Origin of the sequence: Spirillospora sp. NPDC047279, assembly GCF_040643285.1 — a bacterium.
Lineage (GTDB): Bacteria > Actinomycetota > Actinomycetes > Streptosporangiales > Streptosporangiaceae > Spirillospora.
Genome location: NZ_JBEYUA010000006.1, coordinates 443,555 through 501,225, shown reverse-complemented (window position 1 = coordinate 501,225; position 57,671 = coordinate 443,555). Strand labels below are relative to the sequence as shown.

50 protein-coding genes (1 of these 50 cut by a window edge) are annotated in these 57,671 nt (G+C 71.6%); 21 read left to right on the top strand and 29 right to left on the bottom strand.

The annotated features are described in order from the left end of the window. Positions 1-695: the 5' portion of an ROK family transcriptional regulator gene (locus ABZ810_RS18505; RefSeq protein WP_358404299.1), read on the bottom strand. Its footprint begins 394 nt before the window's first position; 695 of the gene's 1,089 nt are visible here — the first part of the coding sequence; the start codon lies at positions 693-695; the stop codon falls past the left edge of the window. Positions 696-806: 111 nt separating this feature from the next. Here ABZ810_RS18505 and edd point away from each other — a divergent pair, with 111 nt between their 5' ends. From edd to ABZ810_RS18485, 4 genes are all read left to right on the top strand, one after another. Beyond that, entirely contained in the window at positions 807-2,627 is a 1,821-nt protein-coding gene (gene edd, locus ABZ810_RS18500; protein WP_358404296.1) for a phosphogluconate dehydratase, read from the top strand. Then, positions 2,624-3,616, top strand: coding sequence for a glucokinase (glk, locus tag ABZ810_RS18495; RefSeq protein ID WP_358404293.1), 993 nt, complete (start codon positions 2,624-2,626; stop codon positions 3,614-3,616). Before edd ends, glk begins: the two co-directional genes overlap by 4 nt. Then, complete coding sequence (gene eda, locus ABZ810_RS18490) at positions 3,613-4,239, top strand: bifunctional 4-hydroxy-2-oxoglutarate aldolase/2-dehydro-3-deoxy-phosphogluconate aldolase (protein ID WP_358404291.1); 627 nt, start codon at positions 3,613-3,615, stop codon at positions 4,237-4,239. Before glk ends, eda begins: the two co-directional genes overlap by 4 nt. Positions 4,240-4,420: 181 nt before the next feature. Continuing rightward, a complete protein-coding gene (locus ABZ810_RS18485) occupies positions 4,421-5,623 on the top strand; it encodes an amidohydrolase family protein (protein ID WP_358404290.1) in 1,203 nt (400 codons plus the stop codon). A gap of 27 nt (positions 5,624-5,650) precedes the next feature. On the opposite strand, the gene ABZ810_RS18480 is transcribed toward ABZ810_RS18485, so the two are convergent. Next, on the bottom strand, positions 5,651-8,179 hold the full coding sequence (locus ABZ810_RS18480; protein WP_358404289.1) for an FtsX-like permease family protein: 2,529 nt from the start codon (positions 8,177-8,179) through the stop codon (positions 5,651-5,653). Between the two features lie 129 nt (positions 8,180-8,308). Between ABZ810_RS18480 and ABZ810_RS18475 the strand changes: the two genes are divergently transcribed. The 3 genes from ABZ810_RS18475 to ABZ810_RS18465 all read left to right on the top strand — a co-directional run bounded on the left by ABZ810_RS18475 (position 8,309) and on the right by ABZ810_RS18465 (position 11,281). Beyond that, entirely contained in the window at positions 8,309-9,631 is a 1,323-nt protein-coding gene (locus ABZ810_RS18475) for a histidine kinase (RefSeq protein WP_358404287.1), read from the top strand. Next, positions 9,628-10,269: a response regulator transcription factor gene (locus ABZ810_RS18470; RefSeq protein WP_358404284.1), complete on the top strand. Its 642-nt coding sequence runs from the start codon at positions 9,628-9,630 to the stop codon at positions 10,267-10,269. Before ABZ810_RS18475 ends, ABZ810_RS18470 begins: the two co-directional genes overlap by 4 nt. Positions 10,270-10,399: 130 nt before the next feature. After that, positions 10,400-11,281 (top strand): ion transporter, encoded by an 882-nt coding sequence (locus tag ABZ810_RS18465; protein ID WP_358404282.1) that lies wholly within the window; start codon positions 10,400-10,402, stop codon positions 11,279-11,281. Between the two features lie 109 nt (positions 11,282-11,390). On the opposite strand, the gene ABZ810_RS18460 is transcribed toward ABZ810_RS18465, so the two are convergent. The 3 genes from ABZ810_RS18460 to ABZ810_RS18450 form a co-directional block, all read right to left on the bottom strand. After that, on the bottom strand, positions 11,391-12,632 hold the full coding sequence (locus tag ABZ810_RS18460) for a M28 family peptidase (RefSeq protein WP_358404280.1): 1,242 nt from the start codon (positions 12,630-12,632) through the stop codon (positions 11,391-11,393). Between the two features lie 91 nt (positions 12,633-12,723). Beyond that, on the bottom strand, positions 12,724-13,203 hold the full coding sequence (locus ABZ810_RS18455; RefSeq protein WP_358404279.1) for a DUF1707 domain-containing protein: 480 nt from the start codon (positions 13,201-13,203) through the stop codon (positions 12,724-12,726). A 5-nt stretch (positions 13,204-13,208) separates the two neighbouring features. Continuing rightward, entirely contained in the window at positions 13,209-13,787 is a 579-nt protein-coding gene (locus tag ABZ810_RS18450) for a PadR family transcriptional regulator (protein ID WP_358404277.1), read from the bottom strand. A gap of 545 nt (positions 13,788-14,332) precedes the next feature. Between ABZ810_RS18450 and acnA the strand changes: the two genes are divergently transcribed. Continuing rightward, positions 14,333-17,053, top strand: a complete 2,721-nt coding sequence (acnA, locus tag ABZ810_RS18445) for an aconitate hydratase AcnA (RefSeq protein WP_358404275.1) — start codon at positions 14,333-14,335, stop codon at positions 17,051-17,053. Between the two features lie 64 nt (positions 17,054-17,117). Here the strand turns inward: acnA and ABZ810_RS18440 are convergent, their stop codons facing one another. Next, positions 17,118-17,825, bottom strand: a complete 708-nt coding sequence (locus ABZ810_RS18440) for an SDR family oxidoreductase (protein ID WP_358404272.1) — start codon at positions 17,823-17,825, stop codon at positions 17,118-17,120. An 81-nt stretch (positions 17,826-17,906) separates the two neighbouring features. On the opposite strand from ABZ810_RS18440, the gene ABZ810_RS18435 reads away from it, so the two are divergent. The 3 genes from ABZ810_RS18435 to mug all read left to right on the top strand — a co-directional run bounded on the left by ABZ810_RS18435 (position 17,907) and on the right by mug (position 19,919). Beyond that, positions 17,907-18,497: a TetR/AcrR family transcriptional regulator gene (locus tag ABZ810_RS18435; RefSeq protein WP_358404269.1), complete on the top strand. Its 591-nt coding sequence runs from the start codon at positions 17,907-17,909 to the stop codon at positions 18,495-18,497. Between the two features lie 61 nt (positions 18,498-18,558). Next, complete coding sequence (locus tag ABZ810_RS18430; RefSeq protein ID WP_358404267.1) at positions 18,559-19,278, top strand: sulfite exporter TauE/SafE family protein; 720 nt, start codon at positions 18,559-18,561, stop codon at positions 19,276-19,278. Positions 19,279-19,340: 62 nt separating this feature from the next. Then, positions 19,341-19,919 (top strand): G/U mismatch-specific DNA glycosylase, encoded by a 579-nt coding sequence (gene mug, locus ABZ810_RS18425; protein WP_358404265.1) that lies wholly within the window; start codon positions 19,341-19,343, stop codon positions 19,917-19,919. Positions 19,920-19,938: 19 nt separating this feature from the next. On the opposite strand, the gene ABZ810_RS18420 is transcribed toward mug, so the two are convergent. From ABZ810_RS18420 to idi, 7 genes are all read right to left on the bottom strand, one after another. Further along, the gene (locus tag ABZ810_RS18420) at positions 19,939-20,382 is read right to left on the bottom strand and encodes a hypothetical protein (RefSeq protein ID WP_358404264.1); all 444 of its coding nucleotides are present in this window, start codon (positions 20,380-20,382) and stop codon (positions 19,939-19,941) included. A 242-nt stretch (positions 20,383-20,624) separates the two neighbouring features. Further along, complete coding sequence (locus ABZ810_RS18415) at positions 20,625-21,239, bottom strand: class F sortase (protein WP_358404262.1); 615 nt, start codon at positions 21,237-21,239, stop codon at positions 20,625-20,627. Next, a complete protein-coding gene (locus ABZ810_RS18410; protein WP_358404260.1) occupies positions 21,232-21,927 on the bottom strand; it encodes a hypothetical protein in 696 nt (231 codons plus the stop codon). Before ABZ810_RS18410 ends, ABZ810_RS18415 begins: the two co-directional genes overlap by 8 nt. Positions 21,928-22,036: 109 nt before the next feature. Continuing rightward, on the bottom strand, positions 22,037-22,915 hold the full coding sequence (locus ABZ810_RS18405) for a carbohydrate ABC transporter permease (RefSeq protein WP_358404258.1): 879 nt from the start codon (positions 22,913-22,915) through the stop codon (positions 22,037-22,039). Next, entirely contained in the window at positions 22,912-23,883 is a 972-nt protein-coding gene (locus ABZ810_RS18400) for a sugar ABC transporter permease (protein WP_358404257.1), read from the bottom strand. The genes ABZ810_RS18405 and ABZ810_RS18400 overlap by 4 nt, the downstream gene beginning before the upstream one ends. Then, a complete protein-coding gene (locus tag ABZ810_RS18395) occupies positions 23,880-25,184 on the bottom strand; it encodes an ABC transporter substrate-binding protein (RefSeq protein WP_358404256.1) in 1,305 nt (434 codons plus the stop codon). The genes ABZ810_RS18400 and ABZ810_RS18395 overlap by 4 nt, the downstream gene beginning before the upstream one ends. A 190-nt stretch (positions 25,185-25,374) precedes the next feature. Further along, positions 25,375-25,950: an isopentenyl-diphosphate Delta-isomerase gene (gene idi / locus ABZ810_RS18390; protein ID WP_358404255.1), complete on the bottom strand. Its 576-nt coding sequence runs from the start codon at positions 25,948-25,950 to the stop codon at positions 25,375-25,377. Positions 25,951-26,143: 193 nt separating this feature from the next. Between idi and dxs the strand changes: the two genes are divergently transcribed. After that, complete coding sequence (gene dxs / locus ABZ810_RS18385; RefSeq protein WP_358404254.1) at positions 26,144-28,060, top strand: 1-deoxy-D-xylulose-5-phosphate synthase; 1,917 nt, start codon at positions 26,144-26,146, stop codon at positions 28,058-28,060. Positions 28,061-28,234: 174 nt separating this feature from the next. Here dxs and ABZ810_RS18380 read toward each other — a convergent pair whose 3' ends face one another. The 6 genes from ABZ810_RS18380 to ABZ810_RS18355 form a co-directional block, all read right to left on the bottom strand. Further along, positions 28,235-28,600: a hypothetical protein gene (locus tag ABZ810_RS18380; protein WP_358404253.1), complete on the bottom strand. Its 366-nt coding sequence runs from the start codon at positions 28,598-28,600 to the stop codon at positions 28,235-28,237. A 284-nt stretch (positions 28,601-28,884) separates the two neighbouring features. Further along, positions 28,885-30,234 (bottom strand): FAD-dependent oxidoreductase, encoded by a 1,350-nt coding sequence (locus ABZ810_RS18375; RefSeq protein ID WP_358404251.1) that lies wholly within the window; start codon positions 30,232-30,234, stop codon positions 28,885-28,887. Positions 30,235-30,282: 48 nt separating this feature from the next. Continuing rightward, positions 30,283-31,767, bottom strand: a complete 1,485-nt coding sequence (locus ABZ810_RS18370) for an amino acid permease (protein WP_358404250.1) — start codon at positions 31,765-31,767, stop codon at positions 30,283-30,285. A 163-nt stretch (positions 31,768-31,930) separates the two neighbouring features. Beyond that, complete coding sequence (locus tag ABZ810_RS18365; RefSeq protein ID WP_358404248.1) at positions 31,931-34,030, bottom strand: 3-hydroxyacyl-CoA dehydrogenase NAD-binding domain-containing protein; 2,100 nt, start codon at positions 34,028-34,030, stop codon at positions 31,931-31,933. Then, a complete protein-coding gene (locus ABZ810_RS18360; protein ID WP_358404246.1) occupies positions 34,027-35,229 on the bottom strand; it encodes an acetyl-CoA C-acyltransferase in 1,203 nt (400 codons plus the stop codon). Before ABZ810_RS18360 ends, ABZ810_RS18365 begins: the two co-directional genes overlap by 4 nt. Positions 35,230-35,387: 158 nt before the next feature. Further along, positions 35,388-37,373, bottom strand: a complete 1,986-nt coding sequence (locus tag ABZ810_RS18355; RefSeq protein ID WP_358404245.1) for a hypothetical protein — start codon at positions 37,371-37,373, stop codon at positions 35,388-35,390. A 179-nt stretch (positions 37,374-37,552) separates the two neighbouring features. Here ABZ810_RS18355 and ABZ810_RS18350 point away from each other — a divergent pair, with 179 nt between their 5' ends. After that, complete coding sequence (locus ABZ810_RS18350; protein ID WP_358404244.1) at positions 37,553-39,640, top strand: AMP-binding protein; 2,088 nt, start codon at positions 37,553-37,555, stop codon at positions 39,638-39,640. On the opposite strand, the gene ABZ810_RS18345 is transcribed toward ABZ810_RS18350, so the two are convergent. The 3 genes from ABZ810_RS18345 to ABZ810_RS18335 form a co-directional block, all read right to left on the bottom strand. After that, positions 39,594-40,781: an ATP-binding protein gene (locus ABZ810_RS18345; protein WP_358404243.1), complete on the bottom strand. Its 1,188-nt coding sequence runs from the start codon at positions 40,779-40,781 to the stop codon at positions 39,594-39,596. The two genes, ABZ810_RS18350 and ABZ810_RS18345, sit on opposite strands and share 47 nt — an antisense overlap. Before the next feature lie 44 nt (positions 40,782-40,825). Further along, complete coding sequence (locus ABZ810_RS18340; protein WP_358404242.1) at positions 40,826-41,479, bottom strand: response regulator transcription factor; 654 nt, start codon at positions 41,477-41,479, stop codon at positions 40,826-40,828. Positions 41,480-41,545: 66 nt separating this feature from the next. Next, positions 41,546-42,169 carry a TetR family transcriptional regulator gene (locus ABZ810_RS18335; RefSeq protein WP_358404241.1) on the bottom strand — a complete coding sequence of 208 codons (624 nt, stop codon included), beginning with the start codon at positions 42,167-42,169 and terminating at the stop codon, positions 41,546-41,548. A 57-nt stretch (positions 42,170-42,226) separates the two neighbouring features. Here ABZ810_RS18335 and ABZ810_RS18330 point away from each other — a divergent pair, with 57 nt between their 5' ends. After that, complete coding sequence (locus tag ABZ810_RS18330; protein WP_358404240.1) at positions 42,227-42,715, top strand: hypothetical protein; 489 nt, start codon at positions 42,227-42,229, stop codon at positions 42,713-42,715. Further along, entirely contained in the window at positions 42,712-43,917 is a 1,206-nt protein-coding gene (locus tag ABZ810_RS18325) for a cytochrome P450 (protein WP_358404239.1), read from the top strand. Before ABZ810_RS18330 ends, ABZ810_RS18325 begins: the two co-directional genes overlap by 4 nt. Positions 43,918-43,933: 16 nt before the next feature. Here the strand turns inward: ABZ810_RS18325 and ABZ810_RS18320 are convergent, their stop codons facing one another. Next, positions 43,934-44,728, bottom strand: coding sequence for an SDR family oxidoreductase (locus ABZ810_RS18320; RefSeq protein ID WP_358404238.1), 795 nt, complete (start codon positions 44,726-44,728; stop codon positions 43,934-43,936). Positions 44,729-44,844: 116 nt separating this feature from the next. On the opposite strand from ABZ810_RS18320, the gene ABZ810_RS18315 reads away from it, so the two are divergent. Further along, positions 44,845-45,573, top strand: a complete 729-nt coding sequence (locus ABZ810_RS18315; protein ID WP_358404237.1) for a hypothetical protein — start codon at positions 44,845-44,847, stop codon at positions 45,571-45,573. Here ABZ810_RS18315 and ABZ810_RS18310 read toward each other — a convergent pair. Beyond that, positions 45,570-45,692, bottom strand: a complete 123-nt coding sequence (locus ABZ810_RS18310; RefSeq protein WP_358404236.1) for a hypothetical protein — start codon at positions 45,690-45,692, stop codon at positions 45,570-45,572. The two genes, ABZ810_RS18315 and ABZ810_RS18310, sit on opposite strands and share 4 nt — an antisense overlap. A 188-nt stretch (positions 45,693-45,880) precedes the next feature. Here ABZ810_RS18310 and ABZ810_RS18305 point away from each other — a divergent pair, with 188 nt between their 5' ends. From ABZ810_RS18305 to ABZ810_RS18285, 5 genes are all read left to right on the top strand, one after another. Then, complete coding sequence (locus ABZ810_RS18305) at positions 45,881-46,450, top strand: hypothetical protein (protein WP_358404235.1); 570 nt, start codon at positions 45,881-45,883, stop codon at positions 46,448-46,450. A 104-nt stretch (positions 46,451-46,554) separates the two neighbouring features. Continuing rightward, positions 46,555-47,067, top strand: a complete 513-nt coding sequence (locus ABZ810_RS18300) for a hypothetical protein (protein WP_358404234.1) — start codon at positions 46,555-46,557, stop codon at positions 47,065-47,067. A gap of 105 nt (positions 47,068-47,172) precedes the next feature. Next, entirely contained in the window at positions 47,173-49,302 is a 2,130-nt protein-coding gene (locus tag ABZ810_RS18295) for a PQQ-binding-like beta-propeller repeat protein (RefSeq protein ID WP_358404233.1), read from the top strand. Continuing rightward, positions 49,299-51,401 (top strand): serine/threonine-protein kinase, encoded by a 2,103-nt coding sequence (locus tag ABZ810_RS18290; protein WP_358404231.1) that lies wholly within the window; start codon positions 49,299-49,301, stop codon positions 51,399-51,401. The genes ABZ810_RS18295 and ABZ810_RS18290 overlap by 4 nt, the downstream gene beginning before the upstream one ends. A gap of 80 nt (positions 51,402-51,481) precedes the next feature. Next, positions 51,482-52,306 carry an acyl carrier protein gene (locus ABZ810_RS18285; protein ID WP_358404230.1) on the top strand — a complete coding sequence of 275 codons (825 nt, stop codon included), beginning with the start codon at positions 51,482-51,484 and terminating at the stop codon, positions 52,304-52,306. Positions 52,307-52,323: 17 nt separating this feature from the next. Here the strand turns inward: ABZ810_RS18285 and ABZ810_RS18280 are convergent, their stop codons facing one another. From ABZ810_RS18280 to ABZ810_RS18260, 5 genes are all read right to left on the bottom strand, one after another. Beyond that, positions 52,324-53,016: a hypothetical protein gene (locus ABZ810_RS18280; protein WP_358404228.1), complete on the bottom strand. Its 693-nt coding sequence runs from the start codon at positions 53,014-53,016 to the stop codon at positions 52,324-52,326. Positions 53,017-53,848: 832 nt separating this feature from the next. Next, on the bottom strand, positions 53,849-54,997 hold the full coding sequence (locus ABZ810_RS18275) for a site-specific integrase (protein WP_358404226.1): 1,149 nt from the start codon (positions 54,995-54,997) through the stop codon (positions 53,849-53,851). A gap of 169 nt (positions 54,998-55,166) precedes the next feature. Further along, positions 55,167-55,346 (bottom strand): helix-turn-helix domain-containing protein, encoded by a 180-nt coding sequence (locus ABZ810_RS18270; protein WP_358404224.1) that lies wholly within the window; start codon positions 55,344-55,346, stop codon positions 55,167-55,169. Between the two features lie 159 nt (positions 55,347-55,505). Next, a complete protein-coding gene (locus ABZ810_RS18265; protein ID WP_358404222.1) occupies positions 55,506-57,284 on the bottom strand; it encodes an FtsK/SpoIIIE domain-containing protein in 1,779 nt (592 codons plus the stop codon). A gap of 35 nt (positions 57,285-57,319) precedes the next feature. Continuing rightward, entirely contained in the window at positions 57,320-57,664 is a 345-nt protein-coding gene (locus ABZ810_RS18260; RefSeq protein ID WP_358404221.1) for a hypothetical protein, read from the bottom strand. Between the last annotated feature and the right edge of the window lie 7 nt (positions 57,665-57,671).

Below are 57,671 nucleotides of genomic sequence, written 5' to 3'. Positions count from 1 at the left end.
TTGCCGCAGCGGCAGGCGGCGTCGGCGCCGCGGACCGGAATGTGGCCGATCTCCCCGGCGGCGCCGAGCGCGCCGCGCTGGATGCGGCCGCCGGTGACCAGGCCCGCGCCGATGCCGGTGGAGACCTTGACGAACAGCAGGTCGTCGAGGTCGGGATAGGCGGCCCGGTGCTCGCCGAGCGCGGCGATGTTGACGTCGTTGTCCAGGAACGCGGGGACGCCGAAGCGGTCGAGGACGGCCGGCCGGATCGGCACGCCGTCCCACTCGGCCGTCGCGAACTCCACCGGCCCGGGGACGCCGATGCCCGCGCCGCGCACGGCGGCGGGATCGGTCCCGGCCTTCACCAGGAGGTCGGCCCACTGGTCGAGGAGCCGGGGGAGGTCGGGCTCGGCCTCGGCCTGCACCAGAACCTGACCGGCCAGGTCGCAGACCGCGGCCTGGCCGCGCGACTTGCCCAGGTTGGCGACCAGGACGGCGCCGCCGGCGGCGTTGAAGACCAGGCGGGCCGGCGGGCGCCCGCCGGTGGACGGGCCGTCGGCACGTTCGACGACGAGCCCGCGCGCGATCAGGTCGTTCACCCGGAGGGCCACGGCGGGACGGGACAGGCCGGTGAGCCGGACGAGGTCGGCGCGCGTGTCGACGCCCTCCTCGCGGATCAGCCGGAGCACGTCGCCGCTGGTGGACTGTCGGCGCATCCGGACAGTCTCTCTTAGGAACGTCGAGTGGGTCAAGATTGGCGACTTAGGTAAGTTTCCGTTCGTAAGTGGGTTGTGTTGTTGGCCGAAGTGGCGATAGTTTCCCGGTTCATGAGCCTTCATCCCGTCGTCGAGCAGGTCACGCGCCGCATCACCGAGCGGAGTGCGGGCCGGCGGGCCGCCTACCTGGACAAGATCCGGGACGCGCGCACCGCCGGGCCGGCGCGGGGTGGGCTCAGCTGCGCCAACCTCGCGCACGGCTTCGCGGCGTGCGGCCCCGCCGACAAGCTCCAGCTCCGCGGCACCGTGACGCCCAACATCGCGATCGTCTCCTCGTACAACGACATGCTCTCGGCGCACCAGCCGCTCAAGGACTACCCCGACCGCCTCAAGGCCGCGATCGCCGATGCCGGGGGCACCGCGCAGTTCGCCGGGGGAGTGCCCGCCATGTGCGACGGCATCACCCAGGGCCGTGCCGGGATGGAGCTCTCGCTGTTCAGCCGCGACGTGGTCGCGATGGCGACCGCGGTGGCGCTCTCCCACGACATGTTCGACGGCGCGCTGCTGCTCGGCGTCTGCGACAAGATCGTTCCAGGCCTGGTGATCGGCGCGCTGTCGTTCGGGCACCTGCCGGTGATCCTGGTGCCCGCCGGGCCGATGCACTCCGGCCTGCCCAACGCGGCCAAGGCCAAGGTCCGCAAGCGGTACGCGGCGGGCGAGCTCGGCCGCGACGAGCTGCTGGAGGCCGAGGCCGCCTCCTACCACTCGCCGGGCACCTGCACGTTCTACGGCACGGCCAACTCCAACCAGCTGCTCATGGAGGTCATGGGCCTCCACCTGCCCGGCGCCAGCTTCGTCCCGCCGGGCACCGAGCTGCGCGACGCGCTCACGGCCGAGGCCGGGCGCCGGGTGCTGGAGCTGACCGACCTGCGCGGCGAGGGCTACACACCGGTCGGCGAGCTGCTCGACGAGCGGGCGTTCGTCAACGGCGTGGTCGCGCTGCTGGCCACCGGCGGCTCCACCAACCACACGCTGCACCTGGTCGCCATGGCCGCCGCCGCGGGCATCGAGCTGACCTGGGACGACTTCGACGAGCTGTCGTCGGTCACGCCGCTGCTGACCAGGCTCTACCCCAACGGCACCGCCGACGTGAACCATTTCCACGCCGCGGGCGGCACCGCGTTCCTCATCGGTGAGCTGATCGACGCCGGGCTGCTGCACGAGGACGCGCGGACGGTGGGCGGCGCCACCCTCGCCGCCTACCGGGAGTCGCCGGCGCTGACCTCGCAGGGCCTGGTCTGGCGGCGCGGCCCGCGCCTGTCGGGCGACACCGAGGTGCTGCGCCCCGCCGGCGAGCCGTTCGACGAGCACGGCGGCCTGCACACGGTGGACGGCAACCTCGGCCGCGCCGTGGTCAAGGTGTCGGCCGTTCCGCAGGAGTGCCGGCTGATCGAGGCGCCCGCGCTGGTCTTCGAGTCGCAGGAGGCGCTGCAGGAGGCGTTCGCGGCGGGCGGGCTCGACCGCGACGTGGTGGCGGTCGTCCGCTACCAGGGGCCGCGTGCCAACGGGATGCCCGAGCTGCACCGGCTCACCCCGCCGCTGGCCGTCCTCCAGGACCGCGGGCACAAGGTCGCGCTGGTCACCGACGGGCGGATGTCGGGCGCGTCGGGCGCGGTGCCCGCCGCGATCCACGTCTCGCCCGAGGCCGCGGCGGGCGGGCCGCTCGCCCGGGTCCGCGACGGCGACGTGATCAGGCTGGACGCCGACAAGGGGCTGCTGGAGGTCCTGGTGCCGGACGACGAGTTCGCCGCGCGGGCGCCCGCCGGGGGCGCGCCCGACGAGGACGAGTGGATCGGCACCGGCCGCGAGCTGTTCAACGCCTTCCGCCGAGCGGTCGGCCCGGCCGAGCGCGGCGCGGGGGTCTTCCTGTGAGCGCCGGGCCGTTCCCCTATCTCGTCGCCGACATCGGCGGCACCAACGCGCGCTTCGCCCTGGTGGAGGAGCCGGGCGCGGCGCCGAGCCGGGTCGCCACGCTCGCCAGCCGCGACCACGCCGGGCTGCCCGAGGCGGCCGGGGCCTACCTCGCCGACAACGCCGGCGACCTGCGGCCCGGCGCGGCGTGCCTCGCGGTGGCCGGTCCCGTGGTCGAGGGCCGCTTCCGGCTGACCAACGCGCACTGGGCGACCGACACCTCCGAACGGGTCCGGACCCACCTCGGCCTGGAGCACGTCGAGGTGCTCAACGACTTCGAGGCGCTCGCCCTCGCGCTGCCGCACCTCGCCGACTCCGACCTGCGTCCCGTCGGCGGCGACGCGCTGCCCGTGCGGGACGGGTCGGCGCCGCTGTCGGTGCTCGGGCCGGGCACCGGGCTGGGCGTCGCGGGCCTGATCCCCACGCCCGCCGGCTGGGTGCCGCTGCCCGGCGAGGGCGGCCAGGTCGACATCCCCGCCGGCACCGACCGCGAGGTCGAGGTCATGCGGATGTTGCGCGCCGAGCAGGGCGCGGCCAACGCCGAGTTCCTGCTGTCCGGCGACGGGCTGGCGCGGCTCTACCGGTTCCTGGGGATGATCCACGGCATCCGGGTCGAGCCGCTGACCGCCGCCGAGATCTGCGTGCGCCGCGACGAGCTGTGCGTCGAGACGATCGAGACGTTCTGCGGGCTGCTGGGCGCGTTCGCCGGGAACGCGGCGCTCACGCTCGGCGCGCGCGGCGGCGTCTACCTGGGCGGGGGCATCCTGCCGCGCATCGCCGACGTGCTCGCGTCCAGCGAGTTCCGGCGTCGCTTCGACGCCAAGCCGCGGGTGGAGGAGTACGTTCGAGCCATCCCGACCGCGCTGATCGTCCATCCCAACCCCGCGCTGGTCGGGGCCACCGCCCGCCTGACCCAGACGCTCTCGCCGACGCCCTTGGAGCTCGTGTGAACGCAGACCAGCTGCTGGACCTCGCCCCGGTCATCCCCGTCGTCGTGCTCGACGACGCAGGCACCGCCGTGCCGCTGGCGCGCGCTCTCGTGGCGGGCGGCCTGCCGGTCATCGAGGTCACGCTCCGGACGTCCGCCGCGCTGCCCGCGATCGAGCGGATCGTCGCCGAGGTGCCGGACGCGATCGTCGGCGCCGGCACGGTGGTCCGGCCGCGGGACGCCGAACGCGCCGCGGCGGCCGGGTCGAAGTTCCTGGTCAGCCCCGGGTGCACGGCCACCCTGCGGGAGGCGATGACCGGCACCGGCCTGCCGTTCCTGCCCGGCGTCTCGTCGGCGTCGGAGGCGATCGCGCTGCTGGAGCACGACGTCACGGCGATGAAGTTCTTCCCGGCCGAGGCGGCCGGCGGCCTGCCCTACCTGAAGTCGCTCGGCGGGCCGCTGCCGCAGATCCGCTTCTGCCCGACGGGCGGCATCACGGCCGACACCGCGGCCCGCTACCTGCGCCTGCCGAACGTGGGCTGCGTCGGCGGCACCTGGCTGACGCCCGCCGACGCCGTCCGGGCGCAGGCCTGGGACCGCGTCGAGGCCCTGGCCAAGGACGCCGCCGCGCTGAAGGCTCCCTGACCGGCGCGACCGCCCCGGGGCGGCACTGAGCTGCGGCGGGTCGGGCCATCGAGTTGGCGCCCGGCGGACCGGCCCGCCGCATGTCCCTTTCCGAGGGGGTCCCGCCTCGATCACGCCTCGACCGCTGATCGGCTCGTGCCCGATAGTTGGGGGCGGAACAGCCGAGGGCGGAGGCGGTCGCATGGGCGAGACGGTGGTGCGCGGCGGGCGGATCTGGCGCGGTCCGGGGCAGGGCCTGGAGACGGCCGACGTCCTGGTGCGGGACGGCGTGATCGCCGAGGTCGGGCCCGGCCTGGACGCGGCGGACGGCGCGGCGCGCATCGACGTCGCGGGCCGGATCGTGCTGCCCGGCCTGGTGGAGTCGCACTGCCATCTCGACAAGACGCTCTACGGCGGCCCGTGGGTGCCGCACTCGGCCGGCGAGCCGCTGGCCGAGCGCATCGCCAACGACCGGGACCGGCGCGGCGAGCTGGGCATCCCCGACGTCGACCGGATCACCGCGCTGCTGGAGCGCATGGTCGCGTCCGGGACGTCGTACGTGCGGACGCACACCGACGTCGACCCCGAGGCCGGGCTGCGCGGCGTCGAGGCCGTACGGGCCGCGGCGGAACGGCTGGAGGGCCGGATCACCGTCGAGCAGGTCGCGTTCCCGCAGCACGGCGTGCTGGTCAACCCGGGCACGGCCGAGCTGCTGGAGGAGGCGCTCAAGGGCGGGGTGCGGACCCTCGGCGGCATCGACCCGGCCGGCTTCGACCGCGACCCGGTCGGCCAGCTCGACCTGCTCTTCGAGCTCGCCGCGCGGTACGGCGCGGGGATCGATGTCCACCTGCACGACGGCGGCACGCTCGGCGCGTTCGAGTTCGAGCTCATCATCGAGCGCACCGAGGCGGCCGGGCTGGGCGGCCGGGTCGCCATCAGCCACGGGTACGCGCTGCCGCAGATCGACGCGGCCCACCGCGAGCGGCTGGTCGAACGGCTCGCCGCGGCGGGCGTCTCGCTGGTCACCGGCGCCGTCTACGACTTCCCGGTGCCGCCGGTCAAGCGGCTGCGCGCCGCCGGGGCGAACGTGGCCTGCGGGCACGACGGCATCCGCGACCTGTGGGGTCCGTTCGGCAGCGGCGACATGCTGGAGCGGGCGATGCACCTGGCCTACCGCAGCACCTTCAGGCGGGACGAGGACATCGAGCTGGCGCTGGAGGCGGCCACCTTCGGCGGTGCCCGGCTGCTCGGGCTGCCCGCGTACGGGATCGTGCCCGGCGCCCCGGCCGACCTGGTGGCCGTCGACGCCGAGACGCCGGCGGCCGCGGTCGTCACCCACCCGCCGCGCGAGCTGGTGATGACCGGCGGCCGGGTGGTGGTCCGCGACGGCGAGCCCGTCGCCTAGCCACCACGGCGCCCGGCACCCCTTCCGTCAGGTCGTCCTGATCGCGTCCAGGACGTCGAGGCGCGCGGCCCGGCGGGCGGGCCAGGCGGCGGCGAGCACGCCGATGCCCGCCGCGGCCAGCACGTAGAGGCCGAGCCTGCCGAACGGGACCGCGAGCGTGGTCACGCCCTCCGCGGCCATGGCGTCCTGCACGGCGACGCCGAAGACCAGCCCGATGCCGAGGCCCAGCACGGCGCCGAACACCGAGATGATCACCGCCTCGTAGCGGATCATCCGGCGCAGCTGCCGGCGGTCCAGCCCGACCGCGCGCAGCAGGCCGATCTCGCGGGTGCGCTCGACGACCGACAGCGCGAGCGTGTTGACGATGCCCAGCGCCGCGATGAGGACCGACAACACCAGCAGCGCCAGGATCAGCTGGAGGAACAGGTCGATGTCCCCGGCCGCCGCCTTCTTGATCTCGGCCCTGTCCTGGAGCTCGACGTTGGGCCAGGGGGCGAGCGCGGCCTCGATGCCGGCCCGGTCGCCGCCGACGAGCTCGATGGCGTCGAGCGCGCGGTCGGGGGCGTGCGGCAGGTAGGCGGCCTCGTCGATGACGATTCCCGGGACGACGGCGGCGATCGACACGACGTCCTGGAAGATCCCCGCGACGCGGAAGGTGGCCTTCCTCCCGTCCTGGAACTCGCCCGGGAGCGCCGTTCCCACCCGCCACCCGTTGGCGTCGGCGAGCGTCCTGCCGACCAGGAGGTCGGTGCCGTGCACGTCGGCGCGGCCCGCCTCGAGCCGGAGGCGCAGGTGCGCGGCGAGCCGCGCGGGGGAGGCCGCGGTCGCGGTCCGGACCTCGCCGCCCAACCGGAAGCGCGCCGTGCGCGTCGCGACCACGCCCCGCACGCCCGGCACCCGTTCGACGGCGGCGAGCGTCTCCGGGCCGACCGGGGTCACCGCGCTGCGGCCGGTGATCCGGTAGTCCGCCGTGAGGCCCGCCTCCAGTTGCCGGTTCACGGTGGTGGACATCGACTGGGTGAGCACCGTGACGGTGCCGATCAGCGCCAGCCCGATCATCAGCGCGGACGCGGTGGCCGCGGTCTGCCGCGGGTCGCGCAGCGCGTTGCGGCGGCCGAGCGCGCCGACCGCGCCGCCGAACCGGGCGAACGGCCAGCCCAGCAGCCATGTCAGCGGCCTGCTGAGGAGCGGGCTCAGCACGGTGACGCCCACGAAGAGCACCATCGCGCCGCCGCCCGCGAGGGAGAGCGCGGTCCTGCCGTCGGCGACCGTTCCGGCGATCATCGCGGCCGCGCCGCCCGCCAGCGCGGCACCGCCGGCGACGGCCCGCAGGCGCAGCGAGCGGGGAGCCGGCGCCGCGTCGGCGCGCAGGGCGGCCACGGGCGGGACACGTCCCGCGCGCCGGGCCGGAACGTAGGCGGCGGCCAGCGTGACCGGCACGCCCACCGCGTACGACGCGATCAGAGCCGCGGGCGGAAGGACCAGCCTCCCGAGCGGGAACTCCTCGCCCGCCGCCAGCGACATCAGCCGGCCGAGCCCGACGGCCAGCCCGGCGCCCGCCACCAGGCCCAGCGTCGAGCCCACCAGCCCGACCCCGGCGGCCTCGCCCAGCACCGCCCGCGTGACCTGCGCGCGCGAGACGCCGACCGCGCGCAGCAGCGCCATCTCCCGGGTGCGCTGCGCGACGAGCATCGAGAAGGTGTTGAAGATGATGAACGAACCCACGAACACCGCGATCACGGCGAACACCATCAGCACCGTGCGCAACATCGCCAGGATCTCCTTCAGCGGCGCGGCGACCTCGTCCACGGCGTCCGCCCCGGTGATCGCCTCGTACCCGGGCGGCAGCACGGCGGCGACCGCGTCGCGCAGCCGTTCCTGGCCGACGCCGTCCGCGCCGTGCACGGTGATCTGCGTGTAGCCGGGCTTCTCCATCAGCAGCCTCTGCGCGGTGGCGGGCTGGAACGCCGTCACCGTGAACGCGCTGGACAGGGGGCCGTCGCCGTACCGGAAGATCCCGGCGAGCCGGAACGTGCGGCGTCCCGACGACAGCGCCACCGGCACGTGGTCGCCGACCTCGTACCCGGAGGCCCGCGCCGTCGTCTCGTCGATCGCGATCTCGCCGGGCGCGCCGGGCGCGGCACCGGCGGTGAGGCGCATCAGCGACAGGTCGGGGTCGGCGTACCAGCCCGTCCCGACCTGCGGCTCCGGGCCGACGACGCGTCCCTCGCGGTCCAGCACGGCGGCGAAGCCGTCGACCACGCCGTGCGCCTTGGCGACCCCGCCGGCCCGGCGCACCGACTCCAGCAGCGACGGCGGCAGCGGCCGGCCGGGGGCGCGCGATCCGAGGGGGTCGTCGAACGCCTTCTGCGAGCGCACCAGGGTGTCGGTGCCGTGGCCGAGCTCGGTGAACGCCCGGTCGAACCTGCGGTCCAGGGTGGCCGAGAAGATCAGCGTCCCGGACACGAACGCGACCCCGGCGACCACCGCGATCGCCGTCAGGAACAGCCGAGCCCGGTGCGCGACCAGGCTCCGCAGCGTCAGCTTCACCATCATGGGTCGATTCGAGCCCGCGGCCGTGCCCCGGCGGGAGCGCGCATCGGATGGACCCGCACCGACGCACGTCGCGTCCGGTCCCTACTTTCGTAGGGTGGCGGCGCCCGCGCGGATGCGTACGGTGTTGGTGTGCACGTCCCCAGCCTCCCGGCCCGGCCGGTCCGCGCCGTCGTCTCCGACGCCATCGTCGTGGCGCTCGGCGTCGGGGGCTGCCTGCTGACGACCCTGGACGAGCGGACGTTGCTGCGGTCCTTCCACGGCGCCACCACGGTCGTGCTCGCGCTCACCGGGCTCGCGCTGGTGTTCCGGCGCAGGGCCCCGCTCACCGTCGCGTGGATCACCACCGGCGTCGCCCTGGTACTGCTGGCCGTCGAGACCGCCGCGCCGGGCACGCTCCTGCACCAGACCGGCGTGATCGACGTCGAGAGCATGGCGTTGTGGCCGCCGACGGCGATGTTCGCCGCGTACGCCGTCACCGCGTTCCCCCAGGCGCACCGGCCGTCCTGGCTGCGCGCGCTGCCGATCGTCACGCTCAGCGCCGCGTTGTGGCTCACCCCGAACGTGATCCCCGACGCCGCGGTGCGCATGGTCTCCGGCCAGGAGCAGCAGACCATGACCGACAGCGCGATGATCTTCCGGAGCACGGTGGTGGTCGTGGGCGCCGCGCTGCTCGGCATGTACGTCTCGGCCCGCCGCCGCGTGCTCGACGCGCTGCGGGAACGGGCCGAGCGCGCCGAGCGGGAGCAGCACCTGCTCGCCGAGCAGGCGCGCGCCGACGAACGGGCCCGGCTCGCCGCCGAGATGCACGACGTCGTCGCGCACCGCGTCACGCTGATGGTGTTGCAGGCCGGTGCCCTGCGCGTCCGCACCCGCGACCCCGAGACCAGGGAGGCCGCGGAGGAGATGCGCGGCACCGGGGCCAAGGCTCTGGAGGAGCTGCGCGACGTGATCGGCCTGCTCCGCCGCACCGACGAGGGGCGCGACGACGGCGAGACGCACGGCCCGCTGCCGGACCTGTCCACGCTCATCGCCGAGTCGGGGTCGATCGGCGTCCCGGTCGACCTGGCCGAGGAGGGCGACCCGCCGCTGGCCTCCCCGGTCGTCGGCCGCACCGCGTACCGGATCGTCCAGGAGGCGCTCACCAACGTCCGCAAGCACGCGCCCGGCGCGCGCGTCCGCGTGGAGGTCCGCTACCGCACCGACGGGGTGCGCCTCACCGTCCTCAACTCCGCGCCCGACGGCGTCCCGGACCCGGGCCTGGTGGCCTCGGGCTCGGGCGCGGGGCTGAGCGGCCTGGGCCGGCGGGTGGCGCTGATCGGCGGCAGCTTCCGGTCCGGGCCCACGGCCGACGGCGGCTTCGAGATCGATGCGTCCCTGCCCGCCTTCGTCCCCACCCCGGCGCCCGCACCGGAGCCCGCATCGACGCCCGCGCCGGAGCCCACGCCGACATGATCCGCGTGCTGCTGGTCGACGACGAGCGCATGGTCTGCGCGCACCTGCGCACCATCCTCGGCGGCGCCGACGACATCGAGGTGGTGGACGAGGCCTACGACGGGGCCGCCGCCGTCGAGTCGGTGCTGCGCCACCGTCCCGGCGTGGTGCTCATGGACCTGCGCATGCCCGGCGTGGACGGCCTGACCGCCATCGAGCGCATCGCCGAGCTGGAACGGCCGCCCGCCGTCGTCGCCCTCACCACGTTCGACGCCGACCACTACGTGATCAAGGCGTTGCGCGCCGGGGCCGCGGGCTTCCTGCTGAAGTCCACGCCGCCCGAGGACCTGGTCGAGCTGGTCCGGGTCGCCGCCGACGGCCACACCGTGATGTCGGCCGCCGCCACCCGCCGCCTGGTCGCCTCCGCCGCCGGGCGTTCCCTCGAACGGGACCGGCACCGCGCCCGCATCGATGACCTGACCGAACGGGAGACCGAGGTCCTCGCCTGCCTCGGCGAGGGCCTGTCCAACGCCCAGATCGCCGCCCGCCTCCATCTCAGCGAGGCCACCGTCAAGGGGTACGTGTCGCGGCTGCTCGACAAGCTCGGCTGCGCCAACCGCACCCAGGCCGGTCTCCTGGCGCACGAAGCGGGTCTGTGACACCGCGTTTCCGGCACATCGGTCGTCGGCGTAGTCATATCTGCACTGTCTGTTATCCCTGCCGGTGGCAGGGGTAGAACCGGCCTGACATTCCTGCCCCCCACGTCGACACAGGAAGGTTGGGCCCTCCATGACCCTCGCCGACGAGCGGTCCCAGGCCAGGCAGACCGTGACCGGTGCGGTCCGCTCCGCGCGCGGCGCCGTGCGGAGACTCGTCGAGGCGCCGGGTTTCCAATACTCGGTCACCGTGCTGATCCTGCTGAACGCGGTATCGCTGGGGCTGGACACGATGCCGGCGGTCACCCGCGAGTTCGGGGTCTGGCTGGAGACCTTCGACCACGCCGCGATCCTGGTCTTCACGGTGGAGCTGGCGCTGCGCGCCTTCGGCTGCGGGCGCGACTTCCTGCGCGACCCCTGGGGCGTCTTCGACATCGTGGTGGTGGGCGTCGCGCTGATGCCGAGCGCGGGCGGCCTGTCGGTGCTGCGGGCGCTGCGCATCCTGCGGATCCTGCGCCTGATCTCGGTGGTGCCGAGCCTGCGCCGGGTGGTCGGCGCGCTGCTCGGCGCGCTGCCCGGGATGGCCTCGATCTCCGGGCTGCTGGTGCTGGTCCTCTACGTGGCCGGCGTGATGGCGACGCAGATGTTCGGCACGGCGATGCCGGACGCCTTCGGCAGTCTCGGCCGCTCGTTGTTCACGCTGTTCCAGATCATGACCGGCGACGGCTGGTCGGACGTGGCGCGTGAGGTGATGCGCGAGCAGCCGTTCGCCTGGCTGTTCTTCGTCATCTACATCCTGGTGTCGACGTTCGCGGTGCTGAACCTCTTCATGGCGGTCGTGGTGAACGCCATGGAGTCGCAGATCTCCGGCGAGGTCGCCGAGGACCTCGAGCGGGCGCGGGAGGAGGGGCGGCGCCGCGACACCGAGACGCTCGCCGCGATCCGGGCGCTCGGCGCCGAGGTCGCCGCGATGCGCGCCGACCTCGGCCGGGCGGGCCCCCGCGACACCCCCTAGCAGCGCGCCCGGCCGGCGGCGCGAGCGGGCGGCGGGCGCGCGACCGTCCGTTCAGCGGGCGGCTCAGGGGCGGCGCGGCGGCGGCGCAGCGGGCGGTGCAGCACGCGGCTCAGTGGGCGGCGAGTGCGCGGGCCACCGACTCGGCGAGCCGGGCGGCGTCGGCGACGCAGCGGTAGTCGACGTTGTCGGGGGTGTCGGTGGGCAGATGGTAGTTGGGGATGAGCCGCTGGTCGTCGAGGGAGACCAGGCAGGCGGTCGGGTAGCCGTGCCGGTGCGGCACCACGGCGTCGGTGCTGGCGCGCGAGCGCATGCCGCGCTGCACCGCGATGCCCTGCTCGACGGCGCAGCGGGCGATCAGGTCGCCGAACGCGGTGTCGTAGGGCTCCATGCGCAGCGGGCCCTCGGCGTCCAGCAGGACGAGGTTGCCCGAGCCGACGGTGTCGAGGTTGAGGAACCAGGTCGTCTCGCGGGGCAGGTCGGGGAAGCGGGCGTGGGCGAAGCCGCGCACGCCCTCCTGGAGGGCCTCCTCGGCCCCGGCGGAGAAGAGGATCACGCGCAGGCCGGGGATGGGGCGGCGGGCCAGCGACTCGGCGAGCGCGACCAGCACGGCGACGCCGCTGAGGTTGTCGTTGGCGCCGGGCACGGCGGTGCGGGAGCCGATGTCGGCCATGGCCAGCGTGGTCAGGGCGCTGACGGCCGTTCCGGTACGGCGCAGGGCGCGGGAGCGCACGGCGCCGCCCAGGGCGATGAGCGCGGGGCCCGCGACGACCGGCCACCACAGCGGAGGGTTCTCCGTCATGCGTTCGACCAGGTGGGGGTAGCGGGCGGCGAACCAGCGGGAGACCGTCTGGTCGAAGACCGCGCCGGTCGGAGCGGCGTCGTGGTGCGCCATGACGACGAGAGTGCGGTGCGCCTCGCGGTGCGCCTCGCGGTGTGCCGCGCGGGGCGGGGTGAGCTCGGCGACGACGTTGCACGCGGTGCGCCGCGGGCTGAGGACCGTGCGGGCCAGCTGGCGGCCGTAGGAGACCTCGTCGGCCAGCGCGGCGGTGAGGGCGGCCGCGGCCGCGGCGCCGGTCCTGGGGAAACGGCCGGCGGCCAGGCCGGTGACCGTGGCGAGGCCGGTGAGGGCGCCCACGGGCCAGGCGTACGAGCCGTACGCGGGGACCTCCTGGACCTCGGCGGAGTGACCGAGCCCGTTGAGCCGGTCGGAGATCAGGTGCGCCGCCTCGCGCTCGCCGGGCGAGCAGGGCGGCCGGTGCACGGCGGCGAGGCGCTCGACGGTGGCGCGCAGCGACGCCTCGGAGGGGCGCGTCACCGGTGAGACCGGGTGGAGGAACCGCTCGGACGTCATGGACGAGACGGTGTCACGCCGCCGCGGCCCGGTCCAGCGACGTTCGGGTGGCCGCGGGACCACGTTCGGGGGCCGTGGTCCCGCGGCCGGCTCACCGGCGGTGCGCGCGGTGCCCGGCGGCCAGCATGACCGCGCGGACGATCCAGACGAGCAGCGCGAGCTGGAACACCGCGAAGAACGCGGTGGCCGGGCCCGCGGTGAACGCGAGGGCGAAGAACACCACCAGCATGAGCGGGAACATCGGGAACCCGGGGCGATGGTGGCGCCGGGCGGCGTGCCGGTGCGCGTGCGCCCAGGACGGGTGCCCCGCGTGCGGCCCTCCGTACGGCGCCGCCCAGGGCGGGTGCCCCCGATGGGCACGCCCGCTCGGCCGCACCGGCTCGAGGCCGCTGTCGCCGGGCAGGTCGCGCACGACGGTGCGCAGGTCGCCCTGGGTCTTGGCGGTGAGCGCGGAGTCCAGGCGTTCGCCGAGCTCGGCCTGGTCGAGCCGTCCCGCCGCGAAGTGGTCGTGCAGGGCGGAGGTCACCGCGTCACGCTCGGCGTCGCCGATGCGGATCTCGTCGGGCCGCATGGGGCCTACTCCTCGGTGTCGGGGGTCGGGTCGTCGTCCTCGGCGAGGATGCGGTAGAGCCTGCGCCGCGTCTCGTTGAGGACGTCCTTGGCCTGGGCGACCTGCTCCGGCGAGCCGGAGTGGACGATCTGCATGACCGCGGCCCCCGTCTGCGCGGCCTGCTTGAACAGGTCGGGCACGCCCTCGCCGAAGTCGGGGGTCATCTCCGCCCAGGGCTCGCCGAGCTCGTCGGCGTGCTCCTCCACGTGGGCGCGCCCCTCGTCGGTGAGGTGGAACGTCTTGCGCCCCTCGCCCTCCTCGCCGCGGATGAGGCCCTCGTCGGCGAGCTGCTGGAGCGCCGGGTAGACGGCGCCGGGGCTGGGCTTCCAGGCGCCGTGACTGCGTTCGTTGATCTCCTGGATGATCTGGTAGCCGTTGCGGGGCGCCTCCGCGAGGAGGACCAGGATCGCGGCGCGCACGTTGCCCTTGCGCGCCTTGGGGCCACGGGCCCAGGGCGGGCCGCCGCGTCCCCACGGGCCGCGACCGCCGCCGGGCGGGCCCCAGGGGCCCGGGCCGCCGCCGAAGAGGAAACCGAATTCGGACATGCCGTGCCTGCTCCAAGGTCCGCAGCCGGGGCCGCGTCCGTGTCCGTGTCCGTGGTGATGGTGCCGGGCCGCGTGCGTCGCGGCCTTGGCGCCGAGAGCCGCCGCCACGAAGGCCCATCGCAGATCGGGCCCGTGCTGCGTCGAGCTCATGTTCTTCACCGCCTTCCGAGATCTTTCTTAGATCTCTCGCGATACGACAACGATATATCGAAGACGGTTCGTTGGGCCAGATGGTTCCCGGCGGTGGTCCGCGGGTGCGCGCGGCCCGGGGATGAAGATCGACCTACTTGCAGGTAGCTTGATATCGAGATAAATCGGCGATAGCTTGACGTCGAGAGAAATCCTGACGAAGTTAGGCGGACCTGAGTCCTGAGCAGGGTTTGGACTAGGGCAGGATTCATAGGGGATAACCCAGCCCTGGACCTCGTGGCGCGACGCACGCGATCGCGCCGAGCGGCGCCGGGAGCGACAGGCCGACAGCCAGAAACGAACGCCGTGCGCTCACGTCTCGGACCGGACGCGCGGTGTTGACGGAGGAGGAGTCCGTGTCCGCGAACAGCTTCGGCAGCCGTAACACGCTGCAGGTGGGCGACAAGTCGTACGAGATCTACCGGCTGGACGCCGTCGAGGGCTCGGCCCGACTCCCGTACAGCCTCAAGGTGCTGCTGGAGAACCTCCTGCGCACCGAGGACGGCGCCAACGTCACCGCCGACCACATCCGCACCCTCGCCGGCTGGGACGCCAACGCCCAGCCGAGCCACGAGATCCAGTTCACCCCGGCCCGCGTGATCATGCAGGACTTCACCGGCGTGCCGTGCGTGGTCGACCTGGCCACCATGCGCGAGGCCGTGCGCGACCTGGGCGGCGACCCGACCAGGATCAACCCGCTGGCGCCGGCCGAGATGGTCATCGACCACTCCGTCATCGTCGACTACTTCGGCTCGCCGGACGCGTTCGAGCGCAACGTCCAGGTGGAGTACGAGCGCAACAAGGAGCGCTACCAGTTCCTGCGCTGGGGCCAGACCGCGTTCGACCAGTTCAAGGTCGTTCCTCCGGGTACCGGCATCGTCCACCAGGTCAACATCGAGCACCTGGCCCGCGTCGTCTTCGACCGCGACGGCGTCGCCTACCCCGACTCCTGCGTGGGCACCGACTCCCACACCACCATGGAGAACGGCATCGGCGTCCTCGGCTGGGGCGTCGGCGGCATCGAGGCCGAGGCGGCCATGCTCGGCCAGCCCATCTCGATGCTCATCCCGCGCGTCGTCGGCTTCAAGCTGACCGGCGAGCTGCACCCCGGCACCACCGCCACCGACCTGGTGCTCACCATCACCGAGATGTTGCGCAAGCACGGCGTCGTCGGCAAGTTCGTCGAGTTCTACGGCGAGGGCGTGGCCGCGCTGCCGCTGGCCAACCGCGCCACCATCGGCAACATGAGCCCCGAGTTCGGCTCCACCTGCGCGATCTTCCCGATCGACGGCGAGACCCTGTCCTACCTGCGCCTCACCGGCCGCGACGAGGAGCAGATCGCCCTGGTCGAGGCGTACGCCAAGGAGCAGGGCATGTGGCTCGACCCGTCGGTCGAGCCGGAGTTCTCCGAGTACCTCGAGCTCGACCTCGCCACCGTCGTGCCGTCGCTGGCCGGCCCCAAGCGCCCGCAGGACCGCATCGCGCTGTCGGCCGCCAAGGAGACCTGGCGCCGCGACGTGCAGAACTACGTCAAGGACGGCGACGAGTCCGGCATCGAGTCCTTCCCGGCCTCCGACGCCCCGGCGCAGACCGCCGAGAACGGCGACCGCCCGCACCGCCGCTCCACGGTGAAGATGGACGACGGCTCCACGTTCGAGATCGACCACGGCATCGTGGCCGTCGCCGCCATCACCTCCTGCACCAACACCTCCAACCCGTACGTCATGGTCGGCGCGGGCCTGCTCGCCAAGAAGGCGGTGGAGAAGGGCCTCACCCGCAAGCCGTGGGTCAAGACCTCGCTCGCGCCCGGCTCCCAGGCCGTCACCGACTACCTCGAGCGCGCGGGCCTCACCCCGTACCTCGACAAGATCGGTTACAACCTGGTCGGCTACGGCTGCACCACCTGCATCGGCAACACCGGCCCGCTGCAGCCGGAGATCTCCAAGGTCATCAACGACAACGACCTGGCCGTCACCGCCGTGCTGTCGGGCAACCGCAACTTCGAGGGCCGCATCAGCCCCGACGTCAAGATGAACTACCTCGCCTCGCCGCCGCTGGTCATCGCGTACGCGCTGGCGGGCACGATGGACATCGACATCCTCAACGACGCGATCGGCGAGGGCTCCGACGGGCAGCCGGTCTACCTCAGGGACCTCTGGCCCGAGCCGGACGAGGTCGCCGAGATCGTCAACTCCTCCATCGGCCAGGAGATGTACGTCCGCAACTACGCCGACGTCTTCAAGGGCGACGACCGCTGGCGCGGCCTCGACATCCCGACCGGCAACACCTTCGAGTGGGACCCGGACTCCACGTACGTGCGCAAGGCCCCCTACTTCGAGGGCATGGAGACGGAGCCCGCGCCGGTCACCGACGTCCACGGCGCCCGGGTGCTGGCCAAGCTGGGCGACTCGGTCACCACCGACCACGTCTCCCCGGCCGGCTCCATCAAGGTCGGCACGCCCGCGGCGCAGTACCTGGAGGAGCACGGCGTCGCGGTCAAGGACTTCAACAGCTACGGCTCCCGCCGCGGCAACCACGAGGTCATGATCCGCGGCACGTTCGCCAACATCCGGCTGCGCAACCAGCTGCTCGACGACGTGGAGGGCGGCTACACCCGCGACTTCACCCAGGACGGCGCGCCGCAGTCGTTCATCTACGACGCCGCGCAGAACTACGCCGCCCAGGGCACCCCGCTCGTCGTGATCGCGGGCAAGGAGTACGGCTCCGGCTCGTCCCGCGACTGGGCCGCCAAGGGCACCGCGCTCCTCGGCGTCCGCGCCGTCATCGCCGAGTCGTACGAGCGGATCCACCGCTCCAACCTCATCGGCATGGGCGTCCTGCCGCTCCAGTTCAAGGACGGCGACAACGCCGCGACCCTCGGCCTCACCGGCACCGAGACCTTCGACATCACCGGCGTCGAGGCGCTCAACGAGGGCGGCGTCCCGTCCGAGGTCACGGTGAAGGCGGACGGCAAGGAGTTCCAGGCCGTCGTCCGCATCGACACCCCGGGCGAGGCCGACTACTACCGCAACGGCGGCATCATGCAGTACGTCCTCCGCAACCTGCTGCGCAAGTAAGACCCGCACGCAGAAAGGGCCGCCTCCGGCATGGAGGCGGCCCTTTCGCCGTTCGCGGACGTCCTCAGCCCCTGGCGAGGCTGAGTCCGCCGTTCACCTCGATCACCTGACCGGTCACGAAGCCGTTGGCGGCGGCCATCAACACCGCCTGGGCGACGTCCTCGGGGCGGCCGACCCGGCCCACCGGCAACCCGGCCGCGTGCTCGGCGAACATCGCCGCCCGCTGCTCGGCGGGCAGGGCGTCCCACCAGGGAGTGTCGATCACGCCGGGCGAGACGGCATTGATCCGCAACGGCGCCAGCTCGGTGGCGAGCGGCGGGACGGCCGCCTCCAGGGCGCCGTTGATCGCCGCCAGTCCCGCCGTCCCCGGCAGGGCCGCCCGGGCCGACGACGCGGTGACGAAGGTGACCGAGCCCGTCAGCCGGGGCAACGCGGCCTGAACGATCCGCAGGTGCGGCCACACCTTGGCCTCGAATCCGCCCCGCACCTCGTCGAGGTCCAGCGTGGCGAACGGGCCGGCGCCCGCACCGCCGCTCAGCGCGAGCACGAGGTGGTCGTACGAGGCGTCCTCGGCGAAGAACGCCGTCACCTCCTCCGCCGAGGCTCCGTCCAGCCGGCGGGCCGTGACCTTGCCGCCGATCCGCTGGACGGCCTCGGCGAGACGGGTCTCGTCGCGGCCGGTGATCACCACGTCGTCGCCGCGCTCGGCGAACGCCCGCGCGACCGCCTCGCCGATGCCCGAACTGCCGCCCATGACCAGTGCACGTTCCATGAGAGCTCCTATTGTCGAGACTTTCCGTCTCGACAAGTATTGCCGAGACCTACAGTCTCGTCAAACGGCTACGATGGGGCCATGCCGAACGAGGAGAGCCGCCGGCCGCACACCGGACGGCGTCGCAACGAGGAGGCCCGGCGCGCCATCCTCGACGCCGCCGTGGAGCTGATCGGGCGCGACGAGGGCCCGGTCACGATCGACACGATCGCGGCCGCCGCCGGCGTGGGAAAGCAGACGATCTACCGCTGGTGGCCCTCGAAGGGCGCGGTGTTGCTGGAGGCGATGGCCGAGCGGGCCACCGCCGACGTGCCGGTGACCGACACCGGCTCACTCGCGGGCGACCTCGACGCGTTCCTCCTGGCGACCTTCCGCTCGGCGGGCACCGGCCGGACCGCCCCGCTGCTGCGCATGGTGATGGCCGAGGCGCAGCGGGACGAGCAGGTGGCCGAGGTGATGCGCGACTTCATCGCCAAGCGGCGTGCGGCGCTGCGGGGAGTCCTGGAGCGCGCCGGGGGACGGGGTGAGATCCGCGCGGACGCCGATCTGGACCTCATGGTCGACCAGGCCTTCGGCGTGCTCTGGTATCGCATCCTCATCGGCCACGCGCCGTTGGGCGAGAACGAGGCGCGCGAGCTGGGCCGCTCCCTGGTCATCCAGTCGCGGCCCTAGCCAGGCCCGCGAAGGGGCGATCCCCTACCGGAAATGAGGGGATGTAGCGTTCCACACCGATATGCCGGAACTCGACTTTCTCCTGGTGGCGGGTCTCGCCGCGTTCGTGGGCGCCATCGTCCAGGGCAGCGTGGGGCTGGGCGTCGGCCTGGTGGCCGCGCCGATCGTCACCATGATGTTCCCGTCCCTGATGCCGGGATCGATCCTCGTGGTGGCCACCGTGCTGCCGCTGGCGACCCTCTCCCGCGAGCTCAAGAGCGCCGATCTGCGCGGCCTCGGCTGGGCGTTCGGCGGGCGAGTGGCGGGCACCCCCGTCGGCGTGTGGGTGGTGGCCACCTTCCCGGCCCGCGCGCTGGGCGTCCTGGTCGGGGGAGTGGTGCTGGCGGCGCTGGCGTTGACGGCCTGGTCGGCGCGGGTGCCGCGCAATCCGGGCACGCTCGCCACCGCCGGGCTGATCGCCGGGGCCACCGGCACCGCGTCGTCGATCGGCGGCCCGCCGCTGGCGCTGCTCTACCAGCGCGAGAGCGGCCCTCGCGTCCGTGCCACCCTCGCGGTCTTCTTCACGATCGGCGCGCTGCTCTCGCTGATCACGCTGGCGGCGGTCGGCCAGCTCCCGGCCCGGCAGGTGACCGCGGGCCTGGCCCTCACCCCGTTCGTGTTCCTGGGCTTCCTGATGGCCGGGCCGCTGCGCCGCTACCTGGACGAGGGCCGGATGCGCGCCGGCATCCTGGTCGTGGTCGGGGTGTCCGCGGTGAGCCTCATCGTGCGCAGCTTGGTCTGACCCGTGCGCAGCTTGGTCTGACCCGTGCGCAGCTTGGTCTGACCCGTGCGTAGCCTGATCTGATGCGCCCCACCAAGGCCGACCTCGAGGCCGCCCGCGACCGCGTGCTCGGCGACGTGCTCCCGGCCTCGCGGGTGTTGTTCTGCGGCATCAACCCCGGCCTCTACTCGGCCGCCACCGGGCACCACTTCGCCCGTCCGGGCAACCGCTTCTGGCCCGCGCTCCACCGCTCGGGCTTCACCGACCGGCTGCTGGACCCGTCCGAGCAGGATCTGCTGCCCTCGGTCGGGCTGGGCATCACCAACATCGTGCCGCGCACCACCGCGCGGGCGGACGAGCTCACCGCCGGGGAGCTGAAGGAGGGCGGTGAACGCCTGCGCGGGCTCGTCGAGAGGCAGCGCCCGGCCTATCTGGCCGTCGCCGGGGTCACCGCCTACCGCACGGCCTTCGGACGGCCCCGTGCCCAGATCGGGCCGCAGGACGACACGATCGGCCCGTCCCGCATCTGGGTTTTGCCGAACCCCAGCGGCCTGAACGCGAGCTGGCAGCTGGACCGGCTCGCCGCGGAGTTCGCCCGGCTGCGCACCGCCGCGGACGCCCTCACGGGCCCGTCCCAGCCGGCACGCGAGCGCACCACCTGAGCGTGGCGTGCCCGGGTCGCTATACCCGGGGGACGGCGCGCGCGGCCTCGGCGTCGAGCATGGACTGGACCTCGATGAGGAGCGTCGGCTTCGGCTCCCAGAGGTCGGGACGGCCGAGCGCGACGATGGGGCGGGGGAGGGCCCGCACGTTCGACAGGCGCCAGTGGTAGACGCCCGGGTCGGCCCACGGGCCGCAGTCGCAGGGCAGGTCGCGGGAGGCCGCGGCGCAGACGTCGGCCAGCTCGGCGGTGGCGATCACGGCGCCGATCGTGGCGAGCGGGTCGCGCGAGTCCCAGCCGGCGGCCTGGATGCCGGGCGAGTCGCAGGCCTTGAGGTCGACGCGCATGGAGGCGTGGATCAGCAGCGGACCGCGGTAGGCGGTGGGCAGGCCCTGGTTGAAGACGTCCTTGACGCCTCGCGCGATCGCGAAGGCCCAGGGTTGCTGAACGCTGATCGCCTGCACGCGGTCACCTCTCCTCGCCTGTCCTCTATCTTCACCCGGCCGGTCGAACCGTGGTGCCCGGAATGGCGCGGAGTATCCGTCTCCGCCGGAGCGATCCCCACCGGCACGCCAGGCAACCGTGACCATCGGGGTAGATGAAGGCTCAACAATAAGTCCACGAATCGTTCGGGCAAAAGGCTCGAAGACCTGATTTCTCACAAAATAGGGGCTTGTGGCAAATCGGCCCGCGGTTCCGGTATGGGTCAGGCGCGGACGAGGCGGGCGTAGGCGATGACGTTCTCGGGGTAGTGGCCCGTCGCGGAGTCGAACGTGCCGCCGCACGTGACCAGGCGGAGCGCGGCGTGGCCGAGGTCCTCGGCATAGATCTTCCGGGCCGGGAACCGCGCCTTGGGCACCGTCTCCACGTTCTCCACCGCGAACGTCGCGGTCGATCCGTCCGTTCGGACGATCTGGACGCGGTCGCCGGCGCGCAGCTCCCTGAGTCGGTGGAAGACCGCCGGGAGCCCGCGGGCGTCCAGATGACCGAGGATCACCGCCGGCCCGTCCTCGCCGGGCGTCGGCCCCTTCTTCCACCAGCCCGCGAGGTTGGGCCGCGACAGCGGCGGCTCCTCGATGCGCCCGTCGGGCCGCAGGCCGAGCGCGGAGACCGGGGCGGTGACGCCCAGCTTGGGAATCTTGATCGTGGCGGGCAGCGACCGGGGCAGCGGCGAGGCGGGGGTCAGGGCCGCCGCGCCCGTGGCGGAGCCGGGGTCGACGGGTCCGCCGCTGAAGCTGTCGTCGCCGCAGGCCGTCAGCGACAGCATCAGGGCCGTGACGGCCGGCGCGAGGAACGCGAGGCCGTGGACGGGCCTACGCACGGCGGCGGCGGAGGATGATCAGGGCGCCCATGGCCACGAGGAGGAGGACCGGCAGGCCGGTGGGACGGTGGGCCGCCAGCGAGCCGTCGCCGGTGTTGGGGGCGCCCTGCGGGACGTCGCCCGCGCTCCCGGCCGGCGTGACGGTGCCGCCGGACGAGCCGCCGGACGTGCCGCCGCCGAGGCCCGATCCGCCGGTCGAGGATCCCGGCGGCCGCGCCGGCGTCCCGGCGGAGCCCTGCTTGCGCGGCGGCGGGACCTGCGGGTCGGGCGGCGTGACCCACAGCGGGAACGTCTGGTGGCCGCTGGGCGTCGTGCAGCCGAAGCGGGTCATGTAGGAGTTGCCGGGCTTGAGCGTGGTCAGCGTGCCGCCGATGCCGCGCCAGCCGGTGCCGCCGACCCGGTCGAACGAGGCGGGCTCGCCGCCGTCGAACGCCTCGTTCGCCCCCTCGAGCCGTGGCTCGTCGAGGCAGCCGTCGACGCGCACCCACAGGTTGGCGCCCGCCTTGAAGGCGTGCGGGCTGTAGGTGGCGACCGGCTGATCCTCGGGCGCCGCGTTCGCGGGCGCGGCGTTCACAGGTGCGGCGTGCCCGGTCGCGACGTGCGTGGGGACGGCGTGCGCGGGGGCGGCGAGCGCCAGCACGGCGGCGCCGGAGAGGAGTCCCGCGGTGACGAGAGGGGGGTGGCCCATGGGGGCTCCGATCACCAGGGTCGGCTGTTGAAGGGCAGGTCAACAGAGGCGCAGTGTAATGATCCAATCGCTCGTTGTGCATGGGTGGCAATCATCTGGCCGCATCAGGTCACCCCTTCAGCGCCCCCGCCATCAGGCCGCGCATGAAGAACCGGCCGAGCACGATGTAGACGAGCAGGGTGGGCAGCGACGCCAGCAACGCGGCGGCCATCTGCTGGTTGTACTGGACGGCGACCGCGCCCGAGCCGGCGGTGTTGTTGAGCAGCACCGTGACCGGCCAGCTCTCCTGCGAGCCGAGGAAGACGGCGAACAGGAAGTCGTTCCACATGGACGTGAACTGCCAGATCAGGACGACGGCGAACGCGGGCCCCGACACCGGCAGCACGATCGAGGCGTAGGTGCGGAGCATCCCGGCGCCGTCCACCCGGGCCGCCTCGATCAGCTCGTCCGGGATGGTGATGTAGTAGTTCCGGAAGATCAGCGTGCAGATCGGGATGCCGTACACCACGTGCGCGAGGACCAGCCCGCGGACGCTTCCGACCAGCTCCATCTGGGTCAGCAGGCCCTGCAGCGGGATCATCACCGCCTGGTACGGGATGAACATGCCGAACAGGAACAGCGTGAAGACCGCGTCCGCGCCGGGGAACCGCCACTTGGACAGGACGTAGCCGTTCAGCGAGCCCAGCACCGCCGAGATCAGCGCCCCCGGGACGGAGATCCTGAAGCTGTTCTCCAGGCCGGGCCGCAGGATCTCCCAGGCCGCGCTCCACCCCGACAGGCTCCAGTCCTGCGGCAGGCTCCACGCGGTGGACGGGTCGGCCTCCTGGAGCGACTTGAAGCTGGTCACGACCAGCACGTACACCGGGATCAGGAAGACGACCACGAACCCCAGCAGCAGGACGAACCTGACCACCCGCAGGCCCTGGGTCCCGGGCTTGCGCGAGGGCCCTCCGGTGCGCGCCGCCGGGGAGGTCGTCGTCGCGGTCATCGGTCACGCTCCGCCCGTACGGACCACACCAGGTAGGGGATCACCAGCAGCGCCACCGCGACCAGCAGGTAGGTGGCGATCGTCGCGCCGTTGGCCGGGTCGCCGCGGTCGAACACCTCGACGTAGGTGGCGACGGCCGGCACGTAGGTGATGATCTGCTTGCCCGCGATCGCCATGATCAGGTCGAAGACCTTCAGCGAGATGTGGCCCAGGATGATGAGGGCCGACAACGTGACGGGCCGCAGCTGCGGCAGGACCACGTACCGGTAGACCTTCCACTCCGAGGCGCCGTCGACGCGGGCGGCCTCGCGCAGGTCCTCGGGGACGCCGCGGAAGCCCGCCAGGTAGAGCGCCATCACGTACCCCGACATCTGCCAGATCGCGGGCAGCGCCATCGCGGCCATGCCGAGCCGGGGGTTCTGCCACCAGTCGTTGCTCAGCCCGTCCAGCCCGAGCTTTCCGAACAGCTGGTTGAGGCCGACCGCGCGTTCGGGCGGCGCCGGGTTCATCAGCCAGCGCCACACCACGCCGCTGGCGATGAACGAGACCGCCATCGGGAAGAGGAAGATCGCCCGGAAGCCGGCCTCGCCCTTGATCCCCTTCTCCATGAGGAACGCGAGGAAGAAGCCGAGCAGCAGGGCGCCGCCGACGAAGACCGCGGTGAACAGCAGGGCGTGCCGGACCGCGCCGGGCCAGCTCGGCACGTCCCACAGGTCGACGAAGTTCTTGCCCTTGTCGAACCCGTACGGCGACACCATGTCGTGCTTGCCGCTGACGGCGACCCGGGTGTTCCAGAAGATCAGCCCGTACACGAACAGGCCGATCGCCACGATCGAGGGGGACAGGAGCAGGAGGCCGGGCAGCCAGCGCGGCGCCCGCCACCGCCTCCGGCCCGGCTGGAAGCGGAGCCGCCCGCGAACCCCGGCGGAGTCGGGGCTCACGGGCGGCTCGACGTCGGTGCTCGTCACTGCGCGTTGTTCTTGGCGGCCGTCACCAGCGCGCTCTGAAGCTTGGCCACGTCCTTGTTCTGGAGGAACAGGCCCACCGCGGTGTCGATGTCGGCGTGCCAGCGCTTGTTGGAGTAGACGCCGTGCCAGAACGAGCCGGCCAGCTTGGTGGAGGGGTTGCCCCACTCGTTCAGCGCGCCCTCCAGGTAGCCCTTGTAGAGGCTCTTGTCGGCGTCCTTACGAGCGGGGATGGAGCCCTTCTTGGGGTTGAAGAGGTCCTGGCCCTCCTTGCTGCCCGCGACCTTCAGCCAGGCGAGGGCCCCGCCGCGGTGCGGCGCGTTCTTGGGCAGGGTGAAGCTGTCCGACAGCCACATGTAGGTGCCCTGGGTGCCGGGGGAGGCGGCGTACTTGAAGTCGGTGCCGTCCTTCTTGCCGAGGCCGTTGGGCGCGGAGCCGGTGTAGTAGCCGTACGCCCAGTCGCCCATGATGTTGAACGCGGCCTTGCCGTCCACGACCGCCTTGGACGCGCCCTGCCAGTCGGTGGAGGCGGCCTCGGCCGTCGTGTACTTCATGATCTCGGCGAAGTCGGTGAGCGCCTTGGTGACCTGCGGGCCGCTCCAGTCGGCGCCGGGCTTCCACAGGGCGTTGTAGGCGTCGGTGCCGAGGTCGCCGAGCAGGACGCTCTCCAGCAGGTGGTTGGCGGTCCACTGCGCGCCCAGCGACAGCGGCACCTTGCCGGTCTTGTCCTTGACCGTCCTGAGCGCGGTGATGAACTCGGCGACGGACTTGGGCGGCTCGGAGATCCCGGCCTCGTCGAGGATCTTCGGGTTGTACCAGAGCATGTTGGACCGGTGGATGTTCACCGGCACCGAGTAGATCTTGCCCTGGTAGGAGATCTGCTCCAGGAGCTGCTGCGGGTAGGCCTGCCGGAGGTTGTTCTCGTCGTAGAACGAGTCGAGCGACTCGATCTGCCCCTGCTTGATGTAGTCGAGAAGCTCCGCGCCCGCGTGGCCCTGGAAGGAGTCCGGCGGCTTGCGGTTCTGCAGGCGGCTGGCCAGCACGGCCTGCGCCTGGGTGCCCGAGCCGCCGGCGATGGCGGCGTTGACGAACTTGGTGCCCGGGTTGGTCTTCTCGAAGTGGGCCTTCATGGCGTTGAGGCCGTCGGCCTCGCCGGGCCCGGTCCACCAGGAGAAGACCTCGACCTGCGAGGCGTCTCCGCCGCCCTTGTCGTCGTCGCCACCGCATCCGGACATCACCAGCGCGCCGCCGATCGCCACGGCGGCGAGCGCCCTCCATCGTCTGGTGGCCGCAGAACCTCGCATCGTCCGTCCTCCCTTGCCCGACCGACCCTCTCCGGCTGACCGTCCGGTCGAGTCAACTCGAGAAACAAGCGTCCGTTCGGGAGGCGGAACAGGTCAACACCGGTGAGCGAAACGCAATCTTCCGGTTATCTGGGTAGGGAAAGCGTTTTCCGGCGTGCCCTCCAGGGGGTGCGGACGGAGGTGAGGAAGATCACCAGGTGAGAGCGGGCGGCAGCCCCGCGGTGCCCGCGTCCGGCCAGTCGAGCGGGGCTCCCAACGGGGCCAGCTCGGCCATCTGCATCCGGTACCAGGGGGACGACTCGGGCCGCTCGACGAGCTCCAGGCACTCGTCCCACGTCCGCCACTCGGCCGCGGCCACCTCGGCCGGGTCGAGGCGCACGTCGGTCGCCGTGGTGACCGCCCGGACGACCGGGCAGCGCTCGTACTCGACCAGGCCGTCGTCGGCCGTGGCCCGGTAACGGAAGCCGGGCAGGACGGGGGTCAGCCCGCCGGCGGTGACGCCCAGCTCGGTGTCCAGCCGCCGCAGCACCGCGTCGCGCAGGCCCTCGCCCGGGCCCGGGTGGCCGCAGCAGCTGCCCGTCCACACCCCCGGGAACGTGCGCTTGTCGAGCGCCCTCCGGGTGATCAGGACCCGCCCATCCGGACGGACTAGATAGCAGGAAAAGGCCAGGTGATAAGGGGTGTCTTGATGGTGACTCTCTGCTTTCGGAGCGGTACCCACAGCTTCATCGTCCTGGTTGAGCAGCACAATCTCCTCGAGGCCCATGGCTCTACCAATACCTCACTTCGGCCCTGTGGGTGCGGGACTTCGGACCTCCGGGCCCCGGCCCTGTGGAGATTCGGTGGAGAGAATCCTGACAGGCCTCGCCCCAGGGCACGCCGTCGGCAAACCGGGACTAAACTCGGGGCCACCCGGGGGAGCCTGGGGGAGTCGTCCCCGACCGAGGAGTTGAAAGCGCGTGACTCTGCTGGAGTCGATCACGGGTCCGGAGGACCTCAAGCGACTGGACGCCAAGCAGTTGCCGCAGCTCGCGGGGGAGATCCGGGAGTTCATGGTGGACGCGGTCTCCAAGACCGGCGGTCACCTCGGACCGAGCCTGGGCGTGGTGGAGCTCACCATCGCGCTGCACCGGGTCTTCGCCTCGCCACACGACAAGATCCTCTTCGACACCGGACATCAGGCCTACGTGCACAAGATGCTGACCGGCCGGCTCGACTGGGCCAAGCTGCGGCAGCGCGGCGGGTTGTCGGGCTACCCGAGCCGGTCCGAGTCCGAGCACGACCTGATCGAGAACTCGCACGCCTCCACCGCCCTGTCCTACGCCGACGGGCTGGCCAAGGCCTTCGAGCTGCGCGGCGAGTTCGACCGCGCGGTCGTCGCCGTGGTCGGCGACGGCGCGCTCACCGGCGGCATGTGCTGGGAGGCCCTCAACAACATCGCGGCGGGCAGGGACCGCCCGGTGATCATCGTGGTCAACGACAACGGGCGCTCCTACTCGCCCACGATCGGCGGCCTGGCCAGCCACCTGGCCAACCTGCGGGTGACCCAGGGCTACGAGCACGCGCTCGACCTGATCAAGAAGACCGTGCCCCGCGCGCCGTTCGTCGGCCACGTCGCCTACGAGGCGCTGCACGGCATCAAGAAGGGCCTCAAGGACGTCCTGCAGCCGCAGGCGATGTTCGAGGACCTCGGCATCAAGTACGTCGGGCCCATCGACGGCCACGACGAGGAGGCCGTCGAGCACGCGCTCAACAAGGCCCGCCGCTTCGGCGGCCCGGTGATCGTGCACACCATCACCCAGAAGGGCCGCGGCTACGCCCCCGCCGAAAACCACGAGGAAGACTGCTTCCACGGCCCCGGCGCGTTCGACCCGATCACCGGCGAGATCAAGTCCAAGGGCGGCGGCCCGAGCTGGACCTCGGTGTTCGGCGAGGAGATGGTGGCCATCGGCCGCGAGCGCCGCGACGTGGTCGGCATCACCGCCGCGATGCTCCACCCGGTCGGCCTGGCGTCGTTCGCCGAGTCCTACCCCGACCGCATCTACGACGTCGGCATCGCCGAGCAGCACGCCGCGACCTCCGCCGCCGGGCTGGCGATGGGCGGCCTGCACCCCGTGGTGGCCCTCTACGCGACGTTCCTCAACCGCGCGTTCGACCAGGTCCTGATGGACGTGGCGCTGCACAGGCTGCCGGTCACGTTCGCACTGGACCGGTCCGGAGTCACCGGCAACGACGGCGCCAGCCACAACGGCATGTGGGACCTGTCGATCCTGCAGCTGATCCCGGGCCTCCACCTGGCCGTGCCGCGCGACGGCGCCCGGCTGCGCGAGCTGCTGCGCGACTGCGTCGACATCTCCGACGGCCCCAGCGCCATCCGCTACCCCAAGGGCCCGGTCGCCGACGACATCGAGACCGTCGACACCGTCGGCCGGATGGACGTGCTGGCCCGCCACGACGGCGCCAACGGCGCTCGCGTGCTGATCGTGGCCGTCGGCCCGATGGCGGGCCCGGCCGTCGCCGCCGCCGAGCGCCTCCAGGCCCAGGGCATCGGCGTCACCGTGGTCGACCCCCGCTGGGTCAAGCCGCTCGACCCGGCCCTGGAGGGCCTGGCCGCCGACCACAGCCTGGTCGCCGTCGTCGAGGACAGCGGCCGCACCGGCGGCGTCGGCGACGCGGTGGGACGGCTGCTGCGCGACGCCTCGGTCGACACCCCGCTGCGCACGTTCGGCATCCCGCAGGAGTTCCTCGACCACGCCTCGCGCGGCGAGATCCTCACCGACATCGGGCTCAACGAGCAGGACCTCGCGCGCGGCATCACCGAGGCGTTCGCCAAGGTCACCAACACCGACGTCCCGCACCACGCCCCCACCGACTGACCCGCCCCCCGACTGACGCGCGCCCTGGCGGGCCGGCGGACCCGTGTCCCGGCGGACCCGCGCCCCCGGCGGACCCGCGGCCCGGCGCGCGTGCCGTCCGGCGGGTGCGTGCGGGGGGTGTGTGCGGGGGTCCGGAATCCGGCTTGCGGGGCGCCCGGTACGCGGGGCGGCGCGTCAGACGCCCTCGGCGGAGACGAGCTGCCAGAAGTGGGTGATCGACGCCGTCGGGCTGCCCAGGTCGCGCCCCGAGTACGTCCAGCGGCCGCTGAGTCGCCACGGGCGGCCCGCGCCGTCCTGGACGAAGATCTGCAGCGGGAAGGTCGCGTCGTGCGCCCGGATGACGCCCGCCGGGTCGACGGCGGCCTTCAGCTCGGGCTCGCCCTCGCAGCGCACCCCCATCACGTGCGTGCCTGTGTCCTGGCGCAGGAGCCCCTGCGTCAGGTCGTAGACGAGTACGGAGACGTAGTCCGGACCGAGCCACCGCAGGTCGGGCAGCATGCCGGGCGGGGGGAATCCGTACAGCTCTGGACCGCCGGTCACACGCGCACCGTAGCGCTCCGGTCACGCTGCCGTCACTGTTTCCGGACGGCATGTCATCGGGCGACACGCCGTATGACGCGATTGACCCGGAAAGGAACCGGCCGGATGGGCGGCGCGCTCCTGCGATGACCTGGTGGTCATGCGATTCGGAAGGCCTTGGGGTGATCGGCCGACTCTTCGGTGGTTTCAGCCGACTCCCACCGGCCTCCCCGGACTCGGCTCCGGGCTTGGGCGTGTCTCAAAGTCGGCGTCGCGGAGTAGGGCAGTCGACTTCGAGACACGCCCTAGTCGAGGATCGGTCGGCAGGCGTTCCGCATGGCCTCCCAGTGCGCCAGCTTGACCCGCTCGCCGCGGTCCAGGGACTGTGCGAGGGCGATCTCGGCGGCGTCCAGGTTGAGCCAGTCGGTGTAGGTGACGACCGGCAGCTCGCGGGACTCCAGGAGCTCCTCGATCGTGCGCCGCGGGCGCTCCCCGGCGGGCAGGTCGGCGAGGAGGTTGCGGACGGTCTCGGCGGCGTCGGCCTTGTTGGTGCCGACGACGCCGGTGGGGCCGCGCTTGATCCAGCCCGCCACGTACTCGCGGGGCAGCGCCCCGCCGTCGGGGCCGAGGATGCGGCCGCCCTCGTTCGGCACGACGTAGGACCTCTCGTCGAACGGGACGCCGTCGAGGGCCACGCTCTGGTAGCCGACCGAGCGGAGCACCATGCCGACGGGGAGCGTCTCGAACTCGCCGGTGCCGGTGACGCGGCCGTTCTCGTCCAGGTGGGTGCGCTCGAGCCGGAGGGCCTCCACCCTGCCGTTGCCGACGATCTCGGCGGGCGCCCGCCAGAAGCGCACGTCGATGCGGCGCGGCGTGGCGCCGGCGGGCTCCCCTGTCCAGCCGTTCAGGACCTTGAGGTTGCCGCGCACGTGCCGGTCGGTCTCGGCCGTCTCGGCGCTCGCCGGGTCGAGGTCCATGTCCGCCGGGCTCACGTGGATCTCGGCGTTGGGCAGCTCGCCGAGCTCGCGGGCCTCCTTGGTGGTGAACTTGGCCTGGGCCGGGCCGCGCCGCCCGATCATGTGCACGCGGCGGACGCGGCTCTTGGAGAGCTTCTCCAGGACGTGTTCGGGGACGTCGGTCTCGCGGAGCTCGTCGGCGGTCTTGGCGAGGATGCGGACGACGTCGACGGCCACGTTGCCGACGCCGATGACCGCGACCTCCTCGACCGACAGGTCGAACTCGTGGTCGGCGGCGTCGGGGTGGCCGCAGTACCAGTTGACGAAGTCGGTGGCGGCGATGCTGCCGGGCAGGTCCTCGCCGCTGATGCCCAGCTGCCGGTCGACCATGGCGCCGGTCGAGTAGATGACGCCGTCGTAGCAGTCGAGCAGGTCGGCGCGGGTCACGTCGCGGCCGAGCTCGACGCAGCCGAAGAACCGCACGCCGGGGCTCTCCAGCACCCGCTGCAGGTACTTGGCGATCGACTTGATCGACTTGTGGTCGGGCGCGACCCCGTACCGCACCAGTCCGTACGGAGTGGGCAGGCGGTCGAACACGTCCACCTTCACCTGCCCGTCCGTCTGCTTGAGGAGGGCTTCGGCGGCATAGAGGCCCGCCGGTCCGGATCCGATCACCGCAACCTGCAGAGGAACTGCCATGGCCGCCATTGTGCACAGGGGCGGTCCAAAAGGACACAGCGCCCCCTGTTACCGCGACTTGACCGGGGTGTCCGCCAAGGCCAGCCTGCTGTGGCGCCGGCCGTACAGGAAGTAGATGACGACGCCGACCGCCATCCACGCCAGGAACCGCAGCCAGGTGTCGACCGGCAGGTTGATCATCACGAACAGGCAGGCGAGGACCGACAGCGCCGGGATCACCGGCACCCACGGGGTGCGGAAGGCGCGCGGCAGCTCCGGCCGGGTGCGGCGCAGGATCACCACGCCGATCGAGACGACCAGGAACGCGAACAGCGTGCCGATGTTGACCAGCTCGGCCAGCTTGGACAGCGGGATGAAGCCGGCCAGCGCGGCCACGACGACGCCCATGATGATCGTGGAACGGTAGGGCGTGCCGAACCGCGGGTGCACGGCCGAGAGCCAGGCGGGCATCAGGCCGTCGCGGCTCATCGCGAAGAAGACGCGGCTCTGGCCGAGCAGCAGGATCAGCACGACCGTGGTGAGGCCGACCACCGCGCCGATGCTGATGATCGTCGCGAACCCCGGATGGCCCACCGCCTTGAACGCGTCGGCGAGCGGGGCGTCGGTGCTGAGGTCCTTGTAGTTCTGCATGCCGACCACGACCAGCGAGACCGCCGCGTACAGCGTCGCGGTGATCGCGAGCGAGCCGATGAGCCCGATCGGCATGTCCCGCTGCGGCTTGCGCGACTCCTCGGCGGCGGTGGCGACGATGTCGAAGCCGATGTAGGCGAAGAAGACCAGCGCGACGGCGGCGAAGATGCCGAGCCAGCCGAAGCTGACCGGCGTGATGCCGAAGAGCACCTGCATGAGCGGTGCGTGCAGGCCCTCCACCGACTCGTTGGTCTCCTGCGGCGGGATGAACGGCTTGTAGTTGTCGGCCTTGATGAAGAACAGCCCGGCGATGATCACCAGCAGCACGATCGAGACCTTGATGGCCACGACCACGGCGTTCACCCGAGAGGTGATCTTGATGCCGCCGACCAGCAGCGCGGTGACCGCGAGGACCAGCAGGATCGCCGGGATGTTGACGACGCCGCCCTCGCCCGGTGGATTGGCGACGGATTCGGGGATCGTGATCCCCATGTCGTCCAGCAGCGAGGCGGCGTAGCCGGACCAGCCGACCGCGACCACGGCCGCGCCGAGCGCCAGCTCCAGGATCAGGTCCCAGCCGATGATCCAGGCCGGGAACTCGCCGAGCGTCGCGTACGAGAACGTGTAGGCCGAGCCGGCGACCGGCACGGTCGAGGCGAACTCGGCGTAGCACAGGGCCGCCAGCCCGCAGACCACGGCGGCGAGGACGAACGAGATCGCCACCGCGGGGCCGGCCTTGTCCTTGGCGACCTGGCCGGTGAGCACGAAGATGCCCGTTCCGATGATCACACCGACACCGAACACGACCAGATCGAGGGCGGACAGATCACGGCGTAGCCGGTGACCTGGCTCCTCGGTGTCCTGGATCGACTGTTCGACCGTCTTGGTGCGGAACAGGCTCACTGCACTCGCCCTTCACGCGGCTGGCACGACGGAAGGGTGATCACCGATTTCGGGCGGCCAAAACATGAGCCTGGGGGAGATGTGGGGTTATGCACGAAAAGAGGCGCCCCAAACCATCCGGGGCGCCCCTCCTCGCTCGCTCAGCGCGGCGGACCGGCGTTCGTCAGCGCGGCAGGCTCGCGACGCCCGGCTTCAGGAAGCGGGTGCCGTTGACCTTCTCCGCGACGCCGCTGCGGTCCAGGTACGGCGTGATCCCGCCCAGGTGGAACGGCCATCCGGCACCGAGGATCATGCACAGGTCGATGTCCTCCGCGGCCTGCACCACGCCCTCGTCGAGCATGAGCCCGATCTCCTGCGCGAGCGCGTCCAGCGCGCGGGCGAGCACCTGCTCCTCGGTGGACGGGCTGGTGCCGCCACCGAAGATCTCCGCCGCCTCGGGGTCGATGGTGAAGTCGGGCAGGTAGACGCCCTTCTTCCCGGCCGCGACGAACTCGGCGAACTTGTCCGACAGCGGGAAACGTTCCGGGAAGGCGCCGTGCAGCGTCTCGTTCACGTGCAGCGCGATCGCCGGGCCGACCAGGCCCATCAGCACGAACGGCGGCATCGGCAGCCCCAGCGGCGCCGCGGCGCGTTCGGCCACCTCGATCGGGGTGCCCTCGTCCACGGTCTGGATGATCTCGGCCATCAGGCGCAGCAGGATGCGGTTGACCACGAACGCCGGGGCGTCCTTGACCAGCACGCAGGACTTCTTCAGCTGCTTGCCGACCGCGAACGCGGTGGCCAGCGCGGCGTCGTCGGTGCGGTCGGCGCGGACGATCTCCAGCAGCGGCAGGACCGCGACCGGGTTGAAGAAGTGGAAGCCCACGACCCGCTCGGGGTGCTTCAGGTGCGCGCCCATCTCCGACACCGACAGCGAGGAGGTGTTGGTCGCCAGGACGCACTCGGCGGAGACGTACTCCTCCAGCTCGGCGAACACCTTCTGCTTGATGGACATCTCCTCGAAGACCGCCTCGATGACGAAGTCGGCGTCGGCGAAGGCGTCCTTGGTGAGGGAGCCGCTGATCAGGGACTTGAGGCGGTTGGCCTTGTCGGCGGACACGCGGCCCTTGGCGGCGAGCTTGTCGATCTCGCCGTGGGTGTAGGCGACGCCCTTGTCGAGGCGCTCCTGGTCGAGGTCGGTCAGCACGACCGGCACCTCGAGGCGGCGGGCGAACAGCAGCGCCAGCTGCCCGGCCATCAGGCCGGCGCCGACGACGCCGACCTTGGTGACCTTGCGGGCCAGGCCCTTGTCGGGCGCCCCGGCGGGCCGCTTGGCGCGCTTCTGGGTGAGGTCGAACGCGTACAGCCCGGCGCGCAGCTCGTCGCTCATGATGAGGTCGGCCAGCGCCTCGTCCTCGGCGGCGAAGCCCTCGTCGCGCGAGCGGTCCTTGGCGGCGGCGACCAGGTCGAGCGCGCGCACGAAGGACGGGGCCGCGCCGTGCAGCTTGCCGTCGATCGTCCAGCGGGCCATGGCGACCGCGTCGTCCCAGGCCTTGCCGGTGTCGACCTCGGGGCGGGTGACCGCGAGCTCGCCGGACAGGACGCGGGCGGTCCAGGCGAGCGACTCTTCGAGGAAGTCGGCCGACTCGAAGATCGCGTCGGCGATGCCCAGCTCGTACGCCTGCCTGCCCTTGAGCATGCGGTTCTGCGCGAGCGGGTTGTCGATGACGACCTTGAGGGCCTTCTCCGCGCCGATCAGGCGGGGCAGCAGGTAGGTGCCGCCCCAGCCCGGCACCAGGCCGAGGAACGCCTCGGGCAGCGCCAGCGCGGGCACGCCCGCGGAGATCGTCCGGTAGGTGCAGTGCAGCGCGATCTCGACGCCGCCGCCCATGGCCGCGCCGTTGACGTAGGCGAACGAGGGCACGTTCAGCTCGCCGAGGCGGCGGAACACGTCGTGGCCCAGCCTGCCGATCGCCAGCGCGTCCTCGCGCCTCTGGATCAGCGGCACGCCCTTGAGGTCGGCGCCGACGGCGAAGATGAAGGGCTTGCCGGTCACGCCGACGGCCACGATGTCGTCGCGGGCGGCGACGGCGTCGATGACCTCGTTCAGCTCGGCCAGGCCGTTGGGCCCGAACGTGTTGGGCTTGGTGTGGTCGAAGCCGTTGTCCAGCGTGATGAGGGCGAGGGTGCCGGCACCGTAGGGCAGGGCCACGTCGCGCACGCGCGCGTGGGTCACGACCTCGTCGCCGAAGATGTCCTCGATGCCAGATGCCCGGGTGCTCACTTGGCGCCCTCCCAGTTCACGTTCTCCCAGAGGACGGTGCCGCCCATGCCCATGCCGACGCACATCGTGGTCAGGCCGTAGCGCACGTCGGTGCGCTCCTCGAACTGCCGCGCGAGCTGGTTCATCAGGCGCACGCCGGAGGAGGCCAGCGGGTGGCCGAGCGCGATCGCGCCGCCCCACGGGTTCACGCGCGGGTCGTCGTCGGCGATCTTGAAGTGCTCCAGGAACGCCAGCACCTGGACGGCGAACGCCTCGTTGATCTCGATGAGGCCGATGTCGTCCATGGTCAGCGAGTTGCGGGCGAGCAGCTTCTCGGTGGCCGGCACCGGGCCGACGCCCATGACCTCGGGCTCGACGCCCGCGAAGGAGAAGTCGATCAGCCGCATCCGCGGCGTGAGGCCGAGCTCGCGGGCGACGTCCTCGGCGGCGAGCAGGCAGGCGGTGGCGCCGTCGTTCAGGCCCGCCGCGTTGCCCGCGGTGACGTTGCCGTGCACCCGGAACGGGGTCTTGAGCCCCGCCAGGTCCTCGACGGTGGTGCCGGGGCGCGGCGGCTCGTCCTCGGTGGCCAGGCCCCAGCCCTTCTCCGCCGAGCGGATCGCGGTCGGCACCAGGTCCGGCTGGATCCGGCCGGCGGCGTAGGCGTCGGCGACCTTCTGCTGGCTGCGCACCGCGTAGGCGTCCGCGCGCTCCTTGGTGATCTGCGGGAACCGGTCGTGCAGGTTCTCCGCGGTCGAGCCCATGACCAGCGCGGACGGGTCGACGAGCTTGTCGGCCAGGAACCGCGGGTTGGGGTCGACGCCCTCGCCCATCGGGTGGCGCCCCATGTGCTCCACGCCGCCCGCGATGGCGACGTCGTAGGAGCCGAACGAGATGCCCGCACCGGTGCTGGCCACGGCCGTCATCGCGCCCGCGCACATGCGGTCGATGGCGTAGCCGGGCACCGACGTGGGCAGTCCCGCCAGCACGGCGGCGGACCGGCCGATGGTCAGGCCCTGGTCGCCGATCTGGGTGGTGGCGGCGATCGCGACCTCGTCCACCCGTTCGGGCGGCAGTGACGGGTTGCGCCGGATGAGCTCGCGGATCGCGCGGACGACCAGGTCGTCGGCGCGGGTCTCCGCGTACAGGCCCTTCGGGCCGGCCTTGCCGAACGGCGTGCGTACGCCGTCGACGAACACGACGTCACGTGCGGTACGGGGCACGGATCGTCCTCCCTTGCTGGCTGCGGGACGGAGTGGCGGGCGGCACAGGTGCCCACGACAACGATGCTACTCGCTGGTAACACCACATGCTACTCGTCAGTAACCACTTGCGACGTCGAGGCCCGCCGTGGAGGTCGCCCGCCCTGATCCCGCGCGGCTCAGCGGCGGTTGACGGCGCGGGCGACCCCGGCGGCGATGGTGGTGGCCAGGATCCAGCCGGCCGCGACGAACGTGTACGACAACCACTGGTGGGCCCCGACGGGGTTGAACGCGAGTTCCTGCCCGAGGTTGATGAGCGGGATCATCAGGTCGATCGTGTAGACGACCGGGTTGAACTGCGGAGCCTCGTCGGGCTTGAGCGGGGCCGGCGGGTGCAGCCCGTAGACCACGCTGCCGACGGTCAGCAGCACCGCCGACCACAGGAACGCCCGCCATGGGCGGTACCCGAACCCGGTCGTGAGGTCCTGCAACCGGCCCCAGAGCCAGATGAGCGGGGTCTCGCCGTCAAGCCGGCGGCGTTCCCTGGCGCACAGGACCGCCCGCGCGTCGGCGTGCAGGCCGAGCGTGGTGTAGTGGGCCGCGAGCTGCTCGTACGGCTGCGACTCGAAGCCGTCGCGGGCGCCGTTCAGCCAGGCCAGCCGCCGTTTGGCCGGCAGCCGCGGCTCCAGCGCCCGGTAGGTGAGACCGTTGGCGTCCAGTGCGGCGGGCCAGCGATCCGGGTCGTCGCGGAGCACACCGATCTGCGCGTAGGCCAGCACGACCTTGCCGTCGAGCGGTGTGGCGGGCAGCAGCGACAGTTCGCCGGCCACCAGCCCGTGCGCGTCCAGCGCGACGCCGTCCCGCACCGGCAGGCGAAGCCCGGTGAGATCCACGTGCCGGCCGACCCGCGTCCCGTAGAGCCTGAGCTCCCCGTCGGCGAGGAGGCCGTGCGCGATCAGGTCGGCGCCGATCTCGCTGCCGGAGGCACGCAGCGCCGGGCCGTCCGGGACGTGCAACTCGGCGTCCACGAGCAGCAGCCGGACGTTGATCCGTGTCGCGCGGATCATCACCTCGCCGTGCGCCCGCAGCCGGCACAGGGACACCAGGCCGAGCTCGGCGTGATCGATGGCGAGGGTGCGGCGGCCGTCGGCGTTGCGCAGTTCGGCGTCGTCCAGGGCGACCCGCCCGGCGACCCGGGTGTTGCGCATGCTGATCTCGCCCGCCGTCACGCACAGGTTGACGCCGCTCACCTCGCTGCACGTCGCCGAGTCCAGGTCCAGGGCCTTGCCGTCGGGGTGGTGCAGCCGCGCGTCGTCCAGGGTGAGGTTGCCGGTGATCTGCGTGCCGATCAGCCGGACCCCGCCCTCGGCGCTGAACCCGCGCCAGCAGAAGAAACCTCCGCCCACCGTCGCGCCGGCCGCGTTGAGCACGTCATGGCCGGGCGCGCTGAGCCGGGCCCCGTGGAACGCGACCTCGCCGTCGATCTTCGCACCCCGCAGCAGGACGGGCCCGGTGACCTCGATCTCCGTGGCGCGGAGCCGTCCGCCGATCATGACCGCGTCGCCGTGCACGGCGGCTCGCTCATCGGGGTTGCTGAAACTCCCGCCGGTCAGGACGAGATCGCCGGTGATCTGGCCGCCGCGCACGGTGAACTCGCCGCGCACCGTGATCCCGGCGGCGTTCAGCCTGCCCTGGATCTCGACGTTGTTCGCGATCACCTTGCCGACCGTGACGCCCTCCAGCCGGACCTCGCTCTCCAGCCGCGCGTGGTCGAGCCGCAGACCGCCGTCGATCGACGAGCCCTCCAGGGAGACCAGCCCGGTCGCCCGCAGGCGAGGAGCCTTGAACGCCCGGAGGCGGCTGCCCGTGATGCGCAGCGTGCGCAGGTTGGCCTCGGCGAGGCTGACCGTCTCCTCGAAGACGCAGTCACCGCAGTCCAGCAGTGTGTCGAACGCGGTTCCGTCCAGGTCGAGCCGCCCGGTGATCCGGGCCCCGTGCAGCCGGACGCCGGGATAGCGGCCGGGCGCGGGCTCGACCGCGCCGAGCAGCAGCGCCGCGATCACCTCGGCGCGCACGGTCTCGCCGCCGTCGAACGCCACGATCTCGCCGCTCGTGCAGGCGTCCCAGAGCCGTAGCTCCGCGCCGGTCAGTTCGTGTCGTTCCATGACAAGATCAGACGCAGCCCGGCCACAACCGGTTCGTCGCCGTGCGGTCAGGCCGGGCACTGCCCCTTGTTCACCTACTCACCCGTAGGTACCGTGACCGGTAGGTCAGTGTTCCCTCTGGTGGGGGCGGCCCCCCACGCCCCCGACCGGCCCTGCCGGGTTCAGGGGAGGAGGACGCGGTGGTGCACGCCAGGCCCGCCTATCGCCCGGGACCGCTCCGCCGGATCGGGCATGTCCGCGATCTCACGGCGCTCCTCCTGCGCACCGGACTGATCTTCAGTGGCTCGCCGCAGCGTTCCCTCCACCAGATCGGCCTGCTCCGGACCTGGGGCACCACGATGGCCGGCCTGGTCGTCTCCGGCGCCGCGCGCAGCCCCCGCCGGCCGGCGGTGATCGACGAGCGCGGCGTGCTCACGTTCGCCGAGCTGGACGACCGCAGCACCCGGCTGGCCGTCGGGCTGCCGCTGGACGGGCCCCGGCCCCGCGTCGGCGTGCTCTGCCGCAACCATCGCGGCATGGTCGAGACGCTCGTCGCCTGCAGCAAGCGTGGCGTGGAGGTGGTCCTGCTCAACACCGGGTTCGGCGCCGGCCAGCTGCGCAACGTGCTGAGCGAGCTGCGCATGGACCTGCTCGTGGTGGACGCCGAGTTCGCGCCCCTGCTGGCCGCCACGCCGCGGGCGCTGCGGCGGATGATCGTCTGGGCCGACCGGCCCGGCGACGAGTCCGGCGCCGGCCTCACCATCGACCAGATCGTGCACTCCAGCCCCGCCCCCAAACTGCGCCCGCCCCAGGTCAACGGCCGCACGATCGTGCTCAGCTCGGGCACGACGGGCCGTCCCAAGGGCGCCCGGCGCCCGCCCCGGCCGGGCCTGTGGCCGCTGGCCTCGATGACCTCGCGCATCCCGCTGCGCAGCCGCCAGACGATGATCGTCGAGGCGCCGCTCTTCCATACGTGGGGATACGCGGCGCTGCAGATGGCGTGGGGCCTGCGCGCGCCGGTGGTGCTGCGGCGCCGCTTCGACCCCGAGGGCACGCTCCGCTCGATCGCCGGGCACCGCGACGTCGTGGTGTTCGCGGTGCCGGTGATGTTGCAGCGCATCCTGGACCTGCCGGAGGAGGTCCGGCGGCGCCACGACACCTCCTCGCTGCGGATCGCCGCGCTGTCGGGCGCCGCGCTGCCCGGCGAGCTGGCCACCCGCTTCATGGACGCGTTCGGCGACGTCGTCTACAACGTCTACGGATCGACCGAGGTGTCGTGGGTGTCCATCGCGACCCCGCGCGACCTGCGCAAGGACCCGCGCACGGCGGGCCGTCCCCCGCGCAACACCCGGCTGCTGATCCTGGACGAGGACGGCAAGCCGGTGGGGCGGTCCACGATCGGACGCGTCTTCGCGGCCAACGAGCTGCTGTTCGAGGGCTACACCGGCGGCGAGCCGACCGAGGTGCGCGACGGGCTGCTGTCGACCGGCGACCTCGGGCACGTCGACCACCGCGGGCTGCTGTTCGTGGACGGGCGGCAGGACGGCATGGTCGTCTCGGGCGGCGAGAACGTGGTGCCGCGCGACGTCGAGGACGCGCTGCTGAAGTACCCGGGCGTGCACGAGGTCGCGATCATCGGGGTGCCCGACGACGAATGGGGCCAGCGCCTGGCGGCCTACGTCGTCCCGCAGCCGGGCGCGGAGCTCGACCCGGCGGCCCTCCGCACGTTCGTCCACACCCAGGTCGCCCGCTTCGCCGTGCCGCGCGACGTGCACTTCCTGCACGAACTGCCGCGCAACGCCACCGGCAAGGTCGTCTACCGCTGGCTGACGGCGGGCCCGCGCCGCTCGGGCGCCCCGCCCGTGCCCGGCGCGGCGGAGCGCTCGCCGCTGCCAGGCGAGGCGGAGGTCCCGCCGCCGCCCGGCCCGGCCGGGGCCTCACCCGTGCCCGGAGCGGCGTACGGCGCGCTCGTACCCGGGCCGGAGGGTTCGCTCGTGCCCGGGGCGGAGGGTTCGTTCGTGCCGGAGGCGGTGGAGGCGGAGGCCGTTCCGGTGGCGGACTTTCCGCTGACCGGCGTCCGGGCGGACGGCAGGTGGGTGGACGAGAGCAGGCCGGACGGCAGCTGGGCGTGGCCCGAGGGGCAGGTCAGCTGGGCGACCGAGTGGGGTCCTGAGCAGGCGCGCGGACGCCGGCACGAACGTGAACCGGGGCGCGAGCCGATGCCGCTGGCCGCGCCGCACGTCATCGAGGAGGAGCGGCCGCCGGGGCCGCAGGCAGCCGCACAGTGATCGCCAGCCCGCCGTCCGGGCGGGCCACCGTGTCGATCGTGCCGCCGTGCGCCCGCACCACCGCCTGGACGATCGACAACCCGAGCCCGGCCCCGCCCGCCGACCCGACCCGGTCGGCCCCCAGCCGCCGGAACGGCTCGTAGATCGTGCTCAGCTCGTACGAGGGAACGGGCCGCCCGGTGTTCTCCACGCGCACCATCACCTGGTCGCGGCGCCGCCACGTGCGGATCCAGACGTGGCCGCCCGGGACGTTGTACTTCAGCGCGTTCTCCAGCAGGTTGACCGCGCACCGTTCGAGCAGCACGGGATCGCCGACCGTGGTGGCGGGGGAGAGCTCCACGGTCACGTCCACGTCCGTCTCGCCGGCCATCTCGTCCAGATGGTCGAGCGCGCTGCGCACCACGTCCTCCATCGGGGCCGGCGCCGGCGCGTTCAGCTCGCGTTCCGACCGGGCCAGCATCAGCAGCCCGTCGATCAGCCGCTCGTGCCGGGCCGTGTTGCCGAGCAGGACGTCCGCGAGCGCCTTGGTCTCGGGCGGGTTCCTGCTGCTGGCGATGGCGACCTCGAGCACCGTGCGGTTGATCGTCAGCGGCGTGCGCAGCTCGTGCGAGGCGTTCGCGACGAACCTGCGCTGCGCGTCGAACGCCCGGTGCAGCCGGTCCAGCATGCGGTCGAACGTGTCGGCCAGGTCCTTGATCTCGTCCTGCGGTCCGGTGAGGGCGATGCGCTCGTGCAGGGTGCTCTCCGACAGGCGGCGCGCGGTCGCGGTCACCGTGTGGATCGGGCGCAGGGTGCGGCCCGCCACCAGGTAGCCGATCCCGATGCCCAGCCCGCCCAGCGCCACCAGCGCGAGCAGCGAGGTCTGCAACATCTCCTGGAGCACGTCCCGCTTCTTCTCGGCTACCTGGGCGTCCACCGCGGCCTGGATCTCGCCGCGCGCGCTGATCAGCCGCTGGAGCTGCTCGGCCTTGGTCATCGAGCCGAGCTCCTGGAGGGACAACGACGTCGCCGGGGTGCTCTGGAACGTCATGTTGAACCGCTGGTCCATGGCGCGGACGGTCAGCAGGTAGGTCACGCCGACCAGGACCGCCGACGTGACCAGGAACAACATCCCGTACACCAGGGTCAGCCTGGCACGCACGCTGAGCCGTACCGGTCCCGCCGGCGCCTTCGTCCCCGGGAACCTCACAGCCGGTACCCCGATCCGGTGACGGTCTCGATCACGGCCGGCTCGCCCAGCTTCTTGCGCAGGGTGGCCATGGTGACCCGCACGATGTTGCTGAACGGGTCGATGTTCTCGTCCCACGCCCGGTCCAGCAGGCGTTCGGCGCTGACCACGCCGCCCTCGGCCCGGAGGAGCTCCTCGAGCACGGTGAACTCCTTCTTGGTGAGCCTGAGCTCCCGGCCGTCCCGTTCGACCGTCCGCCGGTGCGGGTCGAGCCTGACCCCGGCCTTCTCCAGGACGGGCGGCAGCGGCGGCGCCGAGCGCCGCGCCAGCGCGCGCACCCGCGCGACCAGCTCGCTGAACACGAACGGCTTGGGCAGGTAGTCGTCGGCGCCGAGCTCCAGCCCGTCCACCCGTTCCTCGACCTCGCCCGCTGCGGTCAGCATCAGGATCCGCCCGGCGCCGCGGCCCGCCACCAGCGCGCGGCACACGTCGTCGCCGTGCACGGTCGGCAGGTCGCGGTCGAGCACGATCACGTCGTAGTCGATGTACGACGTACGCTCCAGCGCCACGTCGCCGTCGTAGACGACGTCCACGGCGATGGCCTCCTCGCGCAGCCCGTCCGCGATCGTGTCCGCGAGGAGCCGTTCGTCCTCCACGACCAGTACCCGCATGGCCACCCACCCCCTGAGGTCCATGCCCGAGCATGCCGACCGGGGCGTTAAACCCCGATAAGGCGGTCAGGTGGCGCGGGACGGGTTGGGGATGAGGGCGTTGGAGAGCAGGTGCCCGATCACCAGGCCGTACTCGTCCCGGACGTGCGGCTTGTCGTCGTCGGGCGCCTCGGCGAGCGCCATGCCCGCGGCGCCGAGGATGTGGAAGATCACGCGGGCCATCGGCTCCATGGGCAGGGGCGGCAGGTCGCCGTTGTCGACCAGCGCCCGGGTGAGCTGCTCGATGAGGCCGTAGGCGTACTCCTCCTCGGCCTCCTTCCAGCGTTTCCAGCCGAGGGCGATCGGGGCCTCCTGCCAGACCACGCGGCCGTAGACCGGGTCGCAGCAGCGGTCGAGGAACGCGCCGAGGGCGGCCTGCCCCGCCTCCCAGGGGTCGGAGTGCCCGGCGCTCGCCTCGGCGACCTGGTCGAGCAGCCCGCGTTCCAGGTCGTTGAAGGCCGCCTCGAAGAGCGCCGTCTTGTTGGCGAAGTGGTGGTAGACGGCGCCGCGGGTGGCCCGGATGTCGGTCGCGACGTCCTCGAGCGAGGTCTTGGCGAAGCCGTGCTCGGCGAACCGGCGGGTGGCGGCTTCGAGCAGGGCGGCCCGGGTCTCGTCGGAGTACTGCTCCCGCCTGCTCTTGACACGTGACATGCGAGGAGTATACGAACATACACAGTGTATGTCTCCAACGCGAAGTAGGTATTCACGATGACGTGGAGCCGAGCACACCGCCGCCACCAGCTCGTTCACGAGGTGCTGGCGGAGATCGCACGTGACCGGCGGCCCGAGATCCCCGACCGGTGGGCCGGGGAGATCGAGGCCGAGTTCGGGGGTTTCGGGGAGTTCCTGCGGGACGTCCAGGCGCGCTGGTACCGGACGTTCGAGGCACGGATCGACCCGCTGCTGGAGTCCGGCGCGCCGGACATGCGGGCCGCGCTGGACGCCGTCTGGCACGAGCTGGCCGGCGACATGCCGGGCGCCCGCCTCCTGCTGGACGCGCACGTCGCGCACCCCGCCCTCGCCGAGCTGCACGACCGCCGGCGCCGCCTGCTCCATCTCGCGACCGGGCTGCACTGGGACCCGGCCGCGGCGACCCCCGCGGCGGTGCCCAGGCCGCGGCACGCCTCGACCCCCCGCGCCCCGCGGCGAACGTTCAAGCCCTGTCTGTGGATCATTGCCCCCGGAGGGATTCGATGACCGAGGAAGTCTCCTTCAACCCGTTCGAGCCCGGTTTCACCGACGACCCCTATCCGGCCTACCGCGCGCTGCGCGAGGCCGACCCCGTCCAGGAACACCCGCTCGGCTTCTGGTTCATGACCGCCTACGACGACATCGCGACGTTGCTGCGGGCCGGCCACTCGGTGAACGCCGGGCTCATGGACGACGGCACCCCGCCGCGCGAGCAGTTCGACATCCTGGAGCGCGAGGGGTCGTCCGTGCTGACCCTGTCCATGCTCGACCGCGACCCGCCCGACCACACCCGGCTGCGCTCCCTGGTGTCGAAGGTCTTCACGCCCCGCAAGGTCGGCGCCCTCGAACCGCGCATCACCGCGCTCGTCGACGAGGCGCTCGACCGGATCGACGCCGGCGGCGGCGACCTCATCGAGGAGCTCGCCTTCCCGCTGCCGTTCGCCGTGATCTCCGAGATGCTCGGCATGCCACCGACCGACCACGAGCGCATCCGCGAACTGAGCGCCATGGTCGTGCGCTCGCTGGAGCCGATCTTCGACGAGGACGTGCTCAAGCAGATCGCGCACGCCAGCGTGGATCTGACCGGCATCGTCCGGGACGTGATCGCCTGGAAGCGCGCCAACCCCGGCGACGACCTGCTCACCGCCCTCATCGCCGCCGAGGAGGACGGCGACTCGCTCACCGACGACGAGCTCGTGGCCCAGGTCGTGCTGCTCTACGTCGCCGGCCACGAGACGACGGTCAACCTCATCGCCAACGGCGCCGTCGCGCTCCTGCGCCACCCGGACCAGCTGGCCCTCCTGCGCGAACGCCCCGACCTGGCGGGCAACGCGGTCGAGGAGTTCCTGCGCTACGACAGCCCCGTCCAGCAGACCCGGCGCGTCACCCTGCACCCGCACGCCGCGGGCGGCAAGGAGATCCCGCCGGGCGCGTTCGTCATCGTGTGCGTGGCCTCGGCCAACCGCGACGAGGCGCACTTCGGCCCCACCGCCGGCCGCCTCGACATCGAACGCGCCGACGCGCGCCAGCACCTGGCGTTCAGCGTCGGCACCCACCACTGCCTGGGCGCCGCGCTGGCCCGCATCCAGGGCCGCGTGGCCATCGAGCGCCTGGTCACCCGCTTCCCCGGGCTCGCGCTCGCCGGCGAGCCGACCTGGAACGGGCGCATCAACCTCCGCGGCCCCGCGGCCCTCCCGATCTCGGTCTAGCCCCCGGCGCCGGGGGCTAGGGCAGGATCGAGTCCACGTACCCGCCGTCCACCCGCACCGCGCCACCGGTCGTGGCCGAGGCCGGCGGCGAGCTGAGGTAGACCACCATGTTGGCGATCTCCTCGGGCTCGATCAGCCGTTGCAGCAGCGACTGCGGCCGGTGTTCCCGCATGAAGACCCGCTGGGCCTGCTCCCAGGGGAGGTCCTTGTCGACCAGCTGGTAGACGAAGTCCTCGACCCCGCCCGTGTGGGTGGGCCCGGCGATGACCGAGTTGACCGTGACGCCGCTGCCCGCGGCCTCCTTGGCGAAGCCGCGGGAGACGGCCAGCAGCGCGGTCTTGGACATCCCGTAGTGGATCATCTCCGCCGGGGTCACCACCGCCGAGTCGCTCGCGATGTACTGGATCCGGCCCCATCCGCGGTCCCGCATCCCCGGCAGGTAGGCGCGCGTCAACCGTACGGCGGCGAGCACGTTCACCTCGAAGTACCGCCGCCACTCCTCGTCGCTGATCTCCAGCGCGGGCTTCGACTCGAAGATCCCGAGGTTGTTGATCAGGATGTCGACGTCGGGCAGCAGGTCGACGACCCTCGCCGCGCCCCGCTCGTCCGCGAGATCGCCCGGCACCGGGACGACCTGCGCTCCGGGCACCTCCGCGCCCAGCCGCCCGGCCGCCTCCTCGGTACGCGCCTCGTCGCGCCCGTTCACCGCCACCCGGGCCCCGGCCCGCGCCAGCCCCGTCGCGATCGCCAGCCCGATGCCCTGCGTGGACCCCGTGACCAGCGCCGTCCTGCCCGAAAGATCGATCAGCATGAGGCGTGATCTTCCCACATCTCACCCGGCCACTCCCCGGCCGAGCCCGGGTACCCAGATCGGCCTGGGCGCTCCTACTCATGCCCCGGCGATCGGCAGGTGCTTTGCTGTGCCTCATGCGCCGTTTCACGCCCTTCGTCCCGCTCCTCCTGCTCGCGCTGCCGCTGACCGGCTGCGCGGCCTCCGTCGAGGACCAGACGGCCGACGACGCCGGCGACAAGGCCCGCCGGGTCAACAACGTGCTCTACGGCTTCCGGGGACGCACCCCCCAGGACTTCGGCCACCGCGCCGCCGACCTGGACGACGTCGACACCATGAAGGTCGGCGGCGCGACCGGCAAGCCCCGGGTGGTCATCCGCGTCCCCGGCAAGGGCACCGAGGGCGGCGGCCTGCTCGTTCCCGGTGAGGAGGTCACCCACCTGCACTGCTTCGAGCTGAGGTTCCCCACCGAATGGGATCGCGAGCCCGAGCGCGTCACCTGCCCCGGCACGGCGCCGCTCACGTTCGCGCCCTGGCCCGAGACCCCCGACATCCCCGCCGGACGCCTCCGCCGGGCGCTCCCCAAGGTCCCCGGCGGCGGCACGGCGAACGAGGCCGCGGTCCGCGCCGCCGTCACGTCCCTGAAGCTGGACCCCGCCGTCATCGTCGAGATCAAGAGCGAAGGCGGCGTGGTGGGCGTCAGCCTCGCCGCGAGGCCGTACCTGGAAGGCCCCCTCGACTGCACCCTCGTCCGCGTCGCCCCCGGCCGCACCAGCATCTGGACCCCGTCCCGGATGCAGCGCATGCCCGGCGAGGGCGGCTGCTCCGCCTTCTCCGCCATCCACCCGCAGCCCCCGCCCCACTAACGGTCCGGGCGGCGGGTCCGCGTCCACGCCCCGAGCAGCACGACGACCGTCGACACCACCGAGCAGAACGTCTCGATGAAGGCCGGCACCGCGACCACCTCCCGAAGCCAGGAAGCCATCCGCGATCATGGTTGCGCAGCGCGGCAACGGGCGTTGCGGAACGTACGGGCGGGCCACGGCCCACCTCCCGGATCGCCGGCCCAGAGCGCGCCCGCCGCGTGACGCGGACCACTCTCACCTCCGCGAACCATGACCGCCCGCGGCACGTCGAACGGCCGTGGCTCCGATCTTGCGCACGACGGCCGCCGTGGCCGCGTCACTGACCGCCGTCGGCGGCTTCGTCGCGACGGGCTGGCTGGACTTCTACGGCCCGGACGGCTGGTCGTGGCTGGGCGCGGTGGTCGCCCTCCTGGCCACCGCGCTGGGCGTGGGCGTCGCGTTCGCCCTGGCCCACCACATGGCGACCCCCGTCCTCCTGCTGCTCGCCCTTCCGTTCTGCGGCTTCTTCATCCACAACGCCGCCGAGGCCCGCGTCCTGGCCGAACGCGGTGTCAGCGGCGCCTGCCGCGTGAACGACGCGCGGACGTCCGCCACGTCCGTCCTCAACGGCGCACCCGAGGGAGGCACCTCGACGGTCACCCGCACCGTCCACCGCCTGACCTGCCCGAAAGGCGGCCCGTCCGAGCTGGACGCCGCGACGGCCGAGGCCCGCCCCGGCGCCACCCTCGACCTCACCTGGGACCCCGAACGCCGGGTCGGCCCCCGCCCTACCGCCGACGTCCCCGGGAACTCGGTTCTGATCCTCCCCGCCCTCGCCGTCCTGGCCGTCCTCCTCCTCGCCGCCACCACGTCCCCGTTCAGGCCTGGAACGCGCTGATCCCCGGGGCGGGCGACGGTGACAACTCCGGGGTCGGAACGCGCGTCTGATGAAACGTGACCGACAACGGATTGTTGAGCTTCCAGCTCCGAATCCTCTCCGGAATGCGGGGCAACGATCGCATCGTCCAGCAGGCACTGCGTGCTCTCGGCGCGGACGAGTCGGACATGGAGCGAAGCCGACAGGAGACGCCGGACGTCTTCCTCCCCGCGGGCCGGTACGAGAACGTCGTCGCCCTGCTGGGACGCCCCCGGAGGAAAGAGACCCTGCGGGCCGCGGACGGCCGCCCCCTGACCAGGCTGCGCTACGAGCTCCCTCTCTGGCCGGGCCTGGAGTTCTTCCTCGTAGGCCGCCCGGGCCTGCCGTTCTCCCACGACGCCGGCTTCGCCAGGAGGCCCGGCGTTCCCGCCATTCCCCCCAAGCACCCCGACGACCTCCGGCCCTGGGCCCATCTCCGCGACGAGGTCTTCGAGGCCTTCGGCCCGCCGAGCCAGGAGGGCGACCGCTGGCCGCCCTACGAGGAGTACAAGTTCCAGGTCCGTACTCCCGACGGCCGCACCCGGGAGTTCTGGGCCACCTTCTCCTGGCACCTCCTCCAGCGCGTCGAATGGGCGTGACCCCTTCGTCGCTGAGAGTCCCGGTTTCTTATAGACGCGCTCATCTGTCTGCTTGCTAGGCTGCGGTCCAAGCCGATCTTGGCGATCTTTCGCGGGAGGACGTGAGTGCAGCCGCTTCAGGCGGGGGACCCGGCCTGGGTCGGCCCGTACCAGTCGTGCGCCCGCCTGGGAGCCGGTGGCATGGGGACGGTCCTGCTCTCCCGGTCTCCGGGAGGACGGCTCGTGGCCCTCAAGCTGGTGCGCGCCGAGTTCACCGAGGACCAGGGGTTCCGGGAACGGTTCCGGCGCGAGGTCGACGCCGCGCGCAGGGTCGGCGGCGTCTACACCGCCCCGGTGCTGGACGCCGACCCTGACGCGCCGCATCCCTGGCTGGCCGTCGCCTACGTGCCCGCGCCCACGCTCCGGGAGGCGGTCGCCGCCACCGGCCCGCTGCCCGAGGCCGCGCTGCGCGCGCTGGGCGCCGGGCTCGCCGAGGCGCTCCAGGTCATCCACCGGGCGGGCCTGATCCACCGCGACCTGAAGCCGAGCAACATCCTGCTGGCCGAGGACGGCCCGAAGGTCATCGACTTCGGCATCACCAGGGCGGTCGACGCCTCGCGGCTCACCGCCACCGGCGGCGTGATCGGGACGCCCGCGTTCATGCCGCCCGAGCAGATCGGCGGACGGCCCGACGTGGGCCCGGCGTCCGACGTGTTCTCCCTGGCGGGCGTGCTCGTGTACGCCGCGTCCGGGACCGGGCCGTTCGGCGCCGGGGACTCGGCATCCCTGCTCTACGAGGTGATGTACGGGGGGCCGCGCCTGGACGCGGTGCCCGGGCCGCTGCGCGGGCTGCTGACCGCCTGCCTCTCCAAGGAGCCGGACGAACGCCCGCCGCTGGCCGACGTCCTCGGCGCTCTCCTCCCGTCCGACCCGGCCGCCCTGACCTCCCCGGCCCTGCGGCACGAGATCGCGTCCCGCGAGGCGACGGCCGCCGCCATGGCCGGCGGCCCCGTCGTCGCGCCGCCGCCGCTGCCGCAGATCGACCGGACCGTCGCGCACGACCCGGGACGGCGGCTGGTGCTGCGCCTCGCCGCCGCGACGGCCGTCGGCGTCGTCGGCGCGGGCGGCGGCGCCACGGCCTGGGCACTGACCCGCGACGAGCCGGCGTCGGCCAAGCCGGCGCCGCGCGCCACCGGCCTCGTCGCGGCCCCGGCACCGGTCTGGTCCCTGGACTGGCCGCGGAAGCCCGACATCCAGCTGAGGTTCCAGGTCGAGGTGACCGGCAACACGGTGGTGTGGCGCGAGTACGACGCCATCTGCGGAGTCGACGCCGCGTCGGGCCGCCGGCTCTGGACCCTCGACCGCCGCACCGGCAGACCCGGCGGCCACGGCTTCCGCGTCTTCGGCGGCACGATCCTGGCTCTCGGCTCCAAGGTCCTGGCCGACCCCTACGAGCTCCTGGAGATCGACGCGGCGACGGGGAACGAGCGGCGGATCGCCATGCCCGACGACGCCGAGACCGTCACCGACGTGTACGGACTGATCGGCCGGACCGCGTTCGTGAGCGTGACGACGGCCCGCACGGGCAAGAAGGAGACCGTTCTCGCCGTCGACCTCGACAGCTCGCGGGTCCTGTGGCGTTACCCCGGCGGAACCGACGGCCTCTACGGCGTCGCCGACGGCACGGCGCTCTACCTCTGCACCCCGACGCAGGTCATCGGCATCGACGCCGCGACCGGGGCACGGAAGTGGGCGCACACCTGGTTCACCGACAGGGAACGGACCCGGGGGTATCCGCTGCTTCTCGGCAGCGGGCTGGTGTTCATCGGCGCCACCGGCTCGTCCATCCTGCGGGCGCTCCGCACCACGGACGGGACCGTGGCGTGGTCGAAGAACAGCGGGCAGGGCCTGCGACCGGCGGCGGTGCTGGGCTCCGATCTGATCGCGACCGGGGAGCAGGGCTTCCACGCCTTCGACCAGGCCACCGGAGCGGCCCGCTGGCAGCAGACCTCCAGCCCCTCCTCCCTCCAGTTCTTCACCAATGCCAGCTGGGCCGGGGGCTCCGACCAGGTCCTCGCCGCCGTGTTCGGCGACTCGGGGGATCGCGGCGGCTTCTTCGCCGCCCGCCCCGGCGGCGGACCGTCATGGGCGTACTGGGGCCCCTCCAACGACGACGGCTGGTCCCTGGCGGTGTCCGGACCGGCCGTCTACGCCACCGACAACAAGCGTCTCTACCGTTTCCCGGCGGGCGTATGACCGGCACGCTGGAGCCCGGCGACCCTGGCCACGTGGGCCGCTACCGGCTGCTGGGCCGGCTCGGCGAGGGCGGGATGGGCCGCGTCTACCTGGGCGCGTCGCCCGCGGGCCGGGCGGTGGCCATCAAGGTCGTACGGGCGGAGCTGGCGGGGGACGAGTCGTTCCGTGCCCGGTTCCGGGCCGAGGTGGAGGCGGCGAAGAAGGTCGGCGGCGCGTTCACCAGCCCCGTCGTGGACGCCGACCCGGACGGGACCGTGCCGTGGCTGGCGACCGCGTACGTGAACGGGCTCGACCTCAAGGACGCCGTCGACCGGCACGGGCCGATGCCCGAGCCGCGGCTGCGCACCCTGGGCGCCGGCCTGGGCGAAGCGCTGGTCGCCGTCCACCAGGCCGGCCTGCTGCACCGCGACCTCAAACCGGCCAACATCCTGCTGGCCAAGGACGGCCCGCGCGTCATCGACTTCGGCATCAGCAGGGCCTCCGACGGCACCAGGCTCACCGCCGACGGCCAGTTCATCGGCACGCCCGGATACATGGCGCCCGAGCAGATCCGCGGAACGGACCTGACCCCCGCCACCGACGTGTTCGCGTTCGGCGCCGTGCTGGCCTTCGCCGCGACGGGCCGCCCCCCGTTCGGCGCCGGCGCCGTGCACACCGTCATCCACCGCACCCTGCACGAACCTCCCGACCTCGAAGGCGTGCCGCCGTCCCTCGCCGCGATGGTCGCCGCCTGCCTGAGCACCGACCCGAGCCGCCGCCCGCCTGTGGCGCTCCTGTCCAGGCTCCTGGCCCCGCCGGCCGCGCCCGGCTGGCTTCCCGACACCCTCGGCCGCGAACTCGAACGCCGCGAGACCACCCTCGTCGCCGACCTGCGTTCCGTCACCCGGGCCAGGACCCGCCGCCGCCTCCTGATCGCCGGCGCCGCGACCGCCGGCCTGGCGCTCGCCGGAGGCGGCACCGCGGTGGCCCTCGCCCGGAACGGCCACGCCCCGCCCCCGCCCACGTTCCTCTGGGAGGCGGACCTGAAAACGGGCAGCGACATCATGTCGCCCCAGATCTTCGCCCGCGCCGTCGTCGTCTCCACCGCCTCCGGCACGTCGCACTCCTTCGACCGCGCCACCGGCCGCAGGCTCTGGTCGGGCGTGACCTACGACGCCTGCGCCGACGACCTGATCTACGCGCGCCCCTCCGACGACGAGACCCTCGTCGCGTTCGACCCCTACACCCGCTCGCCGCGCTGGAGTCGCCGCCTGCCGTCCGGCTTCGACATCGACACCATGAAGGGCCCCGACAACGCCCGTCTCGCCCTGCTGAACGGCCAGACACTTCTCGGCGTCGACACCCGCACCGGCGCGACCCTCTGGACGTACAACACCCGCTCCGACGCCGAACTCCTGGGCTTCCTGGGCGGCACTCTCATCCTCGCCACCGGCACGAAGCCCGACGACGGCCCCTACCCGAACCTCCTGGCCCTCGACCCGTCCACCGGCGCCGTCCGCTGGAACCGCCCGTACCCCACCGACGGCCTGCTGCTCCCCGACACCGGCACCCTGATCCTCAACACCACCGACGGCCGAGTCGACGCCCTCTCCACCACCACCGGCCGCACCGCCTGGACGACCCCGCTCTCCGGCGAACGTTCCTCCATCACCGTCGCCGCCGGAACCGCCTTCGTCGCCGGCTCCACCCTCGACGCCCTCGACCTCTCCACCGGCCGCAGCCGATGGGCGTACGAACCCTCCGTACCCGGAAGCCGCATCCAGAGCCTCCACGTGAACGGCGACCGCACCTACCTCCTGGACAACCAGAACCTCGTCGCCCTGGACACCCGCACCGGCCGCCGCCTCTGGTCGGCCAACACCCCCGCCGCCGACACCGCCCCGCTCCTGACCTTCGGCGGCCTGATCTGCACCGGCGTGGCAGGCCCCACCGGTCCCGGCCTCTACGCCTGGACCGAAACCACCGGCCACCTCACCTGGAGCCGCCCCGCCCCTTTCGCCACCACCACAGACCAATGGACCCTCACCAAAACGGGCCAAACCCTAGCCGCCCTGAACCGCGGCCTCCTCCAAACCTTCGCCACCCGTCCCCAGACCTAACGCGGTGCAGCAGTCGCCGCGTCCAGCAGAAACTTGTGAAGGACCAGCACAATGTGCGTGGCCGACCATAACCTCGTCTCATGAATCCGGCGTGGATAGCCGTAGTAGGAACCGCCGTAGGCGCCATGGGAGCTACTGCCGCGGCCCTCATCGCCGGCTGGTCGGCCCGCCGTCAGACCACACACCAGAGTCTGAGCCAAGAAATGCAGTGGCACCGAGAGAAGCGGCGCGACTCCTACAGCTCCTTTCTTGACTCCGGGGTGCAAGCCCGCGATGAACTGGCCAGTATTTGGCGACTGCTCAGAGCTTCCGATCCAGATATCGAGCAGGTCGTGACTCGTTTGGAGGAGGCCCGCCCCCTCGTGCAGGACGTAAGGCGCGCAAGCGCCACCGTCTTCGTGTTGGGCCCCCAGGAGATCCTGGAATGGACACGTCGGGCAGAGGAAAGCATAGTCCTCTTCCACAACCTCCTACGCGCAGCAGCCAAAGACTTGCGCCAAGGAAACGAAATCTCCCACCGCATCCCCCTATGCATCCAGCAGGACGCCCAAGTCCGAGACATCCTAGACCGCTTCGCCGCCTCCGCCCGAGAAGTCCTGACCGGCACAGGCGCAACAAGCGCCCTCCTCCCCAGCCCACCCCCCGCCCAAGCAACCGAAGAACTCACCTGGCTGGTAGCGAGAATCAGCGAGGCACTGGACATCCCCGAAAGCGAAATAGACACAAGCCGCCCACTCTTCGAAGCCGGCCTGGACTCGTTGGCCGTCCTGGAAATAACCAGCATGGCGGACAAAGAATTCCACCTGGAAAAACAAGAAGCCGGCTGGCTGATCTCGTCCCTGCTGTTCGCCAAGACCATCGAAGAGGTCGCAACCCACCTCGCCGCCCAAAGACATCCCGCCTAACCCCCAGCCACCGTCGATCACGACCTGGCCATGCACGCCGCTGTATTTTCCGTGCTTTCTCCGAGTTCCTGCCGCACAAGCCCGGAAAAACTCACTCCATGGTTCTTCAGGGTGTCGATTTCCCTCTGTTGTCGATGGTTGACCCGGAGTGGATTGATCGCTTCCCCTGGGCTGAGCGAGTCGCGGAACCTTCGTACGGAATCGATAACTTGCTGAGAGCCGTCTATAGCCTTCTTTGAGCCGAAGGCCATAATCATAAGCTGCCTTCTCTCCAGCGCCTCAAGATGTATATCGAGTTTCTGTATGTGCATCTTCGTGCTGTGAACGAGAGGCTTCTCTTTCGTATCTTCGCCCTCCATCTCGCGTTGGATGCCGAGTTCGGTTGCCCGAGCCTTGTTCGTTGCCTGTAGGAACCCCATGTATATCTCGGCGATCCGATCCTTCTGGGATCTGTCGCGATCCTCTATCATCTGTCTGGCCAGGGCCCGCTCTTGCCCGTTGTTCGTGAGCCACGCCGCCGTAACGCCCGCGCCAGCGCCTATTGCCGCGATAATAACGCCAGTAACGAACTGCTTTTTCCATTCGGAAGGGCTGCCAGGACATTGATTGACGTTCCCTTGCTCCTCCGGGAGACTTGATCCGGAGTCTCCTTCTGTGCGCGCCATGCCTTGTTGGACGGTCAGCGCAAAGCCGTCGTTCCTAAGGATCATTTGCGAATCGGCGACATTCCAAGAGGGCGACTGAAATATACCAAGAAAGTCAACTATGGCGTAGTCGTCCGTTATATTCCTTATTGTGCGGACAGGCTGCGCATCAGGTGATGCGGTCGCGTAGGTGGCTTGGCGTAGGGATCAAGACCCGGGCACCACTGCGCCGGTCGACTAGTTGGCACGTTGCCCGGCTCCGTGCTGATCTGACTCTTCCAGCGCCTCAAGCGGTCGTTGCTCGGCGGTCCAATCGGCGCGTTGCCGGAAGTAACATCCATCGCGCCAGACATCCGTAACCGCGTTCGTACAGAGCGCGGTCACCATCCTCATCCCCATCTGCGCATGGGGTTCTGTCTGCACATGAAAACCGTCATCTCTGTGATCGCAGGTCGAGCTCAGGACGAGCTGGCTCGACGGGCACGTTGACCCGTAGGGGCGAGTCGACGGCCTGTTCGGCCAGGGCATCCCCGCAAAGCGAGCGTCACGCCCGGGAGTCCCGGGTCGTCACGCGTTGTGCCGAAGAGCATCCACAAACGGAGAAGGGCTGCTTCAAGCCCCTCGGAGACGGCGATCTGGGATGCGTCGTATGCCATCTGCCATCTGCCATCTGCCACGAGCGGTGATGCTGGGTCCTGCGAGTGCTCGGACGGTGTGCTTGGACTGGATCACCAGTTGGGTTCGGCTCGTCTGCTCAGACGCACGAAAGCCCCCTGGCTGACCATCGGTGGGAGTTTGCGGGGGTGCGGGGCTAATGCGGGTGCATCCCGTTCTAGAGCTGCATGCCTGCTCAGAGGCCATTCGAATCAGGTTGGAATGCCAATTCGGATGCCACTCGTCAGGCTGACTTGGACTTGTCGTCCTTGAAGATCTCGTTCATCTTCTCGCCGCCCTTGCGGACCACGGGGCGGAGCTGGTGGCGGTACACGGTGCGCGTGGTCTGTGTGCTTGAGTGGCCGACAAGGTCGCTGATCACCTCGTCGGCGACCTCGTGATCGCTCATCAGCGACACGAAGGTGTGCCGGAGTTCGCGCGGCACCCAGTCGGAGCCGACGCCGGCCGCTGCCGTGAGCTTCTGGAAGCGGCGGAGCACATCGCCGTCCGTGTAGGGCGTGCCGTCCTCGTGGCAGAACACGAGGTTGTGATCCTTGTAGGCGTCGCCTGCTTCGAGCTTCTCCGCGGCTTGCCGCTTTCGGAGTGCCTTGAGCGCGTCAACGGCGTTGTCCGCCATGGTGAATCCGCGGCGGCTCTTCTTGGTCTTGGTGTCGCCTCCGTCCCTGTCAGAGCGGAGGACGTAGACGACCTTCTTCTTGAGGTCGACGTTGTTCCAGGTAAGCGCTCGGAGTTCCTCCGTACGCAGACCGGTGACGACCGCCAGGATCACGTATGCACCAAGTCGGTGCTGTGGGTCCTGGGCGGAACGCAGCAGCTTGACCGCCTGCTTGAGCGTCAGCGAGCGGGACCGACGCGTTGGCTTCATGCCTTGTGGCGTATCGACGAGAACCGCGACGTTGCGGTCCACCTTGTCACGCCGCTGCGCCAGTCGGATTGACCGCCTCAGAAGTCCGTGAACGATCCGCAGGGTCTGAGTGGTCATGTTCTCGGCGCACTCGTCGAGCCACGTCTCGACGAGGTCCGGTGTCAGCTCCTTCTTGAGCTTGACGTTGCCGATCTTGGCGATGATGTGGTTGTCGGCGAGACCGCGATAGGTCTTCATGGTCCGGTCGCTCTTGCCTTGCTTGGCAAGGTGGATGAGGAGCGCGTTCACCGCCTGCTTCACGGTGTAGTTCTGGTCGGCCTGCACTCCCTTCTCAAGCTCGTCGACCAACTCGCGTAGCTTCGCCTTGACGGCTTCCTTGTTCTTGCCCTTCCGCTTGGGCCTGTTGCGCTTCCCGTTCGGCTTGAAGCCGAGCGAGATGGCCCCGGCGTAGCCATCACCTTCCGGGTAGATGCTCGCCTCGTAGTTTCCGATCAGGATCTTTGCCAAGTGATCCCTCCCTCGTACTCGGGTGCACGGTGGAGTTGGCGGACGGCTCGAAGCCGTTCGCCGGGATCGCGTCGATGGAGTTCTCAAGAAGCGAAGGTCACGGGGCCTTCCGGTGAGGCGCGCCCCGTTCCTCACTAGGGACGTTAACAGAAGACGTCCCTAGACGTCCCTAGTGTGAGGCGTCTTCCTTTTCGAGCGACGCGACGAAATCGGCGAGGTGTTGATCGGTGATGCGGCGAAGCTTGCCGATCTTGATGCTGTGAAGGTGTCCGGTACGGATGAGGGCGTAGACCTTGTCGCGTCCGATCTGGAGGATCTCGGCGACCTGCTCGACGGTGTATGCCTGCATGCTCACCTCCTTGTCTCCCGAGCCGTGCTCGGGCCTCATGTGCGGCGTGGTGACCGCCTCCGTTCGTTACGGGGAGTGGTTGTCTACGTCTTCGTCTATGTCTCGTCTACGTCCATACGTGCAGGCGCGCGCGTAGACGTAGACGTAGACGTAGACAAGTCACGGAGAGTCGTCGGACACGGCACGCCACCGGCCGCGCGAGACCTGAGTGACGCGCTGATCGTCGGCGAGGTCACGGAGCCGCTGGTAGATCCACGGACGGCTCATGCCGGTTGCGTTGATCAGATGCGACACCGGGATACCGTCCTCCGGTGCGCCGTTCAACATGGCCCAGAGGACCTCTTGCGGACGGTCCTCGGCCACGTCCGAATGAGGAGTCGCGAGCGCATCGTCCGCCGGACTCCCCGCCTGAAGCCGGATGTCCGCGCGTGCCTCTTCGATCGCCGTACGGGAGATCTCATCCAGCGTCGGCCGTATGGCGCAGGACTGCTGCACGGCGGTTGCGACAGCCTCGTCAGTGAGCAGGTACGCACGGGCGCGACGAGGCGTGTCGTGCTCAGGTGCGGACAGCAGGAACTTGCCAGGGGCATTGAGGGTGTGAGCGTGCCACCCAGCCGTGAGCATCCCTTGCCCGAGGATGAGATCCACGTCTTTGCGCTCCCGAACGCGGAAGCTCACACGTACGTCCATCTGCGAACGGACGGCACCCCTTCCCATGGCCTTCTGCGTCGGACGCTGCGTCGCGGCGAGCAGGGTGACGGCAACGGCCCTTCCGCGGCGGGCGATGGAGTCGGTATCGGTGGCAGCCTCGGGCGCATCGTCGGCGAGTTCGGCGTACTCGTCGATGACGATGACCAGCGCGGGCAACTCTTCGCTGGGCTCCCAGACGCGTCGTCCACGCGCGGCGAGCCACTCAGCGCGAGCCTCCAGGACCGCGACGGCGTCGCGAAGGAGGGCACGGGCCTGTTCGGGAGTGGTGGCGAGCCGATCGATGCAGCTCGCCCATGGCTGGAGTTCCATGCCGCGCTTGAGGTCGATTGCCCAGATGACCACGTCGGAGCATGCGGCGAGGTTGCCCATGAGGACGTTGATCCCGCCGCTCTTGCCCGAGCCGGCCACGCCTCCGAACAAGCCATGCCGCCGCAGCAAAAGGACTCTGGCGCTGGTGGCGTCCTCGAACGGCCCGAGGTCGATGGGTTCGGTGATGGACGAGACAGACGGCCCCGGCCACGGGATGGCGTCAGCGTGCGGATCGGTGTCCAGGACGCGAAGCTCGAATCGGTTGGCTCTGTCGTCCCGCGTCGGATGGACTCGGACAGCACCACGGAACGTGCCGAGCGCCGACTCGATTGCGGGCACCTTGCCGATCACATCCTGGATCGTCTGGCCACGAGCGAGCGCGAACCGCGCACGCCATCCCCATACGTCCACCACGGCGGACTGGACATGGGAGCCAGCGAGCCCGATCGACTGAGCAATGTCAGGCCACGCGGCGAGCTGGCGGTCAACACGCACTTTGGCGCGCCGCCTCCGGTGCGCCCACCAGGGCGCGGCCAGGAGGAGCCCGCCTCCAAAGAAGAGGTATGCGAGCGGCCGGTAGGTGATGCCGAGCGCTGTCACAGCGCTGAGCCAAGCTCCAGCACTCATCACCAAAGTCGCCGCGTACAGACGTTCTGCGCGCACCGTCAGCCCGACCCGTTCACCGAACAGTGCGACCAACCATGCGACCAAGGTGGCCGCGATGAGCAGGTAGATCCACCACCGCGGATGCGTGATGTGCAGCGCCGTCCCGCCGAGCACCAACATCGCTCCCACGTACAACGGGGCGAGTTCGGACCGATACCGCCACAGCACACGTCCGACGAGCGCCGCAGCGACGTCGGGAAGTCGCTCGTCATGGTTGATGACGATCATCGGCTGGAGGCCGTAGCGCCGCATCTTGCGTGCGTGCCGACGCATCTGGCGAGCCCGTGTCATGGCCGTCCCCAGGTGTCCGGAGGAAGCTGCCCCTGTGCGCGAAGCTCGTCGCTGAGGTAGTAGAGCGGGTCAGGTTCGCCGTCCTGATGGGCGTTGAGCGTCGCGCGGGCGGCGGCGACAAGGTTGGCGTGGCCTCGGCGCGCCCGAGCGAGTTCGATGGCGAGGCGCTTGATCTCGCTGGTAAGTGCGGGGGTGTCGGCGAGCGCGGCGTTGAGACGAAGCCACATGTCAGCGATCGTCGGCATCGCTTCGGACAAAGCCGAGACGATCTCTCTGGCGTTGAGGTTGCGGGTGCGGACCCCCTGAAGATTGAGACCGGTGGGCTGTGGAGTGTCGGGCACTAGGCAT

What these genes read in the sequence shown, in the direction of transcription:
- edd (WP_358404296.1), top strand. Translation starts at nt 807, where the DNA reads ATGAGCCTTCATCCCGTCGTCGAGCAGGTCACGCGCCGCATCACCGAG.
- ABZ810_RS18485 (WP_358404290.1), top strand. Translation starts at nt 4,421, where the DNA reads ATGGGCGAGACGGTGGTGCGCGGCGGGCGGATCTGGCGCGGTCCGGGG.
- ABZ810_RS18480 (WP_358404289.1), bottom strand. Translation starts at nt 8,179, where the DNA reads ATGATGGTGAAGCTGACGCTGCGGAGCCTGGTCGCGCACCGGGCTCGG.
- ABZ810_RS18470 (WP_358404284.1), top strand. Translation starts at nt 9,628, where the DNA reads ATGATCCGCGTGCTGCTGGTCGACGACGAGCGCATGGTCTGCGCGCAC.
- ABZ810_RS18465 (WP_358404282.1), top strand. Translation starts at nt 10,400, where the DNA reads ATGACCCTCGCCGACGAGCGGTCCCAGGCCAGGCAGACCGTGACCGGT.
- ABZ810_RS18460 (WP_358404280.1), bottom strand. Translation starts at nt 12,632, where the DNA reads ATGACGTCCGAGCGGTTCCTCCACCCGGTCTCACCGGTGACGCGCCCC.
- ABZ810_RS18455 (WP_358404279.1), bottom strand. Translation starts at nt 13,203, where the DNA reads ATGCGGCCCGACGAGATCCGCATCGGCGACGCCGAGCGTGACGCGGTG.
- ABZ810_RS18450 (WP_358404277.1), bottom strand. Translation starts at nt 13,787, where the DNA reads ATGTCCGAATTCGGTTTCCTCTTCGGCGGCGGCCCGGGCCCCTGGGGC.
- ABZ810_RS18440 (WP_358404272.1), bottom strand. Translation starts at nt 17,825, where the DNA reads ATGGAACGTGCACTGGTCATGGGCGGCAGTTCGGGCATCGGCGAGGCG.
- ABZ810_RS18435 (WP_358404269.1), top strand. Translation starts at nt 17,907, where the DNA reads ATGCCGAACGAGGAGAGCCGCCGGCCGCACACCGGACGGCGTCGCAAC.
- ABZ810_RS18430 (WP_358404267.1), top strand. Translation starts at nt 18,559, where the DNA reads ATGCCGGAACTCGACTTTCTCCTGGTGGCGGGTCTCGCCGCGTTCGTG.
- mug (WP_358404265.1), top strand. Translation starts at nt 19,341, where the DNA reads ATGCGCCCCACCAAGGCCGACCTCGAGGCCGCCCGCGACCGCGTGCTC.
- ABZ810_RS18410 (WP_358404260.1), bottom strand. Translation starts at nt 21,927, where the DNA reads ATGGGCCACCCCCCTCTCGTCACCGCGGGACTCCTCTCCGGCGCCGCC.
- ABZ810_RS18405 (WP_358404258.1), bottom strand. Translation starts at nt 22,915, where the DNA reads ATGACCGCGACGACGACCTCCCCGGCGGCGCGCACCGGAGGGCCCTCG.
- ABZ810_RS18395 (WP_358404256.1), bottom strand. Translation starts at nt 25,184, where the DNA reads ATGCGAGGTTCTGCGGCCACCAGACGATGGAGGGCGCTCGCCGCCGTG.
- idi (WP_358404255.1), bottom strand. Translation starts at nt 25,950, where the DNA reads ATGGGCCTCGAGGAGATTGTGCTGCTCAACCAGGACGATGAAGCTGTG.
- ABZ810_RS18375 (WP_358404251.1), bottom strand. Translation starts at nt 30,234, where the DNA reads ATGGCAGTTCCTCTGCAGGTTGCGGTGATCGGATCCGGACCGGCGGGC.
- ABZ810_RS18355 (WP_358404245.1), bottom strand. Translation starts at nt 37,373, where the DNA reads ATGGAACGACACGAACTGACCGGCGCGGAGCTACGGCTCTGGGACGCC.
- ABZ810_RS18340 (WP_358404242.1), bottom strand. Translation starts at nt 41,479, where the DNA reads ATGCGGGTACTGGTCGTGGAGGACGAACGGCTCCTCGCGGACACGATC.
- ABZ810_RS18335 (WP_358404241.1), bottom strand. Translation starts at nt 42,169, where the DNA reads ATGTCACGTGTCAAGAGCAGGCGGGAGCAGTACTCCGACGAGACCCGG.
- ABZ810_RS18330 (WP_358404240.1), top strand. Translation starts at nt 42,227, where the DNA reads ATGACGTGGAGCCGAGCACACCGCCGCCACCAGCTCGTTCACGAGGTG.
- ABZ810_RS18325 (WP_358404239.1), top strand. Translation starts at nt 42,712, where the DNA reads ATGACCGAGGAAGTCTCCTTCAACCCGTTCGAGCCCGGTTTCACCGAC.
- ABZ810_RS18320 (WP_358404238.1), bottom strand. Translation starts at nt 44,728, where the DNA reads ATGCTGATCGATCTTTCGGGCAGGACGGCGCTGGTCACGGGGTCCACG.
- ABZ810_RS18315 (WP_358404237.1), top strand. Translation starts at nt 44,845, where the DNA reads ATGCGCCGTTTCACGCCCTTCGTCCCGCTCCTCCTGCTCGCGCTGCCG.
- ABZ810_RS18310 (WP_358404236.1), bottom strand. Translation starts at nt 45,692, where the DNA reads ATGGCTTCCTGGCTTCGGGAGGTGGTCGCGGTGCCGGCCTTCATCGAG.
- ABZ810_RS18300 (WP_358404234.1), top strand. Translation starts at nt 46,555, where the DNA reads ATGCGGGGCAACGATCGCATCGTCCAGCAGGCACTGCGTGCTCTCGGC.
- ABZ810_RS18290 (WP_358404231.1), top strand. Translation starts at nt 49,299, where the DNA reads ATGACCGGCACGCTGGAGCCCGGCGACCCTGGCCACGTGGGCCGCTAC.
- ABZ810_RS18285 (WP_358404230.1), top strand. Translation starts at nt 51,482, where the DNA reads ATGAATCCGGCGTGGATAGCCGTAGTAGGAACCGCCGTAGGCGCCATG.
- ABZ810_RS18280 (WP_358404228.1), bottom strand. Translation starts at nt 53,016, where the DNA reads ATGATCCTTAGGAACGACGGCTTTGCGCTGACCGTCCAACAAGGCATG.
- ABZ810_RS18270 (WP_358404224.1), bottom strand. Translation starts at nt 55,346, where the DNA reads ATGCAGGCATACACCGTCGAGCAGGTCGCCGAGATCCTCCAGATCGGA.
- ABZ810_RS18265 (WP_358404222.1), bottom strand. Translation starts at nt 57,284, where the DNA reads ATGCGGCGCTACGGCCTCCAGCCGATGATCGTCATCAACCATGACGAG.